General features: G+C 62.1%; 60 protein-coding genes, 1 tRNA gene and 1 pseudogene (2 of these 62 running past the window's edge). 31 read left to right on the top strand and 31 right to left on the bottom strand.

Going from position 1 to position 54947, the window contains the following annotated elements:
* From FJ949_RS05125 to FJ949_RS05095, 6 genes are all read left to right on the top strand, one after another.
* Window positions 1-669 carry the 3' portion of a MoxR family ATPase gene (locus FJ949_RS05125; RefSeq protein WP_140493800.1) on the top strand. Its footprint begins 261 nt before the window's first position, so only the last 669 of its 930 coding nucleotides appear in the window; its start codon lies beyond the left edge, outside the window; it ends in the stop codon at window positions 667-669.
* A gap of 5 nt (window positions 670-674) precedes the next feature.
* Entirely contained in the window at window positions 675-1919 is a 1245-nt protein-coding gene (locus FJ949_RS05120; protein ID WP_181172160.1) for a VWA domain-containing protein, read from the top strand.
* 57 nt (window positions 1920-1976) lie between these two features.
* On the top strand, window positions 1977-2315 hold the full coding sequence (locus FJ949_RS05115) for an XdhC family protein (RefSeq protein WP_140493798.1): 339 nt from the start codon (window positions 1977-1979) through the stop codon (window positions 2313-2315).
* Window positions 2316-2321: 6 nt separating this feature from the next.
* Window positions 2322-3026: an XdhC family protein gene (locus FJ949_RS05110; RefSeq protein WP_140493796.1), complete on the top strand. Its 705-nt coding sequence runs from the start codon at window positions 2322-2324 to the stop codon at window positions 3024-3026.
* Window positions 3023-4633: a molybdopterin-binding/glycosyltransferase family 2 protein gene (locus FJ949_RS05105; protein WP_140493794.1), complete on the top strand. Its 1611-nt coding sequence runs from the start codon at window positions 3023-3025 to the stop codon at window positions 4631-4633. The genes FJ949_RS05110 and FJ949_RS05105 overlap by 4 nt, the downstream gene beginning before the upstream one ends.
* A gap of 254 nt (window positions 4634-4887) precedes the next feature.
* The gene (locus FJ949_RS05095; RefSeq protein WP_140494992.1) at window positions 4888-5736 is read left to right on the top strand and encodes an alpha/beta hydrolase; all 849 of its coding nucleotides are present in this window, start codon (window positions 4888-4890) and stop codon (window positions 5734-5736) included.
* 16 nt (window positions 5737-5752) lie between these two features.
* Here the strand turns inward: FJ949_RS05095 and FJ949_RS05090 are convergent, their stop codons facing one another.
* Window positions 5753-6790 (bottom strand): DUF1176 domain-containing protein, encoded by a 1038-nt coding sequence (locus FJ949_RS05090; protein ID WP_140493792.1) that lies wholly within the window; start codon window positions 6788-6790, stop codon window positions 5753-5755.
* Window positions 6791-6932: 142 nt separating this feature from the next.
* Here FJ949_RS05090 and FJ949_RS05085 point away from each other — a divergent pair, with 142 nt between their 5' ends.
* Window positions 6933-7439 (top strand): DUF1993 family protein, encoded by a 507-nt coding sequence (locus FJ949_RS05085; RefSeq protein WP_140493790.1) that lies wholly within the window; start codon window positions 6933-6935, stop codon window positions 7437-7439.
* 58 nt (window positions 7440-7497) lie between these two features.
* Here FJ949_RS05085 and FJ949_RS05080 read toward each other — a convergent pair whose 3' ends face one another.
* The gene (locus FJ949_RS05080; RefSeq protein ID WP_140493788.1) at window positions 7498-7662 is read right to left on the bottom strand and encodes a hypothetical protein; all 165 of its coding nucleotides are present in this window, start codon (window positions 7660-7662) and stop codon (window positions 7498-7500) included.
* 387 nt (window positions 7663-8049) lie between these two features.
* Here FJ949_RS05080 and FJ949_RS05075 point away from each other — a divergent pair, with 387 nt between their 5' ends.
* Together FJ949_RS05075 and FJ949_RS05070 are read left to right on the top strand one after the other, a co-directional pair.
* Entirely contained in the window at window positions 8050-8517 is a 468-nt protein-coding gene (locus FJ949_RS05075; protein ID WP_140494990.1) for a hypothetical protein, read from the top strand.
* Window positions 8518-8638: 121 nt separating this feature from the next.
* The gene (locus FJ949_RS05070) at window positions 8639-9706 is read left to right on the top strand and encodes an aldo/keto reductase (RefSeq protein ID WP_140493785.1); all 1068 of its coding nucleotides are present in this window, start codon (window positions 8639-8641) and stop codon (window positions 9704-9706) included.
* 133 nt (window positions 9707-9839) lie between these two features.
* On the opposite strand, the gene FJ949_RS05060 is transcribed toward FJ949_RS05070, so the two are convergent.
* The 9 genes from FJ949_RS05060 to FJ949_RS05020 all read right to left on the bottom strand — a co-directional run bounded on the left by FJ949_RS05060 (window position 9840) and on the right by FJ949_RS05020 (window position 18318).
* Entirely contained in the window at window positions 9840-10868 is a 1029-nt protein-coding gene (locus FJ949_RS05060; protein WP_140493781.1) for a histone deacetylase family protein, read from the bottom strand.
* Window positions 10865-11371: a GNAT family N-acetyltransferase gene (locus FJ949_RS05055; RefSeq protein WP_140493779.1), complete on the bottom strand. Its 507-nt coding sequence runs from the start codon at window positions 11369-11371 to the stop codon at window positions 10865-10867. Before FJ949_RS05055 ends, FJ949_RS05060 begins: the two co-directional genes overlap by 4 nt.
* 52 nt (window positions 11372-11423) lie before the next feature.
* Entirely contained in the window at window positions 11424-12353 is a 930-nt protein-coding gene (locus FJ949_RS05050; protein ID WP_140493777.1) for a 3-keto-5-aminohexanoate cleavage protein, read from the bottom strand.
* Between the two features lie 4 nt (window positions 12354-12357).
* Window positions 12358-13743 carry an aspartate aminotransferase family protein gene (locus FJ949_RS05045; protein WP_140493775.1) on the bottom strand — a complete coding sequence of 462 codons (1386 nt, stop codon included), beginning with the start codon at window positions 13741-13743 and terminating at the stop codon, window positions 12358-12360.
* Between the two features lies 1 nt (window position 13744).
* Window positions 13745-15385, bottom strand: coding sequence for a N,N-dimethylformamidase beta subunit family domain-containing protein (locus FJ949_RS05040; RefSeq protein ID WP_140493773.1), 1641 nt, complete (start codon window positions 15383-15385; stop codon window positions 13745-13747).
* 8 nt (window positions 15386-15393) lie between these two features.
* Window positions 15394-16158 carry an amino acid ABC transporter ATP-binding protein gene (locus FJ949_RS05035; protein ID WP_140493771.1) on the bottom strand — a complete coding sequence of 255 codons (765 nt, stop codon included), beginning with the start codon at window positions 16156-16158 and terminating at the stop codon, window positions 15394-15396.
* Entirely contained in the window at window positions 16155-16814 is a 660-nt protein-coding gene (locus tag FJ949_RS05030) for an amino acid ABC transporter permease (RefSeq protein ID WP_140493769.1), read from the bottom strand. Before FJ949_RS05030 ends, FJ949_RS05035 begins: the two co-directional genes overlap by 4 nt.
* 11 nt (window positions 16815-16825) lie before the next feature.
* Window positions 16826-17473: an amino acid ABC transporter permease gene (locus FJ949_RS05025; protein ID WP_140493767.1), complete on the bottom strand. Its 648-nt coding sequence runs from the start codon at window positions 17471-17473 to the stop codon at window positions 16826-16828.
* A 62-nt stretch (window positions 17474-17535) separates the two neighbouring features.
* Window positions 17536-18318 carry an ABC transporter substrate-binding protein gene (locus FJ949_RS05020; protein ID WP_140493765.1) on the bottom strand — a complete coding sequence of 261 codons (783 nt, stop codon included), beginning with the start codon at window positions 18316-18318 and terminating at the stop codon, window positions 17536-17538.
* Window positions 18319-18453: 135 nt separating this feature from the next.
* Here FJ949_RS05020 and FJ949_RS05015 point away from each other — a divergent pair, with 135 nt between their 5' ends.
* The 9 genes from FJ949_RS05015 to FJ949_RS04975 all read left to right on the top strand — a co-directional run bounded on the left by FJ949_RS05015 (window position 18454) and on the right by FJ949_RS04975 (window position 26059).
* Window positions 18454-19413, top strand: a complete 960-nt coding sequence (locus tag FJ949_RS05015; RefSeq protein ID WP_140493763.1) for a LysR family transcriptional regulator — start codon at window positions 18454-18456, stop codon at window positions 19411-19413.
* Window positions 19414-19541: 128 nt separating this feature from the next.
* Window positions 19542-19790 carry a ParB N-terminal domain-containing protein gene (locus FJ949_RS05010; protein ID WP_006206067.1) on the top strand — a complete coding sequence of 83 codons (249 nt, stop codon included), beginning with the start codon at window positions 19542-19544 and terminating at the stop codon, window positions 19788-19790.
* 207 nt (window positions 19791-19997) lie between these two features.
* Window positions 19998-20954 carry an alpha/beta hydrolase gene (locus FJ949_RS05005; RefSeq protein ID WP_140493761.1) on the top strand — a complete coding sequence of 319 codons (957 nt, stop codon included), beginning with the start codon at window positions 19998-20000 and terminating at the stop codon, window positions 20952-20954.
* Window positions 20955-21102: 148 nt separating this feature from the next.
* Window positions 21103-21498: a GFA family protein gene (locus FJ949_RS05000; protein ID WP_140493759.1), complete on the top strand. Its 396-nt coding sequence runs from the start codon at window positions 21103-21105 to the stop codon at window positions 21496-21498.
* Between the two features lie 233 nt (window positions 21499-21731).
* Window positions 21732-21929: a hypothetical protein gene (locus tag FJ949_RS04995; protein ID WP_140493757.1), complete on the top strand. Its 198-nt coding sequence runs from the start codon at window positions 21732-21734 to the stop codon at window positions 21927-21929.
* A gap of 251 nt (window positions 21930-22180) precedes the next feature.
* Window positions 22181-23053 (top strand): undecaprenyl-diphosphate phosphatase, encoded by an 873-nt coding sequence (locus FJ949_RS04990; protein WP_140493755.1) that lies wholly within the window; start codon window positions 22181-22183, stop codon window positions 23051-23053.
* 209 nt (window positions 23054-23262) lie between these two features.
* A complete protein-coding gene (locus FJ949_RS04985) occupies window positions 23263-23889 on the top strand; it encodes a transglutaminase-like cysteine peptidase (protein ID WP_140493753.1) in 627 nt (208 codons plus the stop codon).
* A 132-nt stretch (window positions 23890-24021) separates the two neighbouring features.
* A complete protein-coding gene (locus FJ949_RS04980; RefSeq protein ID WP_140493751.1) occupies window positions 24022-24807 on the top strand; it encodes a phosphodiester glycosidase family protein in 786 nt (261 codons plus the stop codon).
* Between the two features lie 169 nt (window positions 24808-24976).
* Window positions 24977-26059 (top strand): GH25 family lysozyme, encoded by a 1083-nt coding sequence (locus FJ949_RS04975; protein WP_140493749.1) that lies wholly within the window; start codon window positions 24977-24979, stop codon window positions 26057-26059.
* Between the two features lie 271 nt (window positions 26060-26330).
* Here FJ949_RS04975 and FJ949_RS04970 read toward each other — a convergent pair whose 3' ends face one another.
* The 8 genes from FJ949_RS04970 to FJ949_RS04935 all read right to left on the bottom strand — a co-directional run bounded on the left by FJ949_RS04970 (window position 26331) and on the right by FJ949_RS04935 (window position 36007).
* Window positions 26331-26537 (bottom strand): type II toxin-antitoxin system HicB family antitoxin, encoded by a 207-nt coding sequence (locus FJ949_RS04970; RefSeq protein ID WP_140493747.1) that lies wholly within the window; start codon window positions 26535-26537, stop codon window positions 26331-26333.
* A gap of 77 nt (window positions 26538-26614) precedes the next feature.
* On the bottom strand, window positions 26615-27970 hold the full coding sequence (locus FJ949_RS04965) for a DUF5677 domain-containing protein (RefSeq protein ID WP_140493745.1): 1356 nt from the start codon (window positions 27968-27970) through the stop codon (window positions 26615-26617).
* A gap of 212 nt (window positions 27971-28182) precedes the next feature.
* A complete protein-coding gene (locus tag FJ949_RS04960; RefSeq protein ID WP_140493743.1) occupies window positions 28183-31950 on the bottom strand; it encodes a vitamin B12-dependent ribonucleotide reductase in 3768 nt (1255 codons plus the stop codon).
* Window positions 31951-32616: 666 nt separating this feature from the next.
* The gene (locus FJ949_RS04955) at window positions 32617-32928 is read right to left on the bottom strand and encodes a PilZ domain-containing protein (protein ID WP_140493741.1); all 312 of its coding nucleotides are present in this window, start codon (window positions 32926-32928) and stop codon (window positions 32617-32619) included.
* 108 nt (window positions 32929-33036) lie between these two features.
* On the bottom strand, window positions 33037-33525 hold the full coding sequence (locus tag FJ949_RS04950) for an NUDIX hydrolase (RefSeq protein ID WP_140493739.1): 489 nt from the start codon (window positions 33523-33525) through the stop codon (window positions 33037-33039).
* 209 nt (window positions 33526-33734) lie between these two features.
* Complete coding sequence (gene gpt / locus FJ949_RS04945; protein ID WP_140493737.1) at window positions 33735-34235, bottom strand: xanthine phosphoribosyltransferase; 501 nt, start codon at window positions 34233-34235, stop codon at window positions 33735-33737.
* A gap of 113 nt (window positions 34236-34348) precedes the next feature.
* Complete coding sequence (locus FJ949_RS04940) at window positions 34349-35182, bottom strand: universal stress protein (protein WP_140493736.1); 834 nt, start codon at window positions 35180-35182, stop codon at window positions 34349-34351.
* Between the two features lie 81 nt (window positions 35183-35263).
* Window positions 35264-36007, bottom strand: a complete 744-nt coding sequence (locus FJ949_RS04935; protein WP_140493734.1) for a competence/damage-inducible protein A — start codon at window positions 36005-36007, stop codon at window positions 35264-35266.
* Between the two features lie 173 nt (window positions 36008-36180).
* Between FJ949_RS04935 and wrbA the strand changes: the two are divergent.
* Both wrbA and FJ949_RS04925 read left to right on the top strand, forming a co-directional pair.
* Window positions 36181-36779, top strand: a pseudogene (gene wrbA / locus FJ949_RS04930) (NAD(P)H:quinone oxidoreductase type IV).
* 27 nt (window positions 36780-36806) lie between these two features.
* Window positions 36807-37247: a hypothetical protein gene (locus FJ949_RS04925; protein ID WP_224646248.1), complete on the top strand. Its 441-nt coding sequence runs from the start codon at window positions 36807-36809 to the stop codon at window positions 37245-37247.
* A 107-nt stretch (window positions 37248-37354) separates the two neighbouring features.
* On the opposite strand, the gene FJ949_RS04920 is transcribed toward FJ949_RS04925, so the two are convergent.
* The 3 genes from FJ949_RS04920 to FJ949_RS04910 form a co-directional block, all read right to left on the bottom strand.
* Window positions 37355-37594 carry a DUF2188 domain-containing protein gene (locus FJ949_RS04920; protein ID WP_140493732.1) on the bottom strand — a complete coding sequence of 80 codons (240 nt, stop codon included), beginning with the start codon at window positions 37592-37594 and terminating at the stop codon, window positions 37355-37357.
* 30 nt (window positions 37595-37624) lie between these two features.
* The gene (locus FJ949_RS04915) at window positions 37625-37903 is read right to left on the bottom strand and encodes a DUF982 domain-containing protein (protein WP_032920128.1); all 279 of its coding nucleotides are present in this window, start codon (window positions 37901-37903) and stop codon (window positions 37625-37627) included.
* 130 nt (window positions 37904-38033) lie between these two features.
* Entirely contained in the window at window positions 38034-39137 is a 1104-nt protein-coding gene (locus tag FJ949_RS04910; RefSeq protein WP_140493730.1) for an NADH:flavin oxidoreductase/NADH oxidase, read from the bottom strand.
* A 153-nt stretch (window positions 39138-39290) separates the two neighbouring features.
* Here FJ949_RS04910 and FJ949_RS04905 point away from each other — a divergent pair, with 153 nt between their 5' ends.
* Both FJ949_RS04905 and FJ949_RS04900 read left to right on the top strand, forming a co-directional pair.
* The gene (locus FJ949_RS04905; RefSeq protein WP_140493728.1) at window positions 39291-39869 is read left to right on the top strand and encodes an NUDIX domain-containing protein; all 579 of its coding nucleotides are present in this window, start codon (window positions 39291-39293) and stop codon (window positions 39867-39869) included.
* 134 nt (window positions 39870-40003) lie between these two features.
* Window positions 40004-40089: transfer RNA gene (locus FJ949_RS04900), tRNA-Leu, on the top strand.
* A gap of 173 nt (window positions 40090-40262) precedes the next feature.
* Here the strand turns inward: FJ949_RS04900 and FJ949_RS04895 are convergent.
* A complete protein-coding gene (locus tag FJ949_RS04895; RefSeq protein WP_140493726.1) occupies window positions 40263-40562 on the bottom strand; it encodes a DUF1236 domain-containing protein in 300 nt (99 codons plus the stop codon).
* A 479-nt stretch (window positions 40563-41041) separates the two neighbouring features.
* Between FJ949_RS04895 and FJ949_RS04890 the strand changes: the two genes are divergently transcribed.
* A complete protein-coding gene (locus FJ949_RS04890) occupies window positions 41042-41278 on the top strand; it encodes a hypothetical protein (RefSeq protein ID WP_140493725.1) in 237 nt (78 codons plus the stop codon).
* 178 nt (window positions 41279-41456) lie between these two features.
* Here the strand turns inward: FJ949_RS04890 and FJ949_RS30505 are convergent, their stop codons facing one another.
* Together FJ949_RS30505 and FJ949_RS04880 are read right to left on the bottom strand one after the other, a co-directional pair.
* On the bottom strand, window positions 41457-41720 hold the full coding sequence (locus FJ949_RS30505) for a hypothetical protein (RefSeq protein WP_348642172.1): 264 nt from the start codon (window positions 41718-41720) through the stop codon (window positions 41457-41459).
* 686 nt (window positions 41721-42406) lie between these two features.
* On the bottom strand, window positions 42407-43072 hold the full coding sequence (locus tag FJ949_RS04880) for an outer membrane protein (protein WP_140493722.1): 666 nt from the start codon (window positions 43070-43072) through the stop codon (window positions 42407-42409).
* Between the two features lie 185 nt (window positions 43073-43257).
* Between FJ949_RS04880 and ade the strand changes: the two genes are divergently transcribed.
* A complete protein-coding gene (gene ade / locus FJ949_RS04875) occupies window positions 43258-45069 on the top strand; it encodes an adenine deaminase (RefSeq protein ID WP_140493720.1) in 1812 nt (603 codons plus the stop codon).
* A 21-nt stretch (window positions 45070-45090) separates the two neighbouring features.
* Here ade and FJ949_RS04870 read toward each other — a convergent pair whose 3' ends face one another.
* Both FJ949_RS04870 and FJ949_RS04865 read right to left on the bottom strand, forming a co-directional pair.
* Window positions 45091-46251 (bottom strand): alpha/beta hydrolase, encoded by a 1161-nt coding sequence (locus tag FJ949_RS04870; protein ID WP_140493717.1) that lies wholly within the window; start codon window positions 46249-46251, stop codon window positions 45091-45093.
* Between the two features lie 142 nt (window positions 46252-46393).
* Window positions 46394-47467, bottom strand: coding sequence for an alpha/beta hydrolase (locus FJ949_RS04865; RefSeq protein WP_140493715.1), 1074 nt, complete (start codon window positions 47465-47467; stop codon window positions 46394-46396).
* A 406-nt stretch (window positions 47468-47873) separates the two neighbouring features.
* Between FJ949_RS04865 and ilvA the strand changes: the two genes are divergently transcribed.
* On the top strand, window positions 47874-49130 hold the full coding sequence (gene ilvA, locus FJ949_RS04860) for a threonine ammonia-lyase IlvA (protein WP_140493713.1): 1257 nt from the start codon (window positions 47874-47876) through the stop codon (window positions 49128-49130).
* Entirely contained in the window at window positions 49127-49681 is a 555-nt protein-coding gene (locus tag FJ949_RS04855) for a DUF1697 domain-containing protein (RefSeq protein WP_140493711.1), read from the top strand. Before ilvA ends, FJ949_RS04855 begins: the two co-directional genes overlap by 4 nt.
* 31 nt (window positions 49682-49712) lie before the next feature.
* Here FJ949_RS04855 and FJ949_RS04850 read toward each other — a convergent pair whose 3' ends face one another.
* Window positions 49713-50006, bottom strand: coding sequence for a DUF2218 domain-containing protein (locus tag FJ949_RS04850; protein WP_140493709.1), 294 nt, complete (start codon window positions 50004-50006; stop codon window positions 49713-49715).
* Window positions 50007-50135: 129 nt separating this feature from the next.
* On the bottom strand, window positions 50136-50576 hold the full coding sequence (gene gloA / locus FJ949_RS04845; protein ID WP_140493707.1) for a lactoylglutathione lyase: 441 nt from the start codon (window positions 50574-50576) through the stop codon (window positions 50136-50138).
* Window positions 50577-50844: 268 nt separating this feature from the next.
* On the opposite strand from gloA, the gene FJ949_RS04840 reads away from it, so the two are divergent.
* The 3 genes from FJ949_RS04840 to FJ949_RS04830 are packed head-to-tail and all read left to right on the top strand — an operon-like array spanning window position 50845 to window position 52764.
* Complete coding sequence (locus FJ949_RS04840; RefSeq protein WP_181165163.1) at window positions 50845-51390, top strand: cold-shock protein; 546 nt, start codon at window positions 50845-50847, stop codon at window positions 51388-51390.
* 22 nt (window positions 51391-51412) lie between these two features.
* Window positions 51413-51976 (top strand): DUF192 domain-containing protein, encoded by a 564-nt coding sequence (locus tag FJ949_RS04835; RefSeq protein WP_140493705.1) that lies wholly within the window; start codon window positions 51413-51415, stop codon window positions 51974-51976.
* A gap of 20 nt (window positions 51977-51996) precedes the next feature.
* Window positions 51997-52764 carry an alpha/beta hydrolase gene (locus tag FJ949_RS04830; RefSeq protein ID WP_140493703.1) on the top strand — a complete coding sequence of 256 codons (768 nt, stop codon included), beginning with the start codon at window positions 51997-51999 and terminating at the stop codon, window positions 52762-52764.
* 43 nt (window positions 52765-52807) lie between these two features.
* Here the strand turns inward: FJ949_RS04830 and FJ949_RS04825 are convergent, their stop codons facing one another.
* Window positions 52808-53413 carry a hypothetical protein gene (locus FJ949_RS04825; RefSeq protein ID WP_140493701.1) on the bottom strand — a complete coding sequence of 202 codons (606 nt, stop codon included), beginning with the start codon at window positions 53411-53413 and terminating at the stop codon, window positions 52808-52810.
* Window positions 53414-53537: 124 nt separating this feature from the next.
* Here FJ949_RS04825 and cysE point away from each other — a divergent pair, with 124 nt between their 5' ends.
* Both cysE and FJ949_RS04815 read left to right on the top strand, forming a co-directional pair.
* Complete coding sequence (cysE, locus tag FJ949_RS04820; RefSeq protein WP_140493699.1) at window positions 53538-54386, top strand: serine O-acetyltransferase; 849 nt, start codon at window positions 53538-53540, stop codon at window positions 54384-54386.
* Window positions 54387-54534: 148 nt separating this feature from the next.
* Entirely contained in the window at window positions 54535-54738 is a 204-nt protein-coding gene (locus FJ949_RS04815) for a DUF3126 family protein (protein WP_019857879.1), read from the top strand.
* Between the two features lie 50 nt (window positions 54739-54788).
* Here FJ949_RS04815 and FJ949_RS04810 read toward each other — a convergent pair whose 3' ends face one another.
* Window positions 54789-54947: the 3' portion of a hypothetical protein gene (locus FJ949_RS04810; RefSeq protein ID WP_140493697.1), read on the bottom strand. Its footprint extends 573 nt past the window's final position; only the last 159 of its 732 coding nucleotides appear in the window; the start codon falls outside the window, past its right edge; the stop codon is at window positions 54789-54791.

Genomic DNA, 54947 nt, shown 5'->3' with positions numbered 1-54947 from the left:
TGGAATTATGCCGCGCAGATGATCGAGATCCGCATGGAGGAGGCGGCCGGCAAGGTTGACCGCTCCGACATGGAGCGCAACGTTTTCTCGGAAAAATACCTGATACGCCGTCCGGTGCTCGATGCGCTGACCGGCAAGGCCGGCGCCGCCCCGGTTTTCCTGATTGACGAGCTCGACCGTACCGACGAGGCGTTCGAGGCGTTCCTGCTCGAGATCCTTTCCGATTTCCAGGTGACGGTGCCCGAACTCGGCACGATCAGGGCGGAGGAGCCGCCGATCGTCATCATCACCACCAACCGCACCCGCGAAATCCATGACGCGCTGAAGCGGCGCTGCCTCTATCACTGGGTCGATTATCCCAGCGCCGAGCGGGAGTTGGAGATTGTGCGCCGCAAGGTGCCGCAGGCGAACAGCCGGCTTTCGGCCGAGGTGGTCTCCTTCATTCAGAAGCTCCGCCAGATCGAATTGTTCAAGATGCCGGGCGTTGCCGAGACCATCGACTGGGCCGGCGCGCTGACCGAACTCGACAAGGTCGCGCTCGACCCGGAAACCGTCTCCGACACGATCGGCGTGCTGCTGAAATACCAGGACGACATTGCCCGCATCGGCGAGGGCGAAGGCCGGCGTATCCTCGACGAGGTGAAGGCCGAGCTTTCGGCGGCGGAGTAGGGCTCATGGCCATGCCTCGCGCGGAACCCAGGGAGGCGACTGTCGACGGTCACATCGCCGACAACATCGTCTATTTCGCCCGTGTCTTGCGCAAATCAGGCATGCGCGTCGGTCCGGCCTCGGTCAAGGATGCCATCGAGGCGGTACTTGCCACCGGCATCGGCGCGCGCGACGATTTCTACTGGACGCTGCATGCCGTGCTGGTGTCGCGGCATGAGGACCATGCCATCTTTGACGAGGCCTTCCGGCTATTCTGGAAGTCGCGTGAGCTGATCGAAAAGATGCTGGCGATGCTTTCGCCGGTGGCGCCCGATACCAGGGAGAAGCAGAAGCCACGCGCGGCCGAAAGCCGTGTCAGCCAGGCCATGTTCGCAGGCCACAGCAGGAACCAGCCGGCGCAGGAAATCCCCGAGATCGAGGTCGACGCGCGCTTTACTTTCTCCGGCAACGAGGTGCTGAGGGCCAAGGATTTCGCTCAGATGAATGCCGCCGAGATGGCCGACGCCAGGAAAGCGATCGCCGAACTGCGGTTGCCCTTCGATATGGTGCGGACGCGCCGTTTCAAGGCCGATTCGCACGGTCGCCGCATCGATCCGCGTGCCATGATGCGCTCGGCCGCACGCACTGGGGGCGAACTGATCCTGCCGAAATTCCGCTCGCTCCGCGAAGTGTATCCGCCGTTGGTCGTGCTTGCCGACATTTCCGGTTCGATGAGCCAGTACACGCGCATCTTCCTGCATTTCCTGCATGCTCTGACGGAAAAGCGCCGGCGCGTGCACACTTTCGTTTTCGGCACCAGGCTCACCAATCTGAGCCGACAGATGCGCCATCGCGATCCCGACGCCGCCCTGGCCGACTGTTCCACCGCGGTCAAGGACTGGTCGGGCGGCACGCGCATCGGCGACACGCTGGCCGAGTTCAACCTGATATGGTCGCGGCGCGTGCTAGGACAGGGCGCGGTGGTGCTTTTGATCACCGACGGGCTGGAGCGAGACGAGGTCGACGGCCTGTCGGAGGAAATGGAGCGTCTGCACAAATCCTGCCGGCGGCTGATCTGGCTGAACCCCTTGCTGCGCTTCGACGGTTTCCAGGCGCGCGCCCGCGGCGTCAGGGCGATGCTGCCGCATGTCGATGAATTCCGTGCCGTGCACAATCTCGACGCGCTTGCCGATCTCTGCGCTTCGCTGGACCGGAAGCCTGCCGTCGATCCGCGGCGATGGATGGAGGGTGGCGCGAGGCGCGCCGCGTAGCCATATGCTGCTGAAGACACATATTTCCGGGAAAAACAGACCCTGAGAGAAGCAACGATGAGCGACAGCATTTATCTCGACGAGGCCCGTGACCCGCTGATCATCGCAGAAGGCTGGATGAAGGACGGCAAGGATGTCGCCATCGCGACCGTTGTCGAGACCTGGGGTTCCGCGCCACGCCCGGCCGGCAGCCATCTGGTCATCGACGCCGACGGCAATTTCCACGGCTCGGTTTCGGGCGGCTGTGTCGAAGGCGCCGTGGTGACGGATGCCATGGACGTCATCGGCACCGGCAAGCCCAGAATGCTGGAATTCGGCGTCGCCGACGAGACCGCCTGGCAGGTGGGCCTTTCCTGCGGCGGCCGCATCAAAGTGTATGTGGAAAGGCTAGGCTGATCTTCGATGGATCCCTATGCGCTGAAAACACTCAACGCCGAGCGCCGCGCGCGCCGCGCCGCGATCCTGGTCACCGATCTTGGTGACGGCCGCGACCGTGTCGTGCGCGAGGGCGATCCGGTCGCCGGCGATCTCGGTGCCGCGATCAGCAAGGCGTTCCGCACCGGGAATTCCGGCTCGGTCGAAGCGGAAGGGCGGACCTTTTTTCTCAACGCGCATCTGCCGCATCCTCGCCTGGTGGTGATCGGTGCCGTGCATATCAGCCAGGCGCTGGCGCCAATGGCCAGGATCGCCGGCTATCCAGTCGAGATCATCGATCCGCGCACGGCTTTTGCCACGTCGGACCGCTTTCCCGACGTCGCGTTGCACGCCGAATGGCCTGAGGAGGTGCTGCAACGACAGCCACTCGACAGCTATACGGCGGTCGCCGCCGTCACCCACGATCCCAAGATCGACGATTTCGCGCTGAAGGCGGCGCTCGACGCCAGGTGCTTCTATGTCGGGGCACTCGGCAGCAGGAAAACCCATGCCAAGCGTGTCGAGCGCCTGTTGGCGCTGGGCGCCAGTTCCGAGCAGATCGGTCGCATCCAGGCGCCGATCGGTCTCGATATCGGCGCGGCCAGCCCCGCCGAGATCGCCGTCGCCGTGCTGGCGCAGGTCATTCACGCGTTTCGCTCGCGCGGCCTTGAAGCCAGGGAAGCCGCAGCGTGAAATTCGGCCCGGTTCCTATCGAACAGGCCGAAGGCGCCGTGCTTGCGCACGCGACGACGGTCGGCGAGCGACGTTTCCGCAAAGCGCATCGGCTGAGTGCAGAGGATGTCGGGGTGCTGAAAGCGGCGGGCATCAGCGAAGTCGTCGCGGCCGTGCTTTCTCCCGGCGATCTGGGCGAAGACGCCGCCGCCGAACGGATCGCGACCGGTATGCGCCACCGCAATGTCGCGGCCAAGCCTGCCGCGACGGGGCGGGTCAACCTCCATGCCGAAGCCGCTGGCGTCTTCACCGTCAACAGCGCGATGATCGACGCCATCAATGCCGTCGATCCAACCATCACCATCGCCACGCTTGGCCAGCATGCGCCGGTCGAAAAGGGCCAGATGGTGGCAACCGTGAAGATCATTCCCTTCGCCGTTGGGTCGGCGCTGGTCGATGCGGTCATGGAAATCTGCGCCGGCGGCGAGATCTTTGCCGTCAATGCCTATCGGCCCATTCGTGTCGGTGTTATCCAGACCGTCTTGCCGGGCGTCAAGCCGAGCGTGCTCGACAAGACGCTGCGCGTCACCGAGGCACGGCTGGCGCGTTCGGGCGGGCGGCTGACGGCCGAGCGCCGCACGCCGCACGAGGTTGCGCCGGTTGCCGAGGCGGCCGCCTCGCTGGCGCGCGATAACGACATGGTCGTGATCTTCGGCGCTTCGGCCATGAGCGATTTCGCCGACGTCGTTCCGGCCGCGATCGAGGAAGCGGGCGGTACTGTCATCCGCGCCGGCATGCCGGTCGACCCCGGCAATCTACTGGTGCTCGGCAGGCTCGCCGGCAAGCAGATCATCGGCGCGCCGGGCTGCGCCCGCAGCCCCAAGGAGAACGGCTTCGACTGGGTGCTCGACCGGCTGATCGCCGGCCTCGACGTAACGGCGACCGACATCGCCGGCATGGGCGTCGGCGGCCTGCTGATGGAAATCCCGACACGCCCGCAGCCGCGCGAACCGCTGCCGGCCGTAAGCCGGCTCAAGGTCGGGATCGTGCTTTTGGCGGCAGGCCGTTCGAGCCGCATGGGCGGGCCGAACAAACTTATGGCGCTTTTCGACGGCCAACCGTTGGTCCGCCGTACAGCAGAGCGTGCGCTCGCCTCGAAAGCTTCGGGCACGATCGTCGTTACCGGCCACCAGCGTGAGCGGGTGCGCGGCGCGTTATCGGGCCTGGACGTGACTTTCGCCGACAATCCCGATTTTGCCGATGGGCTCTCCACCTCCCTGAAAGCCGGTATGGCCTATCTGCCGGGAGATGCCGCCGGTGCGATGATCGTTCTCGGAGACATGCCGGGTGTCTCGACCGGCGATCTCGACCGGCTGATCGATGCGTTTCGCGGGGCGGGAGGCAATTTGGTCGTCCGCGCCTCGCACCTTGGCAAACGCGGCAACCCGGTACTTCTGCCGCGCTCGCTGTTCCCGGCTGTCGCCCATCTCGAAGGTGATACCGGCGCACGCCATCTGGTCGAGGCCGGAGGACTTGACGTCGTCGATGTAGAGATCGGCGAGGGCGCGTCCGTCGATGTCGACACTCGCGAGGCGCTGGAAGGCGCCGGCGGCGTGCTGCAGGATTGACAAACCCGGGCCGAATTACGCAAGCCTGCGGTATGGCTTCCGGTTTCATTTCGTTAATGTCAACGCTTCTACCCCCCTCTGGCCTGCCGGCCATCTCCCCCTCAAGGGGGGAGATTGGACATCATTTCGGCTTTCGCCAATCTCGACGGCCGGCAGAAGGGCGCCCCCGCCGAAACTGCCAATCTCCCCCCTTGAGGGGGAGATGGCCGGCAGGCCAGAGGGGGGTGCTCACGCTCCCTGCCTTTCTGATTTCGATATTCTTCCTGTTTTCTGCTGCCCAGGCCTCTGCTCTCCAACTAAAACCCTTCAAGGACGATCTGTTCGCCTATCCCGCTACGCTCTCGTCAGACACCAACGGTGACTACACGGTGATCGACTACCGCGAGATGCGCGACATCAACCAGCGCGACGAGGTGCCGGAAAAGCGCGTGCATGCGCAGTATACCGATACCGGTGTGCGCAAGGTGCAGCAGGATCTGCTGTTGAAAACCGATGCCGGCGACGTCCGGCACATCGCCGTAGGCAAGACGCAAGGGGCTTCCGTCATCGTGCTCTACCTGCACGGGCAGGGCGGCAGCCGCAAGCAAGGTATCGATGACTTCACCTTCGGCGGCAATTTCAACCGCATCAAAAACCTGATGGCAGGCAATGGCGGCCTTTATCTCAGCCCTGACTTCCCAGATTTCGGCGACAAGGGGGCGGCACAGGTCGCGGCGCTGATCGATCACTATGCGCAACAGTCGCCGGGCGCGAAGATCTTCGTCGCCTGCGGCTCGATGGGCGGCGCATTGTGCTGGAAGCTTGCCGCCCGCACGGACACAGGCAGGCAAATCGACGGGCTTTTGCTGCTTGGCTCGCTGTGGGACGAGAGTTTCTTCTCCAGCTTTGCCTTCAGACGCCACGTGCCGGTTTTCTTCGGTCAAGGCAGCCATGACGTGGTCTTTCCCGTGGCAAACCAGGAATCCTTCTTCCGGTCCATCATCGCCAAGTCGAAAGCCTATCCGACCCGCTTCGTGCGCTTCGAGACCGGCACGCACGGCACCCCCATCCGCATGGTCGACTGGCGCGGCGCGTTGAACTGGATGCTGTCGAAGGCGCCGTGATCGGACCTCGCGGGGCTCAGGGAGCGGTGTTGTAGTCGACAACCGTTTGCGGGTTTTCCTCGCCGTCATAGGAGGCGTCGACGTCGTACTGGACGAGTGAAAAATCGCCGTTGCGGAACAGATAGGTGCCTGCTGACGAGGCATCGCCGGCGCCGCGCCACTTGTTGAAGGTGGTTATCGTGTGGGCGTCCTGGTCGTAGCTGGAATTGGTCGCCCAGCCGGTGGTCCGGAAGCCGACGATGTGCATGGATTCGACCTTGCCTTCGCTGTCGTTGTTCACGTAGCGGATGTCCATCTCCGGTTCGGTGAACTGCAGTTGCCTGACGCCGTTCGCCTCGTCGGTCATGTAGTAGATCGAGCTTTCATTGTAGGCGGCCGCCGAGCAGGAAAAATGGAACAGGCGCGTTTCCTTGTCGGGATCGCCGGCCGCCGCATCCTTGTCCCTGTATTTGATGGAAAAAATCTCCGGCTCCTTGGCCGCGAGATCCTTGTCGCATTGGTCGCTATAGCTGGCCAGGAAAGCCTTCTTGGCCTGCTCCAGCGCTGCATCCCTCTTCGGCGGCGGCGGGCCGTCGCCACAGCTAGCCGGCACAGCCTCCTCGAAGTCCGCGCTCGACGGCTTCAGCGCTCCGCTGTCGATGAAGATCGGCTGGAATGGCGGCGCCTGAATCTGGGCATTGACCTGGCGCAGCGTGTAGCAGCCGGCAAAGACCTTCGCCTCGCCCTTCTTGTCGGTTGCCTGGATGGCGACCGGCACGCTGTAGTAGATGCTGCCTGCCGCGCCCTCATTGGATACGGCGCCGGTCCTGACATCCACCTTGTCGGTACCGTCATAGCCCTTGACGAAGCTGTCGAAGTCCTTGGCCGGCTTGGTATCGCCATAATAACCCCAGGCACGTGCGAATTCATGCCGGTTGATGGCACTGTAGAGCGAGCGGACAACTGCCTCGGCGCTCGACCTGTCATCGACGTAGGGCGCCTCGTCGGCAGGTGCCGACTGGGCGATCGAGGCAAGGGAGAACAAGGCAGTCGCTGCGAGAAAAGCGTGTCTCATCGGGAATCTCCACGCGGTAACGGAGATTCTACCACGGTGATTGCGGCGACGTGGTGACGCCTTGCGGGTATCGCTTGAAGAATCGCCCGGGAAGGCGCTAGTTCGCGCTCGCGGCGCTTCAACTGCCCCGGGAGATAATTGCGTGACCCTATCCATGTATGAAGTATCGGTGGCTGTGTTTTCGGCCCGGTTGAAAGCGCTGTCCAGCGTGCTGTCCACGGCCGAACAAAACGCCGGCGAGCGCAAGATCGACCCGCAGGTGTTCCTGACGGCGCGGCTGGCGCCCGACATGTTCGCCTTGACCAGGCAGGTGCAGATCGCCACCGACCATGCCAAGGGAGCCCCATCGCGGCTCGCCGGCCGGGAGATTCCCAAATACGAGGACAATGAGGCGAGCTTTGCCGAATTGCAGGCGCGCATCGCCAAGACGCTTGACCATCTGGCGACGTTCTCCGCGGCCGATCTGGAAGGTTCGGACGAGCAGATTGTCGAGGTCAGGCTCGGCGGGCGCGAGGTCTCGATGGCCGGTTTGCGGTATCTCCTGCATGTGGCCATGCCCAACTTCTATTTCCACCTCACCACCGCCTACGACATTCTTCGCCACAATGGCGTGCCGCTGGGCAAGGCAACGTTCCTGGGCTCACGTTGACGGATCACGCCATCAAGGCGTTGTCCGTCCGGAGCCGGAATATCCCTGGCTGGCCGAACTAGCGAACGGACATTTCGCGGGCGATGCGCGGGAAATCGGCGGGCTTGATGCCGATGTCGGCGCGGTCCGCATTGCTCATGGAATGCAGCAGCGCGAGCGCGGCACGATAACGCAGATGTTCCTGCGGCCGTGGCCGCGCAAACATTTCAGTGAAGAACCCCATAATCCAGGCCCCTGTTGGACCTCCCAGCGTCCGAATATAGGGGATTCGTGACAATTGTGCAGTGCAGCATTTGCATGCCTGCCATGCTCTGCAAAATTTTTTCTGCCATGATCCTGCGTCGCCTGAAACTTTCGCAGATCACGAATCGTATCCCTCTTGCTGGCACATGGCCGGTTTTTCCTCGCCGCTTCTGGCGAATTCCGGACTGCACCAACCGCAGTCCGGCTTTTTGTGACTGACCGGGCGTGGTCCAGCCCCGTAAACCTTCAATTGTTTAAATCGGCGGCATGCATTTTTAACGAGCGGACCCTAAGGTGGATGTCTCGGACACACCGTGAGACTGGGGAGGCTGACATCGTTACCAGCGCCAAGCGGGATTTCGCTTCGTTGCTCGATGATCTCTTCGTCGCCTCCGACAAGGACGGGGGAGGCGAAGAGGCCGCCACTCGCCCGTCGATTCCGTTTGACTATCTTTCCGTCGCCGACGAGCTCCATTCGGGCCGCATCAAGGTTTCTGGCAGCGGATTTGCCACGGAATATCGCGAGGCAGGCGCGGATCTCGCCGCAGAATTCGCGGCTCTGCTCGATCATGCGAAGCTGGCACTTGCGGGCGAAGAGACAAGGCCCGAAGAAAAACTGCCTCCGATCGATCCCGAATCGATTGCCGTGGAATTGGGATTGGACACGCCTAAGGCTGTCGCCGACTTTGGTCGCATGCGCCGCAGTTTCGCCTTTTCCAACCATCCCGATCGCGTCGCGCCGCACCTGCGCCAGCGCGCCATGATCCGCATGCAGGTGGCCAACATGCTGATCGACGAGGCCAAGCGGCGCGCCCTGGCAGGGGCTCGCCGCTAGCGCAGTCTGGTTCACGCAAAAGTCGGCTTGCCGAGGCTTGGAGAGCGCCTCTGCTTTCTTGTAGGATGAAACTTCCTTCCCCGCGCAGCCGCGCAAACTTTTCCCGCCGGAGCACACTTCCATGCACAAACGCCGTCTCGGTCGGACCGATCTTCTTGTCACCCAGATCTGCCTCGGTTCGATGACTTGGGGCCAGCAGAACACCGAAGCCGACGGCCACGCTCAGATGGACCTGGCCTTTTCGCGCGGGGTGAATTTCATCGACACTGCCGAGCTCTACCCGATCCCGCCCAAGGCGGAGACGCAAGGGCGGACCGAGAAGATCATCGGCAGCTGGATGAAGGCAAAGGGCAACCGCGACAAGGTGATACTCGCCTCCAAGGTCGTCGGCCGCACCGCAAACAACTGGTTTCGCGGCGACAGGCCGTCGCAGCTTGTGCGCGCCGATATCTTCGATGCCGTCGACAAATCGCTGATCAGGCTCGGCACGGATTATATCGACCTCTACCAGATCCACTGGCCGGAGCGGGACATACCCTGGGGCGCCAATCCGACGCGCGTCGGCGCCGTGGCGCGCCGCGCTGATTCCGTCGGGGCGCCGACCGGTGAAACGCCGATCGCGGAGACGCTTGCCGTTTTTGATGAACTGATGAAGGCCGGAAAGATCCGGCATTTCGGTCTCTCCAACGAGAGCTCCTGGGGCGTCATGCGCTTCATTGCAGAGGCTGACAAAGCTATTGGTCCACGGGTCGCCTCGATTCAGAACGCCTATAATCTGGTCAACCGGACCTTCGAGGTGAACCTCGCCGAAGTCTGCGATCGGGAAGAGGTCTCGCTGCTTGCCTATTCGCCGCTCGCGCAGGGCTATCTCTCGGGCAAATACGATCACGGCGCGCGCCCGCAGGGATCGCGCTCGCAGCTCTTCAACCGCGGCCAGCGTTACGAGACCCCCAATGCCGCAGAGGCGCAGCTTGAATACAACGAGCTGGCGCGCTCCTTCGGCCTGGAGCCGGCGCTGTTCGCCAACGCCTATGTATCGAGCCGGCCCTTTGTCACGTCGAACATCATTGGCGCGACGACCATTTCGCAGTTGGAAATGGCGCTGTCTTCAGTGGAGGTTGTCTGGACCGAAGAGATGCAGAAGGCAGTGGACGCCATTCATCAGCGGGTCGGCAATCCCTGTCCTTGATCGACTCGGAAGTTGAATTATCTGGGAATAACAGCGCGATGGAGACGATGGTGGATTTTCCGATCGAAACATTGCGTGGAAAATTTCCCGCTCTCGCTCTGACCGATGGAGGTCTCAGGCGCAGCTCGACCTGTCAGCGTGCCTTGGTGCCGAACCCGGTCAGGAAAGCGGTGAGGTTGTCACAGAGTTCGTCGCAGAGATAGCCGCCTTCCTGGACGATTGTCGTCGGCAGGCCGAGCTTGGCGATGGCTTCGCCGATGCGCGAGAAACCTGGCGTCGTCACCGAAAGCCCGCCGAACGGATCACCCTCGAACGCGTCGAGCCCGAGCGCCACGACCAGCGCGTCGGGCGCGAAGGCGCGGATGCGCTGGAACGCCACCTGAAGCGCTTCCAGAAACGCCGCGTCGGCGGATTTGCGTGGCAGCGGCAGGTTGAAATTATAACCGAGGCCGGGGCCTTCGCCGCGCTCGTCAGCATGGCCCCAGAAGAACGGATAAAACCGCACCGGATCGGCATGCAGCGAGACGGTGAGCACGTCGGGCCGCCCATAGAAAATGCCTTGCGTGCCGTTGCCGTGATGCAGGTCAACGTCAAGGATCGCCACGCGTGCCGCCTGTTTGCGCAGTACCTGCGCCGCCACAGCCGAATTGTTGATGAAGCAGAAGCCGCCGGCGACATCGGCGAACGCATGGTGACCGGGCGGGCGGCAAAGCGCATAGGCGGCCGGCGCGCCCGCCATCACCGCTTCCGCCGCTTCGACCGCGCTCCAGGCGCTCCACAGCGCGCTTTGCCAGGTCTCGCCAGAGATCGGGCAGGCCGTGTCGGCCATGTGGTATCCAGCCTGGCCGACCGCGGAGGCCGGATAGGAGCCGTTGCGCACGATCGGGTGAATGTTGGGGATCACTTCCGCCGAGGCACCCTCGATGCGTTGCCAACGCGTGTAGATATGCTCCAGGAAATCGAGATATTCGGGCGTGTGCACCGCCGCGACCGGACCAAGTCCGTGATTGCGCGGCCGCTCGATCGTGCAGCCGGCCGATTTTGCGCCTGCTAACAATCTCTCGACGCGCTCCGGCTTTTCCGGATTGGGCTGCGGGGCGCCGCTGGAAAGGAAAGCCTTGGGGTCGTGGCGCTTCTGCTCCTGCGCGTAGAAGGCTTTCATTCTTTTTTCTCCGGCGCGTCGGCAAAGGCGAAGAAGGCGTCGCCGATGATCTTCTGCGTCTGCTCGTAGCTCGACCAGGCGATGCCCAGCCGTTCATAAAAGGCCTTTGCGCTCTCATTGTCGGTATCGACGGACAATCTGAGATAAGCGCCGCCTTGCTTGCGGCACTCGGCCGCGACGCGCCGCAGCAGGCGCTCGCCGATCCTGCGACCGCGAAACCGGTCCTCGACATAGAGGTCCTGCACATAGACGCCGGGCCGCCCCATCCAGGTCGAGAAGATCGGGAAATAGAGGCACAGTCCGGCGAATTCGCCATCGACTTCGGCGATCAGGGTCGAGAAGGCAGGTCTTTCGCCAAAGCCCCAGGTCCTGAGATCGTCTGGCGTTGAGACGATTTCTTCGGGCGCGCCGATATGGGTGCCGAGCTTCAGAATTGCGGCATGGATGGTTTCGACGTCTTCGATTCGTCCGGGGCGGAGGAGGATTTTTTCCGGACTTGTCATGGCAAGCAGGGAGCCAAGGTGTGACGGAGCACTATCATCTCAGCCAGTCGCATTAAAACGCTACCCTGTCGCCACCCTTCAGCGCCAGCATGTCGCGTGCTTCGGCCGGGGTGGCAACCTCCAGCGACAGTCCATCGAGAATGCCACGGATACGGCGCACCTGATCGGCATTGGATTTCGCCAGCTGGCGGCCGTCGTAGAGACTGTCTTCGAGCCCGACACGGACATTGCCGCCCATGGCCGCGGCGATAGAGATCAGCGGCATCTGGTGGCGGCCCGCGGCCAGCACCGAGAACTGGTAGCTGTCGCCGAACAGCTTGTCGGCGATGCGCTTCATGTGGATGAGATTGTCCGGATCGGCGCCAATGCCGCCAAGAATACCCAGCACGAACTGGATGAACAGCGGCCCCGACACCAGCCCACGGTCGCGGAAATGCGCCAGCGAATAGAGATGGCCGACATCGTAGCACTCGAATTCGAAACGCGTGCCGCAGCCCTTGCCCAGTCTCTCGAGAACGCCCTCCATATCCGCGAAGGTATTCTTGAAGATTGTGTCGCGTGTGGCTTCCAGCAGCTTCGGTTCCCATTCGTGTTGCCATTCCCTTGGCTTGTCGAGCATCGGGAACAGCGCGAAATTCATCGAGCCCATGTTGAGCGAACACATTTCGGGCTCGGCCCGCAAAGGTGCCGCCAGCCGCTGGTCCAGCGTCATCAGGGAGGAGCCGCCGGTTGTGATGTTGATCACCGCCGACGTCGCCTGCTTGATGCGCGGCAGGAACTGCATGAACACGTCCGGATCGGCCGTAGGCCGTCCGTCTTTTGGGTCGCGGGCATGCAAGTGCAGGATCGAGGCGCCGGCCTCGGCCGCGGCGATGGCATCCGCCGCGATCTGTTCCGGCGTTACCGGCAGATAAGGCGACATGGACGGTGTATGCACCGAGCCGGTGACGGCGCAGGTGATGATGACCTTTCTCGGCGCCATTGTTTTATCCCCGGCCTTCGACCGGAAGGTCGAGTTCGGCAGCCAGGACTTCGAGCGAGTCGCCGATGATGGAGATGATCTCGCCGACCTGCTCGCTGGTGACGATCATCGGTGGTGCGACCATGAAATTGTCGCCGTCGACACCGCCCTTGACCTTGCGGCCGTAGATGATCAGCCCGCGCTCATAGGCGAGGTCGAGCAGGCGCTGCGTCGCCTTCCTGCTCTGGTCGATCGGCCGCAGCGTTTCGGGATCGGCAAGCATCTCGGCGCCGGTGAGCAGGCCCTTGCCGCGCACGTCGGCGATGAACGGGAAGCGCTCGGCTAGCTCTCGCAATCCGTCCATCAGCACATCGCCCATGGCGGCGGCATTGGCGATCAGGTCGAGGCGGTCCATTTCGCCGAGCACGGCCAGCCCTGCGGCGCAGGCGAGCGGATTGCCGGCATAGGTATGGCCGTGCTGGAAGCCGCCGGAGGCGAGCAGCGGCTGCACCAGCCGCATCGGCGCCGCCAGCGCGCCGAGCGGCGCGTAACCCGATCCCAGGCCTTTTGATAGCGCGACGATGTCCGGCTTGCAGTTCCAATGGTCGCCGCCGAGGAATTTTCCCGTGCGGCCGGCGCCGCTCATCACTTCGTCATGGATGAGCAGGATGCCGTAGCGGTCGCAGATTTCGCGGATGCGCCCATAATAACTGTCCGGCGCGACAAGCGCCGCTGTCGCCGCGCCGCCGATCGGTTCCATGATGAAGGCGACCACGCTCTCCGGCCCCTCGGCCAGGATCTTCTCCTCCAGCATGTCGGCATAGCGGAGACCGCGCTGTTCCATCGAGAGATTGTCGCGGTCGCGCCAGGCCGCCGGTGCCGGCACGGTCGGCATCACCCGCATCATTGGCGTGAAGGTCTCGGCCAGCGCGTAGTCGCCGGTGATCGACAGTGAACCCAGCGTGCCGCCGTGATAGGAGGGGAAGCGCGTGATCACCTTCCAGCGGCTGGCCTGGCCGGTGGCCACCGCCCACTGCCGCGCCAGCTTGATGCAGGATTCGGTCGCTTCCGAGCCGCCTGAGACGAAGAAGATGCGATCCATGCCTTCGGGCAGCTTGCCGGCCAGCTCACGCGCCAGCTCTTCTGCCGGTTCGTTCTCGAAATGCAGCCGGTAGGCGAAGGTGGCGCGGTCCATCTGCCGCTTCATGGCGTCGAGCACATTGCGGTTGGAATGACCGATATTGGCGACCATCGGGCCGCTTGATCCGTCGATGAAGCGGCGGCCGTCCTGCGTCCACATATAGATGCCCTCGGCACGGTCGATCAGCGGCCGGCGCAGGCTGGAGAGATAGAACAGATGCGATTGGCGCCGGGCTTCGGTGTCCGGGGCGGCGGTCTGGGCTTTCGACATGTCAGGACTTTCCGAGATAACGATCGAGGACATTTTGGGTAACGCGTTCGACCATCGGGTCCTGCCTCAGCAGGCCGGCGACCCATTCGCAGCTTCCGGCGTGGAAGACCTCGCCCTTGCCGCGCGGGAAATTGACGATCATGCCGTTGCCGCGTTTGACTTTTTCCAGATTGGCGTCGCTCCGATCGCCGAACAGCGTCTCGGCGCTGAAGCGACCATCCTCGTCGGTGAGAAACTGATCCTCGATCGGGATATCGGCGCTTTCCTCGACCTGGCTGGCCATGCCGACGGCGAGAACCTGCAAGCCGTCCGGTGCGCCGCTGGTCGCGGTCGGGTAGGGAAGGCCGCCGCGGATTTCGAAATCCAGCCCGTCGACCTCATAGCCATAGACATGGCTGTCGGCGCCAAGCAGGTCGCCATAGTAGATGCCGGTTCCGGCAAAGGCCCAGTGCTCGGGCCGATACACGGGAAAGCCGCGCACGCCGCGTGGCGCGCAGCCGCCCCATCCGGCATAGAGGCCGCGTGTGGCGTTGAGCCCGAAGGTCGCCGAACCCGGCCGGCCGATCTCGGGCGCCTCCCAGGAATTGGTGGCGCGGGTGACGTCGCCGCCGCGATAGGCGGGGTCCTCGGCTCGGGCGCGGTATTTGTAGCAGACCTGCCGCCGGCCTTCATCCTCCAGCCGCGTCTGCCACATGAAGTTGCCGGCGAAGCGCGCCGCATGGCCGCCACGTTCGACGTAGCTGTCGACCGCATCGCGCATTTCCCAGGTCCAGTACTCGTCATGGCCGACAAAGACGGCGCAGTCGTAGCCATCGAGAATGTCGGGCGAGAAATGCAGATCGTGCTGGCTGGCGAGATCGACGGCGTAGCCCGCCCGTTCGGCGAAGCGGAAGAAGTGGCTGTCATAGCTCGCCCAGCCCGACGATGCGTATTTCTTCGAATGGCCGGTGGCGAGCGCCCATTCCATGTGTGGATAGCGCGGCACTGTCTTCGGCGGCACCGCGACTTCCAACGGCACACGCGGCGCCTCCTTGGGCAGCACGACGAAGCCGCGGCACCAGGGGCGCTGCGTCGAGACGATCGGAGAATATTCGTTACGGTCCGGCCCGGTGATGCCCTGGTAGTGATTGGAGCCGCCCCAGGTGTTGTAGGCGAGCCAGGTGCCTGTCGCCGCCACCTGCAGCACACGGCCTGGCTTCTTGCCGGGCAGGGGCGCGACGATGAAAAGATGATGGGATTGGATCGGCTTGCCGTCGCGGCCTTCAGCAGTCAGCGTCACCCGGTAAGCGCCGGACGGCCAGTCGCTGCCGACGCTGAATTCGAACGAGGCTTCCCAGCCGCAGCCTTCGGCCGAGCACTGGTCTGGACTTTCCTGCCAACGCGCCGCAATGCCGGACTTCTCGAACACCTTTGTCTCGGTGCCGCCGTCGCGGACGATCGTCATGCTGAAGGACGGAGCCGTCGAACTGACATGCAGCGTCACTGTCTCGCCGGCGCGGTAGGAAAAGCGGTCGCTGTAGCACCAGATTTCGCCGCGCTCGCCATCCATGCCCGGCCACTCATAATAGTGGCCGCGCACTGCGTGCCGGCGCTGCTCCGGCGTCAGTCCGAAATCGGGGAATTCAGTGGTCAATCTGGTCATCGTCGTACTCAGGCGGAAAGGTATTTCTTGAGGAAGGTGCGGGTGCGTTCTTTTTGCGGGGCGCGGAAGATGTCGCCCGGCGGGCCTTCTTCCACCACCACGCCGCCATCCATGAACAGCACCCTGTCGGCCACTTCGCCGGCAAAGCGCATTTCGTGCGTTACGATGAGCATGGTCATGTGCTCGGCGGCAAGCTGCTTCATCACCGCGTTGACCTCGTCGACCAGCTCCGGATCGAGCGCCGAGGTGGCCTCGTCGAACAGCATCACCTTGGGCTGCATGGCCAGCGCGCGGGCAATCGCGACGCGCTGCTTCTGCCCGCCCGAAAGACGCGAGGGATAGGCGTCGATCTTGTCGGAGAGCCCGACCTTGGACAAAAGACCAAGCGCCAGCGCACGAGCTTCGGCTTTCGGCATGCTTTTCAGGATCACCGGCCCCATCGTGATGTTCTCGATCACGGTCAAATGCGGGAACAGGTTAAAGTGCTGGAACACCATGCCCATCTGCTGGCGCACCTTGTTGATGTGCCTTTCGAACGCCTGGCCATGCAGCTTCTGGTTGACCTGCAGGCCGTCCAGCCAGACCTCACCGCTGTTCAAACCCTCGAGATGGTTGATGGAACGCAGCAGCGTGCTCTTGCCGGAGCCGCTCGGGCCGATGATGGCGACGATCTGCCCACGTTCGACCGATAGGTCGATACCTCTGAGGACCTCGACGGCGCCAAACGATTTGCGTGCGCCGCGGACCTCGACCATCGGCCGCTGCGTGCTCATCGGGAAACCTCCACATGTCTTTCGAACCGATGCAGGGCCGCTTCGAGTGCGAGGTTGAGAATGTAGTAGAGCGCGGCGGCAGTGATGTAGAATTCGAAAGGGCGAAACGTTTCGCTGATCGCCAGTTGCGCCGAGTGAACCAGTTCGGCAATGCCGATGACCGAGACGATGGAGGATTCCTTCAACAGCGCGATCAAATTGCTGCCGATCGGCGGCGCCGTGTTGCGGATGGCCTGCGGTATCACGACATGGCGCAGCGTCTGCCACTTGCCGAAGCCGATGCTGCGCGCACCTTCCGTCTGGCCGACATCGACGGCCACGATGCCTGCGCGGATGACATCGGCATTGTAGACGGCAAAATGCAGTCCAAGGCCGACAATGCCGGCCGCAAGCGCAGGGATGTCGATGCCGACCTGCACCAGGCCAAAATAGATCAGGAAGAGCTGCAACAGCAGCGGCGTGCCCATGAACACCCACATGAAGGCGCGCACGGGGTAGGCCAGGATTGCCGGCGCGTAGAGTACGACAACCGCAAAGAAGATGCCGCCGGCGAAGCTAAGCGCTCCCGCCGAGACCGTCAGCACTGATGTCCACCAGGCGCCGGTCAGCAGAAGATCCCAGTAGGGCGCGATGACTGTGAAATCCAGGCCTTGCATCGTGTTCTGCCTCAGACGATCGCGAAGCGTTTGTCGAGCATGTCGACTATGCGGGCGACGGCATAGACCATGATCATGTAGAGCAGGGCCGCGACGCCGAAGATTTCGAACGGCTTGTAGGTGGAGCCGATGAAGCGCTGCGCGGTGTAGGTCAATTCCACGACCGAGATGGTGGACACCAGGGCCGAGCCTTTCAGCAGCGCAACCGTGTTGACGCCGAGCGGGCGGATCATCAGCCTGGCGGCTTGCGGCAGCACCACCTTGCGCAAGGTCTGGAACCGGCCGAATCCGATCGTGCGGGCCGCCTCCGTCTGGCCGCGGTCGACCGCCACCACCGCGCCCCGGATTGATTCCGCCATATACGCGCCGATATTGAGGCCGAGGCCGATCACGCCGGCCGCGAACGGATCCAGATTGATGCCGATCTGCGGGCCGCCGAAATAGAGCACGAAGAGCTGGATCAGGCACGGTGTGCCGCGAAACAGGCTCACATAGAGCGTGCCGACGGCCCGCAGGATCGCCGATCTCGACATTCTTGCGGTCGCGGCAAGTGCTGCCACGGCCAGCCCCAGAACCAGGGCCAGCGCTGTCAGTTCCAGCGTCACCAAGGCGGCTTCCACGAAGAACGGGAAGACGCGCTGCATCAAGGAGAAATCCATGGAATGGCCCGGCGCAGTGGCTTTCGGCTTCAGGCGGCCTGGACCGCCGAAGCCTGGCGAAGTTAGCGGATGTCGCTGCCGACCCAGTGCATCGATATCTTCTCGTAGGTACCATCGGCCATCATGCCGTCCAGCGCCTTCTGCATGGCGGCCTTGAGCTCGGGATTGTCCTTGCGGATGGCGATGCCGATGGCGACGCTGCCGCCTTCGATACCCGGCGTGTCGAGCTTGCGTACCTTCTCGCCGGTCTCCTTGACGGCGACCATGACCGGAATGTTGTCGACGACGATGGCGTCGACGCGGCCCGCCTTCAATTCCAGCAGCAATTCCGGCAGCCCCTTATAGGTGCGGATGTCCCAGCCGCCCTGTTGGCGCGCCCATTTCTCATGCGTTTCGCCGAGCGTCACGCCAAGGGTCTTGCCCTTGAGTTCGTCGAGGCTCTGCACCTTGGAATCCTGGTTGACGAAAACCGCACGGCCGGCGTGATAGTAGGGGCCGACGAAATCGACCACCTTCTCACGCTCCGGCGTGATCGTCATCGAGCCGACCACGGTGTCGTATTTGTTGGCGAGCAGGCCGGCGATGATGCCGTCCCAGGCGGTCGTGATGATGGTGCCCTTGACGCCGATACGCTCGGCGATGGCCTTGCCGATATCGGCGTCGAAGCCGACGACCTCGTTCTGGTCGTTGACGAAGTTGAAGGGGGGATACTGCCCGCTCATGGAAATCTTCAATTCGCCCGCCGCCTTGACCTTCTCGAGGTCATCGGCCCTGGCCGAGACGTTAGCGAAGGAAGACGCAAACAGCAGCGCCGCGACGGCAATGCCGGAAAATACCTTGTTCATTTGAAACCTGTCCTCTGGATGGAGCGCGAAGGCTTGTTCTTGGGAGGCGTTGGGGCGCACTCCTGACGGCAATGATTGCCTTTGCGGTAGCATTGCGCAAATAGATAATGGAAATAGGGAGCATAGATATCAGGAATGGCATTGCCGCGCCCCGAACGGCTGGTCTGGGATCTGGACTGGAACCTTTTGCGGACATTCGTCGTCATCGCGGAGGTGAAGAGCATCACGCGTGCCGCCGAGAGGCTGAACCTCAAGCAGCCAAGCGTCAGCAATGCGCTGCGGCGGCTGGAAGACCGGGTCGGCCGGCGGCTGGTCGAACGCGATGCGACGCGCTTCGAGCTCACCGAGGTTGGACGGCTTCTCTACGAGCAGAGCATCGAGGTGTTCGGCACCATATCGCAGCTGCCGCTCTTGATGCGCGGCATCAGCGACGATGTCACCGGCCACGTCATGATCGCGACCGCCAGCCATGTGGTCTCGCCGCTGTTCGATCGGGCGCTGTCGGAATTCCACCGCAACTATCCGCGCGCCAGCATCACCATTTCGGTCGCGGCAAGCACCGAAGTGGCCAAGCAGGTGAGGGAGCGCCGTGCTTCGTTTGGCGTCTGCCTGGTCAGCCAGCGCGATCCGGCGCTGCAATACGACATGGTCTATCGCGAGTTCTTCGGCTTCTTTTGCGGGCCGCGGCACAGGCTCTATGGGCAAACCGGACTGACACTCGCCGATCTCCGCGACGAGCCGTCAGTATCGTTCCAGACCGACCATATTTCGGATGCGCTGCGGCCGGTCGCACTGTTGCGTAGCGAAGCACGGCTGAACGCCGATGTCGTGGGCGTTTCGTCGAGCCTGGAGGAGGTGCGGCGCATGATCGTCGCCGGGCTCGGCATCGGCCCGCTGCCGCTGCATGTGGCGCGGCGCGATGTGGCCGACGGCGCGCTGTGGCGGCTGCCGCCCTATGATGCGCCGCCGGCCATCGATATCTTCCTGCTGGTCAATCCGGACAAGGCGATGAACCGCGCCGAGAAGGCGTTGCTGTCAGGGCTGCAGGCGCTGATTGCCGAGACGCCGCTCGAGGACCGTATCTACAAAGGCTGATACGCAATATCGACTGCGCGGCGGCAGACAAACCCGGTTGCCTCCGCCCTATTCGTCGCCACGCCCTTGGCCCTCGTCAACAAAGCGACTATCTCAGGACAAGGCGGCGTTCCGCTCGGGGGGTCGACATGCTCAGAGTGCAGAAGGTCAAGGTCGACGACATCTACGTGCCGACGGCGCGTAAGAAGACGCTGCATCCCGAGACGGTCCGTCATCTCGCCGAGGACATTCTGGAAAATGGCATGAAGATGCCGATCCAGGTCCGTCACGACGGCAAGCGTCATATCCTGGTAGAAGGCCTGCATCGGCTGGAAGCGGCCAAGTGGCTCGGCGAGACCGAGATCGATGCCTATCTGGTGCAAGCCAAGCGCCACTGACGCGTCCTCGATTTCGCCGTTGATCCCCATCCACGGGAAAGCCCCGGAATTTCTCCTTGATGATGTCGGTTTGCATTTCGCTGGTTCGTCCTTGGGACGGAAGCCGGGTCAGACCAATATTCTCGATCGGTTTTCGCCCAGGTTGGGGCCGATGCACCAGCCAGGTCAAGAACGCACCGACACACGGACAGACTGGAGGAGATCGATATGTCCAAAGCCCTGCTTTTCGCCATTCTTGCTTCGGCCGCGGCGCTTCTCGCCTGTCCGGGCATCGCCAACGCAAACGAGGTAAAATCTGCCATGACGACCGAAGCGAAGACACCGCCGAAGCCTGAAAAATCCGGCCTGCTGCCGATCAACGGCCTGAATTACTATTATGCCGTCCACGGCAAAGGCGAGCCGCTGCTTCTGCTGCATGGCGGTCTCGGCACAGCGGACATGTTCGCCCCCATTCTGCCGAAGCTTGCCGAACATCGCACTGTCATCACCGTCGACCTGCAAGGCCATGGCCGCACCGCGCTTGGCGACCGGCCGTTCACGCTGGAGGCGATGGGCGACGACATGGCTGATATCGTCAAACGGCTTGGTTACGGCGAGGTCGACGTCATGGGTTATTCTCTGGGCGGCGGTGTCGCCTTCCGGATGGCCGTCCAGCACCCCGAAGCGGTGCGCCGGCTTGTGCTGGTCTCGACCGGCTATGCCGCCGACGGTTTCTATGACGAGATGCGCCCGCAGCAGGCGCAAGTGAGCGCGGCAGCGGCCGATTTCATGAAGGACACGCCGATGTACAAATCCTACGTCGCCGTGGCGCCGCATCCCGAGGAGTTCCCGAAGCTGCTCGACACGCTCGGCAACTTCATGCGCCAGAACTACGACTACTCGGCCGATGTTCCCAAGCTGAAGATGCCGGTCATGCTGGCCTACGGCGACAGCGACATGTACAAGCCCGAGCACGAGATCAAGTTCTACCAGATGCTCGGCGGCGGTTTGAAGGACGCCGGCTGGATGCGTGAAAACCTGTCGCGGAACCGCTTGGCGATCCTGCCCAACCGCACCCACTACGACGTCTTCTTCGCTCCAGAGCTGACGGCCGCCGCGCTGCCGTTCCTCAACGGCGAGACCAAGGTGAAGAGCTGGGACGAGGTGGTCGGCGAAACCGAATAGCTTGCCGGCATTGGCTGCCGGCGGTCTCCCTTGAGGCGGCCGGCAGTTTTATCGCTGCAGTCGATGGGATCGTATCAATGCTTTTGAATTGACCCGATATCCGGCCTCGATAGTCTCGCATCAAATCTTCTCGGGAATGGATACGGCAATGGCTAGCTATCAGGGCGGATGCCTGTGCGGGGCGGTGCGTTATCGCGCCGACGTCGAGCCCGTCAACGAACGCATCTGCCATTGTCGGCTTTGTCAAAAGGCGATCGGCGCCGCCTTCAATGCGCGTGTGCTGTTTCGCATCGACGATGTGACGGTCGAAGGGCCGTTGGCGACCGCGAACAGCTCGCCGGATATTAAACGCGGGTTTTGCCCAAGCTGCGGTACGACGATGTTTTCGCGGCGCGATGCCGCCGGCATCATGGGCGTCACCACCGGGTCACTCGACGATCCGTCCGTCTTCAAGCCGCAGATGCACATCTGGACCGCCTCCAAGCAGCCCTGGGTGGTGCTCGATGACGGCTTGCCGCAGCACGAACGCGCGCCGCCTGCCTGAGGCCTCCGGCCTCCCTTCCCGCCTTATGAAAGAAGGTGGATCTGCGCTTGAGCGCCGAAACCGATGAGCCGTACCGGATGAAGCGGGCCAACAGAAGGGTGAAGTTACGCGACTATGACGAAACAGTCACGAAATAACCGAAACAGTCACGCGAAAGCCGGCAAAGCGTCATTGGCGAGCCATCATTGTCTTCCTATTTAACCGGTGCGGGCCGGCATTCGAGGAGACGACGGATGAACGACAGCATCAGTACCCTGGACGAGCTTTTGAGCGATCCGATGGTCCTGCTTGTGATGGAGCGCGATCGTGTGCGCCCGGAACAGGTGCGCATGCTGCTCGAACGGGCGCGTCGGCCTTCCGTCGAGGAGCCGGTTGTCCCGCCGGCGCACGTGATCGCCAGGGCGTGCCAGAAACTCTGGCTGTGCCCCTGATCGCATCGTGATTTCCTCCAGTTTTTGCAGACCGGCCCGCCGGCCCGGTCTGGACACTGCCTGGCGCTGCCAGCGCGCCGAGGCGGCGCGGTGTTGATATTCGACACGCCTTCCGCACTCGGTGACCCATTCCCGGGCGCCAGTTCACAAATCCGTAAATTGATTTTCCGGCCCATGGCGGTATGGCTTGCCCGGGCCGATCGCCAGCGGTCGTCTTCAGCGCACTCGATCTCTCATATATGGAATTCGACATGGCCGGCAGCTGCATGCAAGGGATGGACATGGGCTTTGTCGGCCTGGGCTACGCCAAGGTCGCATTTCTCGGCTTGGTGCAAGGCATCACCGAACTGCTGCCGATTTCCTCGACCGCCCACATGCGCGTCGTCCCGGCGGTGCTGGGCTGGCAGGATCCCGGCTCCGCTTTCTCCGCCGCCATGCAGCTTGCGGCCCTCGCCGCGGTGATCAGCTACTTCTGGAACGATGTCAGGGACATCCTGTCCGGTTCGGTCAGTGCCTTGAAACGGCGCGATTTGGCCGACCGACATTTCCGGCTGGCGCTCTGGATCGTGCTGGCGACGATCCCGATCGTCATCGCCGGCGTGGCTCTGTCTGGTATGCTCAACGCCTGCAATTCGCCGTTGCGCGGCCTCGGGGTCATCGGCTGGGCCTGCATCGTGATGGCACTCCTGCTGGCGCTGGCCGAACTCCGTGCCCGCCATGCGCGAACCATGGGCCAGGCGTCCATGGCCGATGCGCTGCTCGTCGGCATCGCCCAAATCGGCGCATTGATCCCGGGCGTCTCGCGGTCCGGTTCGACCTTGACGGCAGCACTGGGGCTCGGCTTCAAGCGGGAAGAAGCGGCGCGCTTTTCATTCCTGCTTGGGCTGCCGGCCATCGCACTCGCCGGTCTCAAGGAGCTTTGGGAACTGCACAAGGCCCATCTCGATGCCCATGGCTGGTCGATCCTCGCGGTCGGCCTGGTGGTTGCCTCGCTATCCGCCTTCTTCGCCATATGGGGCCTGATGCGCGTGCTGGAACGCTTCTCAGCCTGGCCTTTCGTCATTTATCGCGGCGTGCTCGGCATCGCCCTGCTGCTGGCCCTGGCGATGGGATGGCTTGCCTGAAGCAATCCCGGAAAAGCGCGCAGCGGTTTTCCGCCGGCTTCAGACAAGGGACTAAAAGGCAACCCCAGGAACGTGCGAGCCGGTGTTGCTTCGGCGCAACCCCGGTCGGGCATGCGTCGATCGCCAAAGATGTGATCGGCCGCCTTCATTGACTCCAGGCAAAATCCATCTTTAACGTTCTGTTAACAAAAATAGATGGGTGGGGCCGTATGGCATCCTCGGTGGGTTGGCGCCGCAAGGCGAGGAGTTTGGGGTTTGCGTTGGCGCTGACGGCTTTTTGTTCGGCCGCGGGTTTGGCGAATGCGGGACCGCTTTCCATGACCATCGGCGGGCAAACCTCCCAGCCGATCGGGCACTATGATTTTTGCAAGGTCCATTCTGCCGAATGCTCCATCCGCTCGCCCGCCAACGCTCCGGAGAGCATGACCGGCCAGCTGTTGCGGGAAATTTCCGCCGTAAATCTCTCGGTCAACACCCGCGTCAAGCCGATGAGCGACATGGACAACTACGGCAAGGATGAGTGGTGGGCCTACCCCGATAACGGGTTTGGCGACTGCGAAGACTACGCGCTTGAAAAGCAGCGCGAACTCCAGGCCGCCGGCATTGCCATTGCCAATCTGCTGATGACGGTGGTGCGCAAGCCCGACGGCGAAGGCCACGCAGTGCTTACGGTGCGCACCGACAAGGGCGATTTCGTCCTCGACAATCTCAGCGACAAGGTTCGCCTCTGGAACCAGACAGGCTATCGCTACCTGAAGAGACAGGCGAGCGACAACAGCGGTCGCTGGGTTTCCATCCTTGGCGGCGACGAGCGGCTCGTCAGCTCTGTTCAATGATGTCGCCGATGTCTTGCGTCGGCAGCCGCACTTCGACCTTGGCCGTTTGATCCATTCCCGCTTGGGACCGTTCTTGCGTCGTGCCGGCGAATGCTGGCGGCGGCTCGTTGGAACTGGAAATCCGGTGCGCGCATGGATCTTTTGACTGTCCTCCAATCCGCGCCATTACTGCTCGCGCTGATCAAGACCGCGCTGCCGTCGGCGGCGGCGATCGGCATGGGGTTGGGCCAATGGCTCGCCTCGTTGCCGCCATGCCGCGATTTCGTCTTCGAGGCCACCAGCTACTTGGTCTGTGAGGTCGATCCCAGGCAATACCGGATCGAATTGTTCTGGAAGGATCCGGCCGGCAAGCCCTATCAATCGCTGCACAATCTCGACGACGCCCAGCGGCGGGCCGGGCGCACGATGCTGTTCGCCATCAATGCCGGAATGTACCATCCAAATCTCGCGCCGGTCGGCCTGTATGTCGAGCGCGGGCAGGAACTGGCCTCAGCGAAGGTCGGGTCGGAAAGAGGCAATTTTTCGCTCCAGCCCAATGGTATTTTCTACATCAGCGACGGCAAGGCCGCGGTCCGCGCGACAAGGGATTTCCTAAAGAAGCGTCCGCCCACCGATTATGCCACGCAGTCCGGGCCGATGCTGGTGATCGACGGCAAGTTGCACCAGAAATTCCGGGCCGACAGCACCTCGCGCAAGACGCGCGACGGTGTCGGGGTGCGAAAGGACGGCGTCGTCGTCTTCGCCATTTCGAATGGCACGGTGACATTCCATGCATTCGCGCGCCTGTTTCGCGACGGGCTCGGCTGCGACAATGCGCTGTTCCTCGACGGGTCGATATCGAGCCTGCTCGCGCCGGCCATCGGCCGCAATGACGACTACTGGAACCTGGGGCCGATGATCGGCGTCTTCAGGCGATAGGATGGGGCAGGCGTAGATTGCGCTTGTCGTCGCGCGGCCCAAACCCGCAACCGTGCCCAACATGCTTAAAAACTTGATTCAATCTTTATTGGTAATTTCTCGTTCATAACTAGACCTGGTTTGTCCGTCGGCCGTTGCCCTCGGTCTGTTGTGTTGAGTACAGGTCCAGATGCGGTTACCAGGCGCCGTCAGTTTCGTGATCGCAACGCTGTGCCTTGCCGGCTGCTCGTCGACATCCGGCATGGACGCGCTGGACATCCAGAAGCCGTCGAACGAGATCACCAACTCGGTGGTGCGACCAAGCGCGCCGATCGCATCCGCCCCAGTGACCAAGGCCGAACGGAGAATGGCAGCCGAACGGAGGGTGGCGGAAGCCACGCCGGTGGACGAGAATGTCCGGCCCTATGGCCTGGCGGAGGAAGAGACGGTGGCGTTTCCGGCGCCCGACCTGCCGGACAGCGTCGAGCCGCCGGTCGTCGAGCCGGCGGCGCTTGTATCGCCGCCGAAGCTCTTGTCACGGGCGGCACCGCCGATGCTGGCCGGGCCTGTCACGCGCTACGGCTTTCGCGATGCCAAGCCGATCAATTTCGGCCGCTCCTCGCCCCGCCACCTTGCCGTGCATGGCGTCGACGTGTCGCGCTGGCAAGGCAACGTCAACTGGGAGAAGCTGCGCGCCCAAGGCGCCAACTTCGCCTACATCAAGGCGACCGACGGCGGCGACCATCTCGATCCGATGTTCACCAGGAATTGGCGCAACGCCGACGCCGCAGGGCTGAAGCGCGGCGCCTATCACTTCTTCTACTGGTGCCGCACCGCCGGCGAGCAGGCCGACTGGTTCATCCGCAACGTGCCCAGGGTCGAGGGCGCCTTGCCGCCGGTGATTGACGTCGAATGGAACGGCGAATCCAGCTGTAAGCGGCGCCCGTCGCGCGAAAAGGTGCTGGAGAAGATGCGGGTGTTCATGGACAAGCTTGAGCGCCATTACGGCCAGCGACCCATCATCTACACGGCGCCCGATTTCTACCGCGACAATCTTCGGGGCGAATTCCTCGATTATTCATTCTGGCTGCGCGCCGTGGCGCAGCACCCCTCAAAGGTCTATCCCGGCCGCAAATGGCTGTTCTGGCAATATTCCGGCTCCGGCCTATCGCATGGCGTCACCGGCCGCATCGACCTCAACGTTTTTCACGGCGACGAACGGCAATGGCGCGCCTGGGCCGGCGGCCGGCAGATGGTGGCCGACGCGGATTAAACCGTCGGCTCCGTTTCAGTCGCTTTTGCGCCGCCTGATCGGCTGTCAGAGGCTATTTCAGGATTTCGCTAACCACCCGCTCACCCTTTCCCTTAGCGAAGAGGCTCGCCCCGCGCCTTCGTCCTCCTCGGGCTTGACCCGAGGATCCATTCCGTGCCCTCGACGAAGAGTGCAGTCGCTCACTTCGATGGTTATATGATCAATCATTCCGCACCACAGCGGGACTCCGGCACTTGCAGCGGCGCCCCGCTGCGAACCCATTTGCCGGGCTCTATGCCTCTACATATTCCGCCAGGCTCACACTTTCGGGCACATCCAGCCCATCGGCTCGCAAGCCCTCGATATGAAAGCGGATTGCGTCGCGAATCTCGGGTTCCACCTCAGGTACAGTGGCACCGGTCGCGATGCAGCCGGGCAAATCCGGAACGTAAGCAGAGAAATTGTTGCCTGCTTTTTCAATCACCACGGCGTAGCGCATGCCCTCACTCCGTGAAACCGAACCGTTTGAGGACGGCAACTTCATCTACGTTCCGGCTCACACGCCAGCCGATCTGGTCAGCCTGCGGTTTTTGATTTCGGCTTCTTAGATACTTTGTCGGTCGGCTTATTGGTTTTATGCCACTTAATTCTTGGTTTGAAGCTTGGATACAAATGATTAAGATCGTCCAATATTAAGTTTATTAGCTTGCTTACGTCTGGCAGGACCGACGGCTTCACGTGGCCAAAAATAGGAATTCTATGCAATCTGTGCATCGGATTTAGGCAGATCGTAAATGAGGTATCTCGAACTGCGCCCCAGTGCCCGTGAGAAAACCCTGACAACCAGTCGTAGTATTTGTCGTAAAGATCCTTTCTATCGCATTCAATTGCCATCTCCCTAAGCGATTTTTTGTCCCACGCTCCAATTAAAATATCCTGGGTTTCAAACCAAGCGTCTTCGTTAGCTAGCATTTCCAATGCTTCAAGATCAACGTACGAGGGCGCATCGTCTAGATCAATTGTCTTGAGAAAAGCTAACGCTGTTTGCCCACTTCCATAGTTTCTATATTGTTTCCATAGGCTTGCGTCGTCCTTCGCCGTCAAATATCGAAGTGTGATACAGGCCTCAACAATCGAGCGAAGCAAAATGCGCCCGCTTGATAAAAAATTAGATGGAAGCGCCGCAAGCTCGATAGCCAAGTGCAAATTGTAGAGACATAATCCAAAAGCACCATCTAATCGTGGATCTATACCGGTATTTTTGGAACATTGATAAAAATGACTCATTACGTCATTAGCAATTGAACTAAGTTCTTTCGTGAGGCTGATAATATCTTCTGTAGTTGATTTCTTTGGAGAGGCTACGAAGCATTTAGTGCTTGTATATAGCTCGGACCAGAATGCTTCCACAGGAAAGAGTGGGGCTTCAGAAGGTCTTTCTGCCTCCATCTCCATCATTCTGATCGACATCTCCGTGGCTCGGATCATCGGTCGGACTTTTGTCATCTCGCCTTTGTCAGGATAAAGGCGTATCTCCTCAATAAGCTCTTCGTTTGGAAGCACCAATCGGCCGCATATGGCCAAATAAGCGACCTTAAGCCATCTCACGTCGGTGGATTGTTGAGATTGATGGTCTATACAGGCCATAATTCCGTGGGCAAGCGCTTCCCACGCTTTCTCGGTATCTGGTTCTATCGCATGAAACTTCTGCCAATGATCGCGGTCTGGCATCGATCCTATCGATGCGATGGCGTTAGAAATCTGCGACCCGCCCTTGATATTCCGCAGAGGGTCAAAAGCATATTCAAAATCGGCATAATCAGTCGACGACAGACCGGTATGAGTCAGAGAGACATATTTCGTATCTTTCCATCGGCTGCGGGCACGCACTCCGATTCTACGGAATAGATCGAGATAGACATCGCGGTCCATTACCCCGGTCGCAACGCACGCCCAGAGTACATTTGGTAGAAAGTCATCCTTCCACGACGACCAACTTACTTTGTTGCCGAGCGCGTGGAAAGGCGACCTAACCGTTTGACCGTGTTTGGAACGCTTTCCAAGCGCCGTGTGCCGTCTGCTTTTCTTCATGACGGCACTATTAGATCCCGATTTCCGGCGTTTTTACAGTAATCTCACAGGCCTCAGCTGCACCCACTCGTGCTTCCACACGTATCGCACTTCTCGCAGGTGCCGTTCCGCACCATGGTGAAGTTGTGGCATTCCGAGCATTCGTTGCCGGTATAGCCCTGCATCAGCGATTGCTGGCGCCGGGTGGCGGCAAGTGCCTTGGCCTCGGCGGCCTCGTGCGCGGCGGCGTCGGAGAATAGCCCCTCGACGCCGGAGGCTTCGGCTTCCTCCTCGGCGATGTCCTCGACCAGTTCCCTGGCGCGTTCCTCATAGTCGCGCTTGTAGGCGATGGCCTCGTCGCTCGCCGGCTTCAGCGCCAGTACGTTGGAGCCGGAGAAGGCCGTCGGCGCCACGCGGGCAGGGGCCGTGGCCGGGGCGGAACCGCCGAATCCCTTGGGTTCGGCGCCCGACACCAGCTTGACCGGCGAGGCACCGCGGTAGAGGCCCTTGGAGAAGGGCGTGGCCTTGCCTTCGGTGATGCCGCGCCCAAGTGCCGTCTTGTCGAAATCCGACTGGTCGACATGGGCGAGATCGTGGCGGTTGAGATAGGACACGGCAAGTTCGCGGAACACGTAATCGAGGATCGACGTCGCGTTCTTGATCGCGTCATTGCCCTGCACCATGCCGGCCGGCTCGAACTTGGTGAAGGTGAAGGCTTCGACAAATTCCTCGAGCGGCACGCCATATTGCAGGCCGAGCGAGATGGCGATGGCAAAATTGTTCATCATCGCCCGGAAGGCAGCGCCTTCCTTGTGCATGTCGATGAAGATCTCGCCGAGACGCCCGTCGTCGAACTCGCCGGTGCGCAGGTAGACCTTGTGGCCGCCGACGACCGCCTTCTGCGTATACCCCTTGCGGCGGTTCGGGAGTTTTTCGCGGTCGCGGTAGAGACGCTCGACGACGCGCTCGACGATCTTTTCGGTGACCTGCACCGCACGCTGCGCGGCAGGCGCGGCGACCAGCTGTTCGATCGCCTCGTCCTCGTCCTCCTCGCCATCGGCGAGCAGCGAGGCATTGAGCGGCTGCGAGAGCTTCGAGCCGTCGCGGTAGAGCGCGTTGGCCTTCAGCGCCAGCTTCCACGACAGCATGTAGGCGTTCTTGGCGTCCTCCACCGTGGCGTCATTCGGCATGTTGATGGTCTTGGAAATGGCGCCGGAAATGAAGGGCTGTGCCGCCGCCATCATCTGGATGTGGCTGTTGATCGACAGCGAGCGCTTGCCGATCTTGCCGCAGGGGCTGGCGCAATCGAACACGGGGAGGTGTTCGGCCTTGAGGAAGGGCGCTCCCTCGAGCGTCATCGCACCGCAGACATGGATGTTGGCGGCTTCGATGTCCTTCCTGGAGAAGCCCAGTGCCGGCAGCATCTCGAACGAGAAGTCGTTGAGCTGCTCGTCGGTGAAGCCAAAGGTCTCCTTCACCCAGTCGGCGCCGAGCGTCCACTGGTTGAAGACGAACTTGATGTCGAAGGCCGACTTCAGCGCCGCGTTGAGCGCCGCGATCTTGTCGTCGGTGAAGCCCTTGGCCTTGAGCGAGCCGGGGTTGATGCCGGGCGCCTGGTTGAGATTGCCGTGGCCGACGGCGTAGGCCTCGATCTCAGCGATCTGGCTTTCCGAATAGCCCAGCGTGCGCAGCGCTTCCGGCACGGCGCGGTTGATGATCTTGAAATAGCCGCCGCCGGCGAGCTTCTTGAACTTCACCAGCGCGAAGTCGGGCTCGATGCCGGTTGTGTCGCAATCCATAACCAGACCGATCGTGCCGGTCGGCGCGATCACGGTCGCCTGCGCGTTGCGATAGCCATGCTCCTCGCCGAGTTCGATGGCACGGTCCCAAGCAGCCTTGGCGTGCGTCGCCAACTCCTGCTGCTTGAGGTCGGGAGCGACCAGCGGCACCGGGTTGACGGCCAGCTTCTCGTAGCCGTCCTTGTCGCCATAGGCGGCGCGGCGATGATTGCGCATGACGCGCAGCATGTTCTGCGCATTGCGGTCGTAATCGGGGAAGGCGCCGAGCTCGGACGCCATCTCGGCCGAGGTGGCGTAGGCGGTGCCGGTCATGACGGCGGTGAGCGCGGCGCAGATGGCGCGGCCCTCATCGGAATCGTAGGGAATGCCCGAGGTCATCAACAGGCCGCCAATATTGGCATAGCCGAGGCCCAGCGTGCGGTAGTCGTAGGAGAGCTTGGCGATCTCCTTCGACGGGAACTGCGCCATCATGACCGAGATTTCCAGCACGATGGTCCATAGCCGCACCGTATGCTCATAGGCAGCGATGTCGATCGTGCCGTCGGCATTGCGGTAGGGGAGCAGATTGATCGAGGCGAGATTGCAGGCCGTGTCGTCGAGGAACATGTATTCCGAGCACGGGTTGGAGGCCCGGATCGCACCGGCGGAGGCGCAGGTGTGCCAGTCGTTCATCGTCGTGTTGAAATGCAGGCCCGGATCGGCCGACGCCCAGGCGGCGTAGCCGATCTTTTCCCAGAGATCCCTGGCCTTCAGCGTCTTCAGCACCTTGCCGTCCTTGCGGGCGGTGAGATGCCAGTCGGCATCATCCTCGACGGCGCGCAGGAAATTGTCCTTCAGCGACACCGAATTGTTGGAGTTCTGGCCGGAGACGGTGAGGTAGGCGTCGGAATCCCAGTCGGTGTCGTAGGTCTTGAACGACATCGAGGTGTAGCCCTGCTTGGCGAACTGGATGACGCGGTAGATATAGTTCTCCGGCACCGCGTCCTTTTTGGCCGCCTTGATCTCGCGCTTCAGTGCGGTGTTGACGGCGGGGTCGAAGCAGTCGTCGTCATGGCCTTCGCAGTTGACGCAGGCCTTCATGATCGCTTCGAGATGCTTCTTGACGATCTTGGAGCCGGTCACCAGCGAGGCGACCTTCTGCTCTTCATTGACCTTCCAGTCGATGAATTCCTCGATGTCGGGGTGATCGGCGTCGACGATGACCATCTTGGCGGCGCGGCGCGTCGTGCCGCCCGACTTGATGGCGCCCGCGGCGCGGTCGCCGATCTTGAGGAAGCTCATCAGGCCGGACGAACGGCCGCCGCCGGACAGCTTTTCGCCCTCGCCGCGCAGCAGCGAGAAATTGGAGCCGGTGCCCGAGCCGTATTTGAACAGGCGCGCCTCGCGCACCCACAGATCCATGATGCCGCCCTCATTGACGAGGTCGTCCTGCACGCCCTGGATGAAGCAGGCATGCGGCTGCGGGTGCTCGTAGGAGGATTTCGACTTCGTCAGCTTGCCGGTGAACGGGTCGACATAGAAGTGGCCCTGGCTCGGGCCGTCTATGCCATAGGCCCAGTGCAGGCCGGTGTTGAACCATTGCGGCGAGTTCGGCGCCACGCGCTGGGTGGCCAGCATGTAGGCAAGCTCGTCGCGGAAGGCGCGCGCGTCTTCCTCCGACTTGAAATAGCCGCCCTTCCAGCCCCAATAGGTCCAGGTGCCGGCCAACCGGTCGAAGACCTGGCGGGCGTCGATCTCGGACCCGTAGCGCTCGGCTTCCGGCAACTTGGCAAGTTCGGCCTCGTCGGCGACTGAGCGCCACAGGAAGGAGGGAACATCGTTCTCCTCGACCTTCTTCAGCCGCGCGGGGACGCCGGCCTTGCGGAAATATTTCTGCGCCAGGATGTCGGCGGCGACCTGGGAGAATTGCGCCGGCACGTCGATATTGTCCAAGCGGAACACCACCGAGCCATCCGGATTCTTGATCTCGGAGAGCGCCTTGCGGAATTCGATCTCCGCGTAAGCCGATTGTCCCTGTCTGGTGAAACGACGCTCGATGCGCATTGGTCCGGTCCCTTTTGTCTATATATAGCGCTTTCGTCAGGAGATTTCTGCTCCCAATGCGAAACGCGCATGTCCGCCGTCTGCCGGCGTTCGAAAACGGCCGGCTCTCCATTTTCGCGGTCTTCGTCCGCCTTGCTGGTCAAACTTCTTGCGAAGCGCCTGTCCAACTCACCGACGAACCCGCGGGTCCCTCAAAACTGATTTTTTCCGATTCCCTCACTCGAGGGAAATTCACATTATCTAGCGTCGAACCTGCCTGCAAACACTAAATATAGTGTTAACAGACAATTTATTCCAGTCCGACAATTCTCCCTTTTATCGCCCACGCCCCACAATCCCAACGCTTCCGCCAGCCTCGTAAACAGGCGGAAATGTGGGGAAAAACGCACATAATCCGGGAAAAAGACCGGGCTCAGAACTTTCCGGTCGCGCTCTCAACAGGAGCGCATGGCCTATAAAAGGCGACTCGTTTTGCGCCGTCAAGGATTCGTTTGCGTAGCTTTTGTGACCTCAACATCTTGTGTGTCACACATGTGGATAACGGGGATAGAATGGAGCTGCCGCGGTAGCCCCCGGCCGAGGGGACAAAGACGCGCTTGTCAGGCTTCGCGACGGCTCCGGGGCGTGATCCAGGCACAGACCATCTGGCGCATCCGACGTCGCGGATCAGCCGTAATGCGTCCTGGGCTTCGGCTCGGTTCCGGTGAAGTGCACCCCGATCCGGCCGTTGCGGCGCCAGCGGACCTCGCATCGATAGCCGATGCCGTCGACGGGCACATAGAGAAGGAAATGATCCGGAATCGTTGCTTCGGGCGGAACCTTGAGTTCGGCGCCACCTTCATTTTGATTGCGCAGCGTGCAGCCAACTTCCGAATTCGAGATGCCCGTGATGATCGTGCCGCCCTTGAGCACGCGCTGGCGATGCTCGCGCTTGTGCTCGTCGGATCTCTCTGGATTGGGATTTGCGGGATTTGTCATCGGTAAAACGCCAGGATCGGATCAGATCCTATTACGTCTTCATTAGAAAAGCATTCACGCCGCAGGCGCCCCCGTCCGAGCTGCTTGGTGGCGCGGCCGGTCCCGGGTTCAGGCAAACCGACGCGGGTCGGCGCAGAAATAGGCGATGATCTGGCAAAGATCCGGTTCGTTGACCATGCGCACCGCTTCGCTCGAACTGACCCATTTGCGGGTGCGGGAGCGTTTTTCCTTCCAATGGTCGGCGACCTTGTCGACATGCAGCGGGAACACCAATACCTCGCATGGCACTTCCTCGCCGGAGGCCAGGGCCTTGGCGTAGAAGTAGCGGCCGGCCTCGAGATGCGAGATCGTCCCGCGCAGTCCGGCTTCCTCGACAGCCTCGCGCGCCGCGGCTTCGCAAAGCGGCTCCCTGGCTTCAGGCCAGCCCTTCGGAAGCACCCAGCGGCCGGTATCGCGGCTGGTAATCAGCATGATCTCGACGCTGTTTCCGGTTTCGCGCCAGGGCAGGGCGGCTACCTGCAGACGGCACGGCGCGGTGCCGAAGAGTCGCCGGACCCTTTCGGCCAGATGGTTGTGCGTCGTTGGCCTCGTCAGCATCGGAGAAGCTAGCCCCAGCCTCCAGAATCGTTTGCCGTCTCACGAATCTTACGGCTAATTATCGGCAATAAAAGTAAAAACTTTCATCAGGATGGCCGATTTTCGCCAATAGACGCCGATTTCCGCGCGCCAGCCAGCCTCGCGAGACCCCTTGCCTAGTGGATGAGACTTCCCTGCGGCTCGATTTGCAGCAGGTTGCTTGCCGCGAATCAGCCGGCGTGATCGTCGGCGATCGGCTTCTGGTAGGTGAAGCCCATGTCCCAGGGAAAATAGATCCAGGTATCCTGACTGACCTCGGTGACGAAAGTATCGACCAGCGGCCGCCCCTTCGGTTTGGCGTAGACGGTGGCGAAATGCGCCTTCGGCATCATGGCGCGCACGATGCCAGCCGTCTTGCCGGTGTCGGTCAGGTCGTCGATAATCAGCACGCCCGCGCCGTCGTCGGCAAGCAGGGCCGGCGTGACCTCCTTCAGCACCTGCAGCTGACCCTGGCTGCTGTAGTCATGATAGGAGGCGACGCAGACCGTCTCGATAACGCGTATGCCAAGCTCCCGCGAGATGATCGCCGCCGGCACGAGGCCGCCGCGCGTGATGCAGACGATCGCTTTCCATTGCGCCTTGTTGGTGCCGGCAAGCCGCCAGGCGAGCGCGCGCGCATCGCGGTGGAACTGGTCCCAGGAGACCGGAAAGGCTTTTTCGGGAAGGGACATCTTTCGCGCACTCCGCAGCACGCGCGGTCGCGCGCAGAAAACAGGGGAATGCGCGCGGAAGTAACTGGAAAACCTCGCGCTTGGCAAGAGCGGCCGCAAACGACACTGTGAACTTACCGCGACAGGAAAGCCGCCACCGGCGCGGTGCGCAGCACGGAGCGCGTCACTCCGCCGAACAGGAGCTGGCGCAGCCACGAGTGGCTGTAGGCGCCAAGCACCAGCAAATCGGCGCCGGTCTCCGCGATCCTGGTCTGGATCACCTCGTCGACCGAGGTGCCGCCCGATCTCTGCACCGAGACACTCACGCTGGCGCCATGACGCGACAAGGCGGAAGCGATTTCCGCTCCGGCGGCCTCGGGGCGTTCATCGAGCGTGTCCGGCGGATCGATGACCAGAATGTCGGTTTTGTCGGCCTCGATGATGAAGGGCAGCGCATCGAAAGCGGCGCGTGCGGCCTCCTTGCTGCCGTTCCAGGCAAGCAGCACACGCTTGAAGGTGGTGATCAGCGGACCCAGGTGCGGCACTACCAGCACCGGCCGTCCGGCGTCGTAGACCAGTGTGTCGACGTCGGCGCTCGCATCGCCGCCCGTCTCGCGCTGCGCGGCGATGATCAGGTCGGCGGCACGCACGCTTGAAATGCCGGTCAGGGCGCTGTCGCCGGAAAAACTCTCCAGGCTGTGCCATTCGAAGGACAGGCCGGAATTCTCGATATGCCTGAGAAACGCGGCCCGCAGCTTTTCGGCCCGTTCGCGGTTCATGTCGGCCGAAACCTGCAGGAACTCGGTGTCGGGAAAGCCGGTGGCCGACGTGTAGGGCACCGGAAGCGCTTCGGCGTGGATGCCGATCAGATGGCTCTGGAAGCGGCCGGCAAGCGGAATGGCGAAGTCGAGCACGCGCTCCGCGTCCTGCTCGTTCTGCAGAATGGCGACGATGGTCTTGAAGCGCATGGTGATCCCCTCATTTTGCGAGCGATCCGCCCGCGGCAAGGAAACGTCGCCGCGTTGTGCTTGGTTCCGGCCTGGACCGGATCAGCTCGCGCTGCTGGCAAAGCCGGCCACCATCGCCTCGACATCGGCGCGCGCGGCGTCCAGGGCCTGCTGGCTGCGGGCACGGACCACCAGTTCGGTCCAGAACTTGCCGTCGCCGTATTTCGGATAGGAGCCGATGATCGTGTCCGGATGCGCTTTCTGGATCTCGCCCAGCGGCCCGCCGACGAGACCTTCGCCGAACGGGCAATGCACCGCTGCCGACAGCATTTTCGTGCCGGCTTTCAGCGTCGGCACGACATTGTCGAGCATGGCCTGGAAGATCGAGGGCACGCCCGCCATCACGTGGACATTTCCGATGCGGAATCCGGGCGCGACCGACACCGGATTGTCGATATGGTCGGCGCCGCGCGGCATTCGGGCCATGCGCTTGCGGGCCTCGGTGTATTCGATGCCGCGAGCGGCATAGCTTGCTTCCAGCAGGGCATAGGCCTTGGCATCGTATTCGCACGGCACGCCGAAGGCCTTGGCAATCGAATCGGCTGTGATGTCGTCATGGGTCGGGCCGATGCCGCCGGTTGTGAACACATAGGTATAGCGAGCCCGCACCGCATTTACCGCGGCGACAATCTCGTCTTCCTCATCGGGAACGATGCGCACCTCCTTCAGGTCGATGCCGATGGCCGTCATGATGTCAGCCAGATGGCCGATATTTCTGTCCTTGGTGCGGCCGGACAGGATCTCATCGCCGATGACGAGCATGGCGGCGGTAATGATTTCGGACATCGACGGCTCCGGCAAAAACGGGTCGCCTGAAATAGCGCGGCACGCGGCCAGCGGCAATGCCATCCGACCGGTGAACAAACCGTGCCCGCCTACGCGGTGTTCCCCGAATGTCCGCGCCCTAAGTACCCTGGCGTGGTTGGGCGGCCGAGGATCGTCACGTCAAGGATACGCAAATGGCGAAAGTACTTGTTCTCTACTATTCGAGCTGGGGTCACATGGAGCAGATGGCCAAGTCCGCAGCCGAAGGCGCGCGCGAAGCCGGTGCCGAGGTGGCCATCAAGCGCGTCGCCGAACTCGTGCCCGAAGCGGTCGCCAAGGCCGCCCACTACAAGCTCGACCAAGAAGCGGCGATCGCCAGCCCGCTGGAACTGAGCGACTATGACGCGATCATCGTCGGCGCCTCGACGCGTTACGGAATGATGTGCGCGCAACTGAAGAACTTCTTCGACCAGACCGGCCCGCTATGGGCCAAGGGCGCGCTGGTCAACAAGATCGGCTCGGTGATGTCTTCGACCGCGACCAGCACGGCGGCGCCGAACTCGCGCTGATCAGCACCCAGGCCATGCTTCAGCACCACGGCATAATCATCGTTCCCCTGTCCTATGCCTATCGGGCTCAGATGGGCAACGATGTCGTGCGTGGCGGGGCACCCTACGGCATGACCACCACAAGCGACAGCGACGGTTCGCGCCAGCCTTCGGCGCAGGAACTCGAAGGCGCGAAGTTCCAGGGCGGGCGCGTCGCCGAAATCGCCGCGAAGCTGCACGGCTGATCGTTGTGCCGCCGGTGCCTGCCGGCGTTGCTCCTGCTGGCGATGCTTGTGGTCCACGCCGTGGATCGTCGCTTCACCGACGCTTCACAAGGAATTCAAGGAACCATTCGGCTGATGACTGGTTTGCCCCGTGTCGCACCCAAGGCGACGAAGACAAAACGGAGTGATGCAATGTACAAAAAACTTTTCGCGGCATTCGTTCTGACGGCCGGTCTTGCCACATCGGCGATGGCGCAGTCGACGGACGGCAGGTATTACAACCATGACAGTTGGTGGAACAATTGGTCGCTGTTCGGCAATGAGGATTCATCAGCCATCGACCAGAGCACCACCGGGAGCATCAACGCATACGGCTCCGGGTTGAGCACCCAAGGCAATACCGGTGGGATGGGCCCATGTGCTCACAACACTCCAGGTCCGGACGCCAATGCTCAAGGCAACGTCAATGACCAGTACTGCGGCAAATAATCAGCCGTAAGCTCCCTGCTGACCGTAGGACGTTCTCTCTCCCGACGTCCGCGGTCGGCGCTCCGGGGCGGCCGGCCTTTGGGGCGATCGGGCTTTGGGCTGAAAGATCAGTCGGAAACCTCGGTCTGCGGCCGGTCGCGTCCATCAGCCAGTTCCTCATGCCATTTGCCGTCGGCATCCTCGTACTGGATGCCGTCCGTCGACCCCGCGACCTGCTGCTCGGCTGAAGCGATCTCGGCGGCCCGCAACGCGTCCTGATGCGTGGGAAACGTCTCCGAGAAGGTCGCTCCGACCTTGTAGGCCCAGCCGCCGTCATGCTCGACGATCTTGTAAGTCAGCTTCGCCATCAAAAACCTCCGGTTTAAAGGTCCGTCCGCTCAATGCAGGCGGTCGTCGGACAGCTTGTCGTCTGGCACCAGCACTTCCGATTCCCTGGCGGCTTCGATAAGGGCCCGGCGCGCATCCGCTGTCGAACGATAACCTTCCAGCACTTTGAGGCAAGTGTCGAGAGCATCACGATGACGGGGGCCGCGATTGAGCGGCCAAACCGTCATCAGGCACTCCGCCGCCTCCTGGGTACTGCGGATGTGGCGATATTTGCCGACATGGCCGAGTTCGACCACGACCGGTGTTTCAAAAGGCTTGTTGTCCATCATGGCCGCAACGCAAAGCAGTCAATTTGGTTGCAACCGTGTCTTCAGCCTGCGCCCAAACGTCCCAGACCTCCTTGGAAGCTCTATTGCGGCGGTCGTCCGACGACGCGTTCCGCCTTCTCGGAAGGGCCGCTCAGCCCGCCGCCTTCATCCAGTGCTGCATCGTCGTCACCGAGCGCGCGAGCTGCGGCGCGGGATGGATCGTCTCGCTGAACGTGGCGGCCGCTCGCCACCCCCAGCGCGGGTCGGCGAGGAAGGCGCGCGCCAGCGCAACCATATCGGCGCGGCCTTCGGCGATGATCGCCTCTGCCTGCCTGGGATCGTCGATCAGACCGACCGCGCGGGTAGGGATGCCGGCGCCCCTGCGCACGGCTTCCGCCAGATGCACCTGGTAGCCGGGGCCGGAGGGCAGTTTCTGCAAGGGTGAATTGCCGCCGCTCGAGCAACAGAGATAAGCGACGCCTTCGGCCTTCAGCGCTTTCGCCACTTCGATCGCATCCTCGACGTCGAAACCGCCATCGACCCAATCCTTGACCGACAGCCGGGCGCCCAGCATCAGTTTTGGCGCTGCTTTTTTTACCGCCTTGGCGATCTCGACGACAAGACGCATGCGGTTTTCCAGCGAGCCGCCCCAGCGGTCCGTGCGTTGGTTGGAGAGCGGCGACAGGAACTGGAAGATCAGATAGCCGTGCGCCGCGTGCAGCTCGATGAAGTCAAAGCCCGCGCGTTCGGCCCGCCTCGCCGCCTCGGCGAACCGCTCGATGAGCTGGAGGATCTCCTCTTCCTCCAGCGCTCGCGGCACGTTCCAGCCGGTATCGTAGGCGATTGCCGAGGCCGAGACGGTCTGCCAGGGATCCTCGTTCGGCTGCAGCGGTCCGCCGCCCTCCCAAGGCTTGCGGTTCGAGGCCTTGCGGCCGGCATGGGCAAGCTGAGTGCCGAATTTGGTGTCGGGTGCGGCCACGCGCCTTGCTGCGTCCAGGGCGCGGCGCGCAGCGGCTTCATTGTCTTCGGAATAGAGGCCGAGGCAGCCATGGCTGATGCGGCCACGCCGCTCGACATCGGTCATCTCGACCGTGACCATGCCGGCGCCGGACATTGCCAGGTTCATCCAGTGGTGGAGATGCCAGTCGCTCGCCGAGCCGTCCTCGGCCGAATACTGGCACATCGGCGCGACGGCGATGCGGTTGGGAAAGCTCAAGCCATCGAGCGTGATCGGCTGGAAAAGCGATGTGGTCATGAACGACACTCCGGGAATAGGATGCGCTATTTAGGCGATCGATCGCCGCCATGCCACACACGAGAGAGTGAAATGCTTACTGGACCAACCGCTGCCCCGATTGCGTGAACGCCGGTTCGCGGCTACGCCTCCCGGGTAACGTGGAGGCAGCCGATGGAAGATCGTATCCGCATCCGTTCTGAAGAAATCCTATCCGACGACTGGGCTGTTCTGAAGAAGACCGTCCTCGACTACCGTCGCCGCGACGGACAATGGGAGACACAAATCCGCCAGACTTATGATCGCGGCGATGGCGCGGTGATCCTGCCCTATGATCCCCAGCGTTCAACCGTGCTCCTGGTGCGCCAGTTCCGCTATCCCGCCTATGTCACCGGCCACCGCGAACCGCTGGTCGAGGCCTGCGCGGGACTGCTCGACGAAAACGATCCGGAGACCTGCATCCGCAAGGAGGCGGAGGAAGAGCTCGGCTATCGGCTGAACCATGTGGAGCGGCTGTTTTCGCCCTATATGAGCCCGGGCAGCGTCACCGAGCGGCTCTGGTTCTTCACCGCCCTCTATTCGCCCGCCGACCGCATTTCGGCCGGTGGCGGCGCAGCGGACGAAGGCGAGGACATCGAGGTGCTGGAAATGCCGCTCGACGAGGCTCTGGCCGGCATTGCCGATGGCCGCATCATCGACGCCAAGACCATCATCCTGATCCAGCATCTGAAGCTCCATCCGATCGCTGTTTGACCGATACCGGTCGCCCCTGCGGGACGAAGAATCGGTGCGGGGCGAATGAAAACGAACGTGTTTTGCACAACGCTTTTTGGGGACTGCATGGCCCCGATTGACGAGATCGCCTAGGTAGTTGAAACGAAAGGCGCGCGGACGTGGCGGAATTGGTAGACGCAAGGGACTTAAAATCCCTCGATCTCTGATCGTACGGGTTCGATTCCCGTCGTCCGCACCACCTTAACTCTACTTCAATGCTCTGCAGAGCCTAGCCGCCACCAACGGGTGCCACCCGGGTCTTTTAGCGGCGGCTCGGCGACCGTGCGCCGAGGCGCGCCGTCGGCTATGGGCCCTCGGCGAACGTTGCCACGATCCGCCGACCTGAAACGGCGGATCGTGGCGTTCAAGCGCTCACTGGATAATCTTTACGATCTTGCGTGTGCCGGGATCCACGACGACGGTGTGATTGTCCACGACGACATAGCGATATTTGACGTTGGGAATTTCATGAAGCTCGACCGTGTCGGGCAGGGCGGTTCCGACATTGAGCTCAACGCCGGGAATCTTGACTGAGGCCAGAGGCTGTTTCTTTACGTATTCTTGTATGACGGTTTCGTCCTGCGGCTGAATGACCACATCCTGTGCGGCGGCGGCACCGATGCCGGCAAGCAGCAGGAATCCCGCTACGACGGTTGTAAGATCGGTTCTCATTGTTGCTTCCTTTCTCTCTCGTTGAGCTTGACGCGAAGCGCGGTGGCGCCCGAAGGATTGCCAGGGTTGGCAAGGGCTCCCAATGCTGGCCATCGATCAGGGGAACCATCGTTCAATGGCCTGTCAGGCAATCGCTCTTAGACGCGTGGGTTCCAAACAACCGTGGGTTTGGGCCTTTTGCGCGCCACGATCTGACTTTGGTCGCATGTTCAATAGGACCCAAGCCCTAGCAGTGGAACCGCCGGTAGGAAGCGTGCGTTGCGTTTGCTAATGATCTTCAACTGGAGGCCGATCATGGCAGCCGGCCCCGCTGTGGTAAATTCTGGCGGCAGCGCTGCCGTGGCCATTGCTCTGGCAGGCGGAAAAAATATTTGGCGTCAAGATTGACGCTCCCAAAGCCAAAGTGCCGTCCGCATCGGCGACCCGGCAGCTCCGTCGAACGGTGGCTGATGTCAATCTGACGCTTCGTGAGGCAAAGCATGACCCCTGGTTCCATCAAAACTGATGGCCGTGACCGTGTCACAATCCCCGACAACGACAATCACATGGCTGGCGTCGATACCAAGCCGCTCTTGAAAAGTATCCAGAGGCACGATTTTGCTGACGCGCTTTGCGCGAGAGCCGAGCGGTTCGCGACCAAGGTGGTCGTGGCAATGGCGATTTGTTTGACATCGACACTGGTCGCCGGCGTTTATTTTTTACTGGCGCCCTCTTGAGGGACCAGAAAGCTCAAGCTGGAGAGCACGACCGGCCTCTCATACCCGGGCTGCGATTAAGCACTCATTTTCAACAGGGAAGACCCGCCTGGCTTCCTCCACTTCCCTTGTTGTCAGTCCGCCGCTCGCGGGCACGGCCCGGCAGGGTTGGCGATCAGCCGGGCCGGATTGCACAATATTAGTCGTTGCTGTCGTAGATCACCACTGGGTGATGCCGGTGGTGACGGCGTTCAGTTGAGCCCGTTATGACGACGGTGTCGCGGCGATGATGCCGGCGACCTTGGTCATAGAAAGCCACCGTGCCATGGCGCCGATGATGGAGGCGCTGGCCCTGATCGTTGATCACTGCCAGGTGACGGTGATGATGGCGATGGGTTTTGATGACGACGTCGGCTTCTGCCGCCGAAGCGACAACCGGCATTGCAACGAAAACGAGCGCCATGGCACTTGTCAGAAAAATCGCTTTCATAAGTGTTTCTCCATTCCAGATCCCTCGGGGGTAGTTTCACGACAGCTCAAGCCGCACGAGGTCTCGATTTGAGCTTTCTGCCTGCGAAATGAGCAGGGGGTTGAGGGTGCAATGATGGCAACCCTGCTCTCGTGGGCACATGAAGGACCATTGCTGCACCCGTTCAACAAATGGGAGGAATGCGAGTACGTTCCTTGCAGGAGAGCTGATCGGACCTCTGCTGTAGGTATTCGGACCAAGGTCTTGCTGATGTTCTTGGACCTTCGTCCGCACTTGCGGTCCGATGGCTCTTTTCTCGATGCAATTCTTTGAGGGTTCACTGTGCGATAGGGCGCGGGTACTGCGATGGCGGACGCGCGCCTGCGTGCGAGGGCAGGATCATAAACGGCACACGGCATCAAGTTGCTGCGCCGGTGATGTTCAGACAAGCGGGCATGGTGATACTGGTGCGATCACGCAATTCCGCGCGCCGCAGGCAATGATACGGTGTCTGCGCGGCGGATCTGATCCGTCGAGGCCGGCGTCTACCAGGCCCAACCCATCCCCCCGCCCACTGGGGACGCCGGCCCCTCAGTCCTTGGAATTGCCGTAGAATTGCCGTCGCGGACCATGCGAGATCGAGCATGATCCTGCCCGGTGACCGGGCGCGGCGATGGGGCTCAGAACTTGTAGCTCAGATTGATGCCGACCGTATTCAGCTTCACATTCTGGTCGCGATCGAGAAAATCGTCCGGCGCATCAAAATGCTCCTTGCTGAAGTCATAGTAGCGATACTGCGCCCCGACGACGAACCTGTCGGTCAGCGCATAGTCGACGCCGGCGCCAACCGTCCAGCCTATGCTGGTTCGCGTGTTGTCGAACGAGGTACCGGCATCTTGGGAGGTTTCGATGCCGGCAAAGGCGACGCCGCCGATGCCGTAGATCAGGAACCGATCCATCGCATAGCCGGCCTTGGCATTGATGGAACCGAACCACTTGACATCCGTGCCGAGCAGATTTCCCGCACCCAGTTCTTCGGCGCCTTTTGCCGAGGAATAGTTAAGCTCTGCTTCGGCGCCGAGCACAGCCTGGTCGAATTGCCACAGACCGGCGACATGGCCACCGACGAAACCGCCGTCGAGGTCTGGCGAGGCGGCAAACGGCTCGCCCTCGGTTCCCGAGATGTCGGAACTGCCCCAGCCATAACCGCCTTGCAGGCCGGCATAGTAGCCGGTCCAGTCGAAACCGGGCGCGGTCATCGGCACATCGGCCACAGGTTCGGCTGCGAAAGCCGGTGCGGCCAGAGCGGCAAGAAAACCGACACTTGCAAGCATTAGGCGACGCATCGAACTGCCCGAACGAAGAGCTGGAAAATCCTGGCAGGCACGGTAACCCGATTTGCGGCAAAACGGAATCGCATTTCTGTGCGGCTGATTTACGCTCTCCGTCGGTCTTGGAACAATCGGGAGAAAGTGTGAGGCTGGTCAAAACCGTGGCGGCTTGGCACAGTCGGGCAAACAGGAGTCGCTTCATGGCGAACACGCCGTCGGGCAGCAAACCCAGACCATGGACTGAAATGGCAACGCATCTGGTCGATGTCGCCATGGGCAGGAAACCCGCCGATCTCGTCATCCGCAACGGGCGCTGGGTCAATGTTCACTCCGGCGAGATCGTAGCCGGCACCGACATCGCTATTGCCGGCGGCCGCTTCGCCTATTGCGGTCCGAACGCCGGCCATGCCATCGGGCAGGGCACCAAGGTGGTCGATGCCGGCGGGCGCTATCTGGTGCCCGGCCTGTGCGACGCGCACATGCATGTCGAGAGCGGCATGGTGACGGTGACCGAATTCTGCCGCGCGGTGATCCCGCATGGCACGACTTCGATGTTCATCGATCCGCACGAGATCGCCAATGTGCTCGGCCTGCCCGGCGTGCGGCTGATGCATGACGAGGCCGTCGCCATGCCGATCAACGTGCATGTCCAAATGCCGTCCTGCGTGCCCTCGGCCCCCGGGCTCGAACATGCCGGCGCCGAACTGACGGTCGCCGACGTCGCCGAGGCGATGGGCTGGGAAAACATCATCGGGCTGGGCGAGGTGATGAATTTCCCTGGCGTCGCCGCCAACGATCCTGTGATGTCGGGCGAGATCGCCGCGACCGTGAAAGCCGGCAAGACCGTCGGCGGGCACTATGCCTCGCGCGATCTCGGCTTGCCGTTCCATGGCTATGTCGCCGGCGGCCCGGAGGACGACCATGAGGGCACGCGCGCCGAAGATGCCATCGCCCGCGTGCGCCAGGGTATGAAGGCGATGCTTCGGCTGGGCTCGGCCTGGTACGACGTCGCCTCGCAGATCAAGGCGGTTACCGAGGGCGGCATCGATCCGCGCAATTTCATCCTGTGCACCGACGACAGCCATTCCGGCACCTTGGTTCACCAGGGGCATATGGACCGCGTGGTCCGCCACGCCATCAGCCAGGGCTTGAAACCGGTGACCGCGATCCAGATGGCGACGCTCAACACCGCTCAGCATTTCCGGCTGGAGCGCGAGATCGGATCGATCGCGCCGGGGCGGCTGGCTGACCTTTTGATCGTCTCGGATCTCGCCGAAATGACCATCGACGAGGTCTATGCGCGTGGCGTCAGGCTGGCCAAGGCCGGCAAGCTCGACATCGACATTCCGGTCTACGACTATCCCAAGGCGGCGAAGAACACCGTCAAGCTCGGCAAGAAGCTGAAGGCCCACGATTTCGACATCACGGCACCCAACGGCGCGAACGAAGTCCGGGTCCGGGTCATCGGGGTCATCGAAAATCAGGCACCGACGCGGGCGCTGGAAGCGGATCTCGCCGTCGAGGACGGGCTGGTCGCCATGGATCGCCGCAACGACGTCTGCCAGATCGCGCTGGTCGAGCGCCACAGGGGTACCGGCGGCGTCACCAATGCCTTTGTCTCCGGCTTCGGTTACATCGGCGATTGCGCGATGGCGTCGAGCGTGGCGCATGATGCCCACCACATCATCGTCGTCGGCACCAACAAGCGGGATATGGCGCTGGCGGTCAACCGACTGGGCGAGGTCGGTGGCGGCGTCGTGCTGTTTTCCAAGGGTAAGGAACTGGCACTGGTCGAAATGCCGATCGCCGGGCTGATGTCGGACGAGCGGGCCGAAATCGTCGCGGCCAAGGCCGACAAACTGACCGAGGCCATGCGCCAGATGGGCTGCTCGCTGAACAACGCCTACATGCAGCACTCGCTGCTGGCGCTGGTCGTCATTCCGGAGCTCAGGATTTCCGATGTCGGCCTGATCGACGTGACGACCTTCCAGAAGGTCGACCTCTTCGTATAAGAGCAGTTGCGGTCGCTTCGCTCATCCGCCGGTGGCGATCGTCAGCACCTTGAACGGCGTGGTGATGACGATCTCGGCAACCGAGCCGACGGCCTTGCCGAGGCCTTGGCCGAGATTGTTGAGCTGCACTGGAGGTTCGTCCGACGCCAGGCCGGCCGGGGCCCGCAGCCGGTCGCCGAGCAACTGAACCAGGATCGGATTGTCGGCGAATTTGGCGTGGTTCAGCCGGTCGCCACCCTTGGTCTGGCTGAGATCGACCACAGACACGCCATAGCTGGCGAGATCGGCCGCGTCGCCATAGTCGCCGACGCGGGGCTTGTCGCCCGAGATCAGGGAAGACAGTTTGAGCGCCCGGTCGTCCGCTGAAAGCAGGATGGCGAACGGTTTGTCCGGCTTGCCGTAGCGGATCATCTGTTTCTTGAACACGTCGACGTCGATGTCGGGCGAGGCCAGGACGACATAACCGAGCTTGCCGTCGAGATCGCGGTCGCCGGTGATGGCAAGCTGGCGCAGCGCCTCCATGGTCACCCATGTTCCCATCGAATGGGCAACGATGTCGATACTCTTGGCCCGCGTCTTGGCCAGCATCCTGAGCGTTGCCTCGAGGTCGTCACGCGCCGCGTTGGCGCTCTCCTTGTCATAGATGTAGCCCGTCGTCTTGCCGCTCGAGGCCCAGGAGAACAGCACCGGCGTGCCCGGATATTTCGTGTCGTGCGCGATCTGCGTCAGCCGGTAGATGCCGTCGTCGAAACCATTGTTGAACCCGTGCACGAAAACCAGCGCACGGTCGCCGCGCATGGCGATGTCGGCACCGACCGCCTTGGCGAATTGCGGCGCATCCGCATAGAACGCGACATCCTTGGCGGTGAAATCCTTGGCTGGATTGCTGTTGGCAGACCCCCGGACACGCTCGATCATGCCGACCTTGTGACTTTTCGGCACGGTGACGTCGACCCGGGCGAAGCTGGTGGTCAAGGAGCGATCGCCGTCGAACACCTGCCGCGGGTCCTTGGTCGCCTTCTGGCGGGTGGTGGCGACGAATATCTCGTGGGTGGCCGCGATGTCGGACGCGGGTACGGCAACCGTCGTCCTGTTCAGCAGATCGTGCGTGTTTCGGCCGGCGCAGCCTGCGACCAGCAGCGTGAACGCAATGACGACGAAACTCTTCGAATGCACCGTCACACGCCGGCTCCCGCAAAGGAGGACGTCAAACGCGTGACGTCGCTGGATATTTCGATAAGGCCAGAGGCCGGCGCGGTCCAGTTCAAAGTTGGTCGACTCTGTCGCAAGGCCGAGCGGGCCACGCGAACCCGCGGCGATGCATCTATTGGCCGAGCAGGCTGATGCGGTCGGTCACGTCGCGGTCGCTGGCAAATCCATCGTCTTCGCGCAGCCGTTGGCCGATCATCTTCACCAGCGCGGGATTGTCGGCGAATTTCGTATGGTTGAAACTGTCCGCTCCCTTGATCTTGGAGAGGTCGACGACCGTTACGCCGTAGGATGCAAGGTCGGCGGCGTCCTTGTAGTCGCCGACGCGCGGCCGCGCGCCGGCAATCAGACCGGAGAGCCGGAGCGCGCGGTCATCATCGGACAACAACAGGATGAACGGCTTGTTGGGTTTGCCATAGCGGCGCATCTGGCTCTTGAACACGTCGACATCGATGTCGGGCGATGCGAGCACGACGTCGCCGAGCTTGCCGCCGAGATCACGGTCGCCGGTGATGGCGAGCTGGCGCAGCGTCTCCATGGTCACCCAGGTTCCCATTGAATGGGCGACGATGTCGATGCGCCGCGCGCCGGTCTGCGCCAGCATGCGCAACGTCACCTCGAGCTGGTCGCGCGCGGCGCTGGCGCTTTCCTTGTCGTAGACATAGTCGGTGGTCTTGGCGCCGGATGCCCAGGAAAACAGCACGGGTGTGCCGGGATAGCCGGAATCGTGGACGATCTGGGTCAGGCGGTAAACGGCGTCGTCAAAGCCGGTGTTGTAGCCATGGACGAAGACCATGACGCGGTCGCCGCGCGCCGCGATGTCAGCACTTAGCGCATTGGCGAATTTCGGCTGGGTGTCGTAGCCGACGACCTCGGAGGCCATGAAATACTTGGCCGGATCGTTCGACTTGCCGCGCGAGCGGCGTTCGATCTGCCCGGTCTGGTGGATGCCGGGCACGGTGACGTTGACGCGGGCGTAGTTCAGCGTGGCCGATCGCTCGCCGTCGAAGACCTTGTTCGGATCGTCGGATTTCTTGCGCGTGGTGGCGATGAAGATGCTGTGATTGCCGGCGATCTCGGTCACCGGCGCTGCCACGATGGCGCTGCCGAGCAGTTCCTGGGTCTGCTGTCCCGCGCAGCCCGCGACAAGCAAGGCTAGGCCAATGGCAAAAATCGTCTTCAACGGCACGTCTGAAATTCCACTCCGGCCCGAAAAGGCCAATCGCCTCCGCAAGTCTCCCCCGACAGCGCAAGTGCGGCGGAAGTAAGTCGTGCCCAGCCGAAAAGCGGTCGGCGTCTCGCGACCGCCGCCGCAGTGTTGCACGAAAGCCAGACTGCATCAGGGCGAGCCCCGACGGGCCTTGGCACCCGCATGGATTTTAAGAATTACATGAACAATCACCTCCAACTAACGGCAAATATGTCACTAAACGCCGACCGCTTGGGAACATGAGTGACGGGCAATGGTTTCACGGGGTCGCCTGTGCAATAGACGGAATCGGGTTGCTTGGCGGCAAGGCTCGCGACAAAAGGGCGTTCCGCAGCCAATCGATGATAGACGTTCCCAAACGACATGCGTTCAAGGTGGCTTTCCGATGACCAGCTTCTCTTCCCGTGTTGCCACCGCTGCTTCCGCGATCCGCCGGATCTTTCCGGAAACGCCGCTGCAGGAGAACGACTATCTGTCGAAGAAGACCGGCGCGCGGGTGCTTTTGAAGCGCGAGGACCTGAGCCCGGTGCGCTCCTATAAGATCCGCGGCGCGTTCAACTTCTTCCGCAAGGCACTTGGCGAAGGCAATCAGGCCGAACTGTTCGTCTGCGCTTCCGCCGGCAATCATGCGCAGGGTTTCGCCTTCGTCTGCCGTCATTTCGGTAAAAAGGGCGTTGTATTCATGCCGGTGACGACGCCGCAGCAGAAGATCGACAAGACGCGGCTGTTCGGCGGCGACTTCGTCGAGATCAGGCTCGTCGGCGATTTCTTCGACGATTGCTATCGCGCCGCCATCGAATTCACCGAAAGCGCCGGCGCTCATATGGTGCCGCCCTTCGACCACAAGGACATCATCGAGGGACAGGCGACGGTCGCCTATGAGATCGCCCACCAGATGCCCGGCGCGGGCATGCCCGACATCGTCATGCTGCCGGTCGGCGGCGGAGGTCTGGCCGCAGGGGTGACGCACTACTTCGCCGATCAGGGGCGTGAGGCGCGCTTCGTCTTTTGCGAACCGGCAGGGGCGCCAAGCCTGCGCGAGAGCCTTGCGGCGGGAAAACGGCTCAAACTCGCCAAGGTCGATAATTTCGTCGACGGCGCGGCGGTCGCCGAGATCGGCCGTGAGCCCCTGCGGCACCTCAAGGACTTCGCCGCCGACACGGTGCGGCTGATCCCGGAAAACCGGCTCTGCGCGACCATGATCGAGATGCTCAATGTCGAGGGCGTGGTGCTGGAGCCGGCCGGCGCGCTGGCTATCGATGCGCTGAAGGATTTTTCCAGGAAGGAAATCCGCGGCAAGACCATCGTGGCCGTGGTTTCGGGCGGCAATTTCGATTTCGAACGGCTGCCGGACGTCAAGGAACGGGCACTGCGCTTCGAGGGCCTGAAGAAATACTTCATCATCCGCTTTCCGCAGCGGCCGGGCGCGCTGCGCGACTTCCTTGAAATGCTGGGGCCGGACGACGACATCGCCCGGTTCGAATATCTGAAGAAGTCGGCACGCAATTTCGGCTCGGTTCTGATCGGCATCGAAACCAAGGATCGCCGCAATTTCGACCTGCTGAAAGCGAATTTCGAGGCCGAAGGCGTCCAGTATCAGGATATCACCGATAACGAGACATTGGCCGGGTTCATCATATGAGCGGAAACGTCTTCATCGCCCTGTTTTCAGGCATTAATGTCGGCGGCAACCGCATCGTCAGGATGGCCGAGTTGCGGGCGTTCTTGGAGGATCTCGGGTTTTGCGATGTCGCTACCTACGTGCAGAGCGGCAACGCAGTGTTCCGGGCCAAGGAAGGTGACGCCGCCACGCTGACCAAACAGATCGAAGCGGCTTTCGAGGAGAAATGGGGTTTTCATTCGCGCATCATGGTGCGCGATCTCGGCTGGGTCGAACGGCTGGTCAGGGAAAATCCCTATCCGGAGATTGCCGAGGAGCCGACCAAGCTGCACGCGTATGCGCTGGAGCGCGCGCCTACCGCCGAGGAGGCGGCGCGGCTGGCCGAAAAATGTGCGGGTCCGGAGCGGTTCGAGATCAAGGGCGACGTGCTTTACCTGCATGCACCCGGCGGACTGGGCAAATCGGTATTTGCCAATCTCATTCCACGCGTACTGAAGGTACCGGGCACTGCGCGCAACTGGCGCTCGGTGCTGGCGCTGCTGGAGATGGCCGGCAAGCCCGGCGGCGGCTGATTAATGCCTGCCGTAATGCGCGGAGAAGAGCCTACGCCGCCTCGGCGCGTTTCCAGTCGAACGTCAGCTCCTCGCGAAACGCAAAGCGTCTGATGTGGTCGGCGACGACGCTTTCAAGGCGCTCGATAGAGCCGGGGTCGTCGCTCGACACGGTGATGTGCAGCGCAGCTCCGTCGGCATCCATGATGGTGCGGCCGAGCGAAAGGTCGATGGCGCCATGATTGGGATCGAATTCCACGGGGAATTTGTGCGCCCAATGTTTGCACAATTGCTGCAGATAACGGCTTGCATGTGCGGTGGTGACATCGGCATGGCTGATCGTCATGAAGGGATCTCCGAGGGTGAAACGCACAAAACGGTGTCCGCTTTCGAGGCGGGCGCTATCGCCGCATAGATAGGCGCAAGCTCGCCCGCCGCCATAGGCCGGCTGCCGACCGCTCGAAAAGGTGATCGATCACCAGCTTCCGGTGTTCGGCATCGACGCCCACGGTTCGGCCTTTGCCTTCGCCGGACCTTTCTGCAGAAGTTCGATCGAGATTCCGTCCGGCGACTTGACGAAAGCCATGTTGCCGTCGCGCGGCGGCCGGTTGATGGTGACGCCGTTGTCCATCAGCCGCTGGCACGTGGCGTAGATGTCGTCGACTTCATAGGCGAGGTGGCCGAAATTGCGGCCGCCCTTGTAGTCTTCCGGGTCCCAATTGTAGGTGAGCTCGACCAGCGGTGCTTTCTCGTCGATGCCACTTTGCTCGTCTTCCGGCGCGGCCAGGAAGATCAGCGTATAGCGGCCCTGCTCGTTCTCGTAGCGGCGCACTTCCTTCAGGCCGAGCTTGTTGCAGTAGAAATCGAGCGAAGCATCGATGTCGGCGACGCGGACCATGGTGTGCAGATAGCGCATGTGATTTCCTCGACTTGTTGGGTTGCGGCGCAACATAGGGGTGGGCCGTCCAAAGGGCAAATCCCAGGCGGCCGCCGGCGCCGCCAAAGAACAAATCCGGTATTCGCATAATGAACCGTGAAAAAAGGCACGTCAGGTCTTGCACTCACCGGAAGCCGCAGTGTTAATCTGGTGTCAAGAATCAGTTGCGGTGTTCTTGAAAAAAGGGGGCATTCTTATGGGGGAAAAAGCCTCTTTGACGGGGCGGGCCGAAACCCTTGGCGACGCCATGAAGCGCGACGAAGGCGGCGATGCCGTCGATCTGACCGAAATATCCGGCGCCATCAAGTGGTTCGATGTAGCCAAGGGCTATGGCTTCATCCTCCCGGATGACGGCGTTTCAGGCGACATCCTCCTCCATGTGACATGCCTTAGACGGGATGGTTTCCAGACTGCTCTGGAGGGAGCGCGCGTTGTCTGCCTCGTCAAGCAGGGCGAGCGCGGATTGCAGGCTTTCCGGGTTCTCTCGATGGATGTCACCACAGCGGTCCATCCGGCGGAAATGCAGGAACAGCGCACCCATGTCTCGGTGACGCCCGAAAGCGGGCTGGAGCGTGCCTTGGTGAAGTGGTTCAACCGCACCAAAGGATTTGGTTTCCTGACCCGGGGCGAGGGCACCGAGGACATCTTCGTCCATATGGAGACCTTGCGCCGCTACGGCATCACCGAGCTTCGGCCGGGGCAGGTCGTGCTTGTCCGCTTCGGGCGCGGCGACAAAGGCCTTATGGCTGCCGAAATCCACCCCGATATGGGAACCTTGCCGGTCGCGCATTAGGGCGGTTGCCGAGGATTTTCGCATGACACATAGGAACTGGCTGACGGCGGGCGCAATGTGCGTCCTGGCTGCCGTCATCGTCGCCGCGGGCGCCTATTTCTATTCGCCTGCACCGACGGCGGCCGACAGCCGGGTGATGACCCTGCCGGTGGACCCGACGCCGCTGGTCGTGGCGACGAAAGGCGGAGATCGCTCCTTTTCCATCGAAATCGCCGACACCGATGCTGAACGCGAGGCCGGCTTGATGTATCGCCAGGACATGGCGGACGATCACGGCATGTTGTTCGTCTTCGACATGCAGCAGCAGGTCAACTTCTGGATGCAGAACACGCCGATGCCGCTTGACCTGGTTTTTATCGGCCAGGATGGCAAGATCCGGGCGGTCAAGCACGGCGAGCCGCAATCCCAGGCGCTCATTTCGCCCGGCGTGCCGGTGCGCTTCGTGCTTGAGCTCAAGGCGGGCACCGCCGCCAGGAACGGTATCGATTATGGCGACCTGGTGCGGCATCCGGCCGTTGGCACCATATCAGGCCCCGAGGTGCCGCCATCGGACAATGGCGATGCGCCGAACGGCGGTGGCGGTTGAGGACGCGGGCAGTATAGCCGATGCAGTTTTTTTCCCATGACGGGTTCGACATCGCCTTCCTCGATCGCCAGCCGGGATCGGGCCGGGGCGATCCTGTGCTGATGATCCATGGCTTTGCCTCCAGCCATTACGTCAACTGGGTTTCGCCCGGCTGGTTCAAGACGCTGGACGATGCCGGCTACCGCGCTATAGCGCTGGACAATCGCGGCCACGGCTCGTCATCGAAAAGCTACGAAGAGGCAGATTACACCCCGGCCCGGATGGCCTCGGACGCGGCTGCTTTGCTCGATCATCTCGGCATCGAGCGCGCCCATGTCATGGGCTATTCGATGGGCGCGAGGATAGCGGCATTCCTGGCGCTATCGGATCCCGACAAGGTAGCGACGCTGGTCTTCGGCGGTCTCGGCATCGGCATGATCGACGGCGTCGGCGATTGGGATCCGATCGCGGCAGCCCTCCTTGCCGACGATCCGGCCAAGACCACACATCCCCGCGGCCGTTCGTTTCGCGCCTTCGCCGACCAGACCCGCAGCGACCGCCGGGCGCTCGCGGCCTGCATCGCCACCTCCCGCGAGTTGCTGAGCGAGGATGAAATTGCCCGGATCGCCCAGCCGACGCTGATCGCCGTCGGCACCACCGACGACATCGGCGGCTCGCCCGACGAGCTTGCCACGCTGATGCCCAACGCCAAGGCTTTCCACATCGAAGGCCGCGACCATATGCTGGCCGTCGGCGACAAGACCTTCAAGCGGCGTGTGCTGGAATTCTACGCCGAAAATCCGCTTTGACCCGGCGCAAGAGCCCGATAAAACCTGATGCACAAGCCAGATGTCACGCTGGTTTTTGCAGCGCTTCGAGCGATCGGGTGAGATTCAGCCTGGCCTGCTGCTCGAAGCGCCGACGGAATTCCTCGCTGTGGAAGATGTGCGGGCGTGTCAGGAAGCTGTTCAGCACCGCGCCGCGTCCGGCCCGCCAGATCGGCTCCTCCACCCATTGATATTCGGCGCGGATCGCGCGCTCATAAGCATCGAATGCATCCGGCGCTGCGCCGAGGATCGACAGGTCCATGTCCAGGAAAAGAGCGGCGTCATGCATCGCGGCCGTGTCTTCGAAGCCCGGCAACTGGTGTGTTGCGGTGGCAAGGATCATGGCGCTGATGCGGCCGAGGCGCTGGGCGTCGATGCGGCCCGCGAGCTTTTTTTCCGCGAGCGCCGCGCTTTGCGCCTCATTGTCCTTGGCCCGGCTGTCGTAGACGGCGTCGTGGAACCAGATCGCCGCCTCGACGGCCTCGGGATCGCCGAGCAGCTTCCGGTACTCGCCGGCGAGCGCCAGCATCGCCTCGATATGGGCAAGGTTGTGGTAGTGGCGATCCCGTCCCTCATAGAGGACGGAAAGCTCGCGTTTGAGGGCATTGTCGAGCAAGAGTTCATTTTCCATGCCGGCTTGAATTCCCGCGAACCAAATCCATTTGACAGAGCACTAAGGAAAATTGAGTTCAATCGTGCTATGATCTGGCTTATATGTGCGGCCCGATATTAGGCAAGGCGGCAGGACGACGTCGATGAACAGCATCAGCATTTCCCGACACAGCGCGTTGCAGCCGGTCGATCCGATCTGGCGCTCGATCCGTGACGAAGCGATGGACGCGGTCAATCGCGACCCGCTGCTCGCCGCCTTCCTCTATTCGACCATCCTCAACCAGGAGAGCCTGGAGGAGGCGGTCATCCACCGGCTGGCCGAGCGGTTGGCGCACCAGGACATAGGCTCCGATCTCATCCGCCAGACCTTCAAGTCGATGCTGGCCGACGACAAGGACTGGCCGACCACCGTGCGTGTCGACATCCAGGCCTATTACGACCGCGATCCGGCCTGCGACCGCTTCATCATGCCGGTTCTCTACTTCAAGGGGTTTCACGCCATCCAGACCCACAGGCTGGCGCATTGGCTGTGGAACCAGGGGCGCAAGGATTTCGCGCTCTATCTGCAAAGCCGTTCGTCCTCGGTCTTCCAGACCGATATCAATCCGGCGGCCCGCATCGGCAAGGGCATCTTCATCGACCACGCCACCGGTCTGGTCGTCGGCGAGACAGCGGTCATCGAGGACGACGTGTCGATCCTGCACGGTGTCACGCTCGGCGGCACCGGCAAGGCCGGCGGAGATCGCCACCCCAAGATTCGTCGTGGCGTCTTGATCGGTGCCGGCGCCAAGATTCTCGGCAACATCGAAATCGGCCATTGCTCCAAGATCGCCGCCGGTTCGGTGGTGCTGTCGCCGGTGCCGCATAACAAGACGGTTGCAGGCGTGCCGGCTCGCGTCGTCGGCGAGACCGGCTGCGACCAGCCGTCGCGCCAGATGGACCAGCTTCTGCCGTCGCAGACGATGGACCAGGTCGTCAGCTTCGACATCTAGTTTTACTGAGGGGCGTCGCGGAGTTTCGCACTGCTCGCGCCGGCGGCTTCGATTGCCGTGCAATGCGGCGAGCTTGCCTTTACATGGCCATCGTCGACGTGTCAGAAGCGCCGTTCAAACGAGCAAGCCCGATGATCGGAGAAGACTGTTGAAGCCTGACGAAATCAGAAAGCTGGACGCCTATTTCAAGCGCGTCTTCCAGAACCCCAAGCTCGAGGTCAAGGCACGGCCGCGCAAGGAGGATTCGGCCGAAGTCTATGTCGGCGACGAGTTCCTCGGCATCGTCTTCAAGGACGAGGATGACGGCGACTACAATTTCTCGATGGCGATCCTCGACATCGATCTGGGCTGATCCCAGCATCCCATGGCGATGCCGGACGCAAACGCGACCGGCCTTTCCCGTCAATGTCCGGCCTTCAGGACACGCCTGGCCTCGGCGGTGATTGCCGCGTCAAGCGCCTGCCAATCCCCCAGAAATTCCTTCGGGAAGCGATAGGTGAGGCTGAGATCCTCGCCGACATGGATGTCGCGCTCGCAAGGCGCCAGCGATTGTTCTGCTGC

Origin of the sequence: Mesorhizobium sp. B2-4-1 (assembly GCF_006442185.1) — a bacterium.
Taxonomy (GTDB): Bacteria; Pseudomonadota; Alphaproteobacteria; order Rhizobiales; family Rhizobiaceae; genus Mesorhizobium.
Note: the sequence above shows the minus strand (reverse complement) of the source record. Positions and strands in the feature narration are given on the sequence as shown.

Excerpts from the sequence above, each read along its gene's own strand:
- FJ949_RS05120 (WP_181172160.1), top strand. The coding sequence starts at position 675 with ATGGCCATGCCTCGCGCGGAACCCAGGGAGGCGACTGTCGACGGTCAC.
- FJ949_RS05115 (WP_140493798.1), top strand. The coding sequence starts at position 1,977 with ATGAGCGACAGCATTTATCTCGACGAGGCCCGTGACCCGCTGATCATC.
- FJ949_RS05110 (WP_140493796.1), top strand. The coding sequence starts at position 2,322 with ATGGATCCCTATGCGCTGAAAACACTCAACGCCGAGCGCCGCGCGCGC.
- FJ949_RS05090 (WP_140493792.1), bottom strand. The coding sequence starts at position 6,790 with ATGAGACACGCTTTTCTCGCAGCGACTGCCTTGTTCTCCCTTGCCTCG.
- FJ949_RS05080 (WP_140493788.1), bottom strand. The coding sequence starts at position 7,662 with ATGGGGTTCTTCACTGAAATGTTTGCGCGGCCACGGCCGCAGGAACAT.
- FJ949_RS05070 (WP_140493785.1), top strand. The coding sequence starts at position 8,639 with ATGCACAAACGCCGTCTCGGTCGGACCGATCTTCTTGTCACCCAGATC.
- FJ949_RS05060 (WP_140493781.1), bottom strand. The coding sequence starts at position 10,868 with ATGAAAGCCTTCTACGCGCAGGAGCAGAAGCGCCACGACCCCAAGGCT.
- FJ949_RS05055 (WP_140493779.1), bottom strand. The coding sequence starts at position 11,371 with ATGACAAGTCCGGAAAAAATCCTCCTCCGCCCCGGACGAATCGAAGAC.
- FJ949_RS05050 (WP_140493777.1), bottom strand. The coding sequence starts at position 12,353 with ATGGCGCCGAGAAAGGTCATCATCACCTGCGCCGTCACCGGCTCGGTG.
- FJ949_RS05045 (WP_140493775.1), bottom strand. The coding sequence starts at position 13,743 with ATGTCGAAAGCCCAGACCGCCGCCCCGGACACCGAAGCCCGGCGCCAA.
- FJ949_RS05040 (WP_140493773.1), bottom strand. The coding sequence starts at position 15,385 with ATGACCAGATTGACCACTGAATTCCCCGATTTCGGACTGACGCCGGAG.
- FJ949_RS05035 (WP_140493771.1), bottom strand. The coding sequence starts at position 16,158 with ATGAGCACGCAGCGGCCGATGGTCGAGGTCCGCGGCGCACGCAAATCG.
- FJ949_RS05030 (WP_140493769.1), bottom strand. The coding sequence starts at position 16,814 with ATGCAAGGCCTGGATTTCACAGTCATCGCGCCCTACTGGGATCTTCTG.
- FJ949_RS05025 (WP_140493767.1), bottom strand. The coding sequence starts at position 17,473 with ATGGATTTCTCCTTGATGCAGCGCGTCTTCCCGTTCTTCGTGGAAGCC.
- FJ949_RS05020 (WP_140493765.1), bottom strand. The coding sequence starts at position 18,318 with ATGAACAAGGTATTTTCCGGCATTGCCGTCGCGGCGCTGCTGTTTGCG.
- FJ949_RS05015 (WP_140493763.1), top strand. The coding sequence starts at position 18,454 with ATGGCATTGCCGCGCCCCGAACGGCTGGTCTGGGATCTGGACTGGAAC.
- FJ949_RS05010 (WP_006206067.1), top strand. The coding sequence starts at position 19,542 with ATGCTCAGAGTGCAGAAGGTCAAGGTCGACGACATCTACGTGCCGACG.
- FJ949_RS05005 (WP_140493761.1), top strand. The coding sequence starts at position 19,998 with ATGTCCAAAGCCCTGCTTTTCGCCATTCTTGCTTCGGCCGCGGCGCTT.
- FJ949_RS05000 (WP_140493759.1), top strand. The coding sequence starts at position 21,103 with ATGGCTAGCTATCAGGGCGGATGCCTGTGCGGGGCGGTGCGTTATCGC.
- FJ949_RS04995 (WP_140493757.1), top strand. The coding sequence starts at position 21,732 with ATGAACGACAGCATCAGTACCCTGGACGAGCTTTTGAGCGATCCGATG.
- FJ949_RS04990 (WP_140493755.1), top strand. The coding sequence starts at position 22,181 with ATGGCCGGCAGCTGCATGCAAGGGATGGACATGGGCTTTGTCGGCCTG.
- FJ949_RS04985 (WP_140493753.1), top strand. The coding sequence starts at position 23,263 with ATGGCATCCTCGGTGGGTTGGCGCCGCAAGGCGAGGAGTTTGGGGTTT.
- FJ949_RS04980 (WP_140493751.1), top strand. The coding sequence starts at position 24,022 with ATGGATCTTTTGACTGTCCTCCAATCCGCGCCATTACTGCTCGCGCTG.
- FJ949_RS04975 (WP_140493749.1), top strand. The coding sequence starts at position 24,977 with ATGCGGTTACCAGGCGCCGTCAGTTTCGTGATCGCAACGCTGTGCCTT.
- FJ949_RS04970 (WP_140493747.1), bottom strand. The coding sequence starts at position 26,537 with ATGCGCTACGCCGTGGTGATTGAAAAAGCAGGCAACAATTTCTCTGCT.
- FJ949_RS04965 (WP_140493745.1), bottom strand. The coding sequence starts at position 27,970 with ATGGACCGCGATGTCTATCTCGATCTATTCCGTAGAATCGGAGTGCGT.
- FJ949_RS04960 (WP_140493743.1), bottom strand. The coding sequence starts at position 31,950 with ATGCGCATCGAGCGTCGTTTCACCAGACAGGGACAATCGGCTTACGCG.
- FJ949_RS04955 (WP_140493741.1), bottom strand. The coding sequence starts at position 32,928 with ATGACAAATCCCGCAAATCCCAATCCAGAGAGATCCGACGAGCACAAG.
- FJ949_RS04950 (WP_140493739.1), bottom strand. The coding sequence starts at position 33,525 with ATGCTGACGAGGCCAACGACGCACAACCATCTGGCCGAAAGGGTCCGG.
- gpt (WP_140493737.1), bottom strand. The coding sequence starts at position 34,235 with ATGTCCCTTCCCGAAAAAGCCTTTCCGGTCTCCTGGGACCAGTTCCAC.
- FJ949_RS04940 (WP_140493736.1), bottom strand. The coding sequence starts at position 35,182 with ATGCGCTTCAAGACCATCGTCGCCATTCTGCAGAACGAGCAGGACGCG.
- FJ949_RS04935 (WP_140493734.1), bottom strand. The coding sequence starts at position 36,007 with ATGTCCGAAATCATTACCGCCGCCATGCTCGTCATCGGCGATGAGATC.
- FJ949_RS04920 (WP_140493732.1), bottom strand. The coding sequence starts at position 37,594 with ATGGCGAAGCTGACTTACAAGATCGTCGAGCATGACGGCGGCTGGGCC.
- FJ949_RS04915 (WP_032920128.1), bottom strand. The coding sequence starts at position 37,903 with ATGATGGACAACAAGCCTTTTGAAACACCGGTCGTGGTCGAACTCGGC.
- FJ949_RS04910 (WP_140493730.1), bottom strand. The coding sequence starts at position 39,137 with ATGACCACATCGCTTTTCCAGCCGATCACGCTCGATGGCTTGAGCTTT.
- FJ949_RS04905 (WP_140493728.1), top strand. The coding sequence starts at position 39,291 with ATGGAAGATCGTATCCGCATCCGTTCTGAAGAAATCCTATCCGACGAC.
- FJ949_RS04895 (WP_140493726.1), bottom strand. The coding sequence starts at position 40,562 with ATGAGAACCGATCTTACAACCGTCGTAGCGGGATTCCTGCTGCTTGCC.
- FJ949_RS04890 (WP_140493725.1), top strand. The coding sequence starts at position 41,042 with ATGACCCCTGGTTCCATCAAAACTGATGGCCGTGACCGTGTCACAATC.
- FJ949_RS30505 (WP_348642172.1), bottom strand. The coding sequence starts at position 41,720 with ATGGCGCTCGTTTTCGTTGCAATGCCGGTTGTCGCTTCGGCGGCAGAA.
- FJ949_RS04880 (WP_140493722.1), bottom strand. The coding sequence starts at position 43,072 with ATGCGTCGCCTAATGCTTGCAAGTGTCGGTTTTCTTGCCGCTCTGGCC.
- ade (WP_140493720.1), top strand. The coding sequence starts at position 43,258 with ATGGCGAACACGCCGTCGGGCAGCAAACCCAGACCATGGACTGAAATG.
- ilvA (WP_140493713.1), top strand. The coding sequence starts at position 47,874 with ATGACCAGCTTCTCTTCCCGTGTTGCCACCGCTGCTTCCGCGATCCGC.
- FJ949_RS04855 (WP_140493711.1), top strand. The coding sequence starts at position 49,127 with ATGAGCGGAAACGTCTTCATCGCCCTGTTTTCAGGCATTAATGTCGGC.
- FJ949_RS04850 (WP_140493709.1), bottom strand. The coding sequence starts at position 50,006 with ATGACGATCAGCCATGCCGATGTCACCACCGCACATGCAAGCCGTTAT.
- gloA (WP_140493707.1), bottom strand. The coding sequence starts at position 50,576 with ATGCGCTATCTGCACACCATGGTCCGCGTCGCCGACATCGATGCTTCG.
- FJ949_RS04840 (WP_181165163.1), top strand. The coding sequence starts at position 50,845 with ATGAAGCGCGACGAAGGCGGCGATGCCGTCGATCTGACCGAAATATCC.
- FJ949_RS04835 (WP_140493705.1), top strand. The coding sequence starts at position 51,413 with ATGACACATAGGAACTGGCTGACGGCGGGCGCAATGTGCGTCCTGGCT.
- FJ949_RS04830 (WP_140493703.1), top strand. The coding sequence starts at position 51,997 with ATGCAGTTTTTTTCCCATGACGGGTTCGACATCGCCTTCCTCGATCGC.
- FJ949_RS04825 (WP_140493701.1), bottom strand. The coding sequence starts at position 53,413 with ATGGAAAATGAACTCTTGCTCGACAATGCCCTCAAACGCGAGCTTTCC.
- cysE (WP_140493699.1), top strand. The coding sequence starts at position 53,538 with ATGAACAGCATCAGCATTTCCCGACACAGCGCGTTGCAGCCGGTCGAT.